Below are 53,375 nucleotides of genomic sequence, written 5' to 3' on the forward strand. Positions count from 1 at the left end.
CGCGTACTTCATCAGGTTCAGGCCGAAGTGCCCGATATTCTCCGGGCTATAGATCGCCTGGCTCTGGGAACGCAGCACCATTTCGTTGACCATCGTCTGATGCGGCGTGTCGTCTGCCTTGGCGAGGATCATGTTGAAATTGTTGGCGCGCATATTGCCGCCCTTCTGCAGCGAAATGCCAAGCGTTGCCAGGAATTCGCGAAGCACTTCCTGCTTTGCCAGCGTGGGGCCATCGTGAATGCGGTAGATGAGAAGCTGTTTCTTCTTCTCCAGCGTTTCGGCGGCCGAAACGTTCGCCTGGATCATCATCTCTTCGATCAGCTTGTGCGCGTCGAGCCGTGGCGGCACGAAAACCCGGTCCACGGTACCGTCGGGCTTGAGCAGGATCTTGCGTTCCGGCATGTCGAGCTCGAGCGGTTGGCGCCGCTCGCGACCGCGGGTCATGACCCCGTAAGCGTGCCAGAGCGGCTTGAGGATCGGTTCGAGCATCGGCCCGGTCTTGTCGTCGGGATTGCCGTCGATCGCCGCCTGTGCTTGCTGGTAGGAGAGTTTCGCCGCGCTCTTCATCATCACGCGATGGAAGGTGTGGCTGGCCTTGCGACCTTCTTTCGAGAAGACCATGCGCACGGCAAGCGCCGGCCGATCCTGGCCCTCCCGCAGCGAGCACAGATCGTTCGAAATCCGCTCCGGCAGCATCGGCACGACGCGATCCGGGAAATAGACGGAGTTACCGCGCTTCAACGCTTCACGATCCAGCGGTGAGTTCGGCCGGACATAATAAGAGACGTCGGCGATGGCCACCGTGACGATGACGCCGCCTTCGTTATCGGGCGAGGGATCGAGTTCCGCGTACACGGCATCGTCGTGGTCCTTGGCGTCGGCCGGATCGATGGTGATCAGCGGCACGCTGCGCCAGTCCTCGCGATGCGACATGGTCGCAGGCTTGGCGTCGTCCGCTTCGGCGACAACGGCCGGCGGAAAGATATAAGGAATGCCGTGGGCGTGAATTGCGATCATCGAGATCGCCTTCTCCGAGGCAACAGAACCGACGATCGAAAGCACCTTGGCACGCGGCAATCCGAAACGGCCGAGGCGCGCGACCTCGACCTCGACCAGATCGCCGTCCTTGGCCTCGCCCTTGTAATCGGGGTCGATCAGCATCTCCTCGCCGCGCCGTTCGATCGGCAGCAGGCGTCCGCCACCGCCGGGCGCATCCTTGAACACGCCGAGCAGCGCACCACGACGCTTGTCGAGGACTTTGATGATCCGTGCGGTATAGGCCGGACCACCGCGATCGGCGGCAGGAAAGATCTTTGCAAGAATGCGGTCGCCCATGCCGGCAACAGGAGCCTTGCCCTTGCCGTTGCGACCGGCAGGAGAGGTCGACTGTCGAATAGCGACCGCGGGTGCGACACCCATTTCCTCTGGCCATTCCGCCGGTCGGCCGATCAGTTCGCCGTCCTTGTCGCGTGTCGTGATATCCAGCACCGTCACCGGCGGCAGCGCGCCAGGGCGGATGAGGGACTTGCGCGTCTTCTGAAGCATCCCTTCCTGCTCAAGCTCGCGCAGCAGCTGCTTGAGCTCCACGCGGCTATCACCCTTCAGGCCGAATGCCTTGGCAAGCTCGCGCTTGGAGGCCTTTTGCGGATGATCGGCGATAAAGCGCAGGATCACTTCGCGCGAAGGAAGCGCGCCATGCTGGATGTTGAGCGGCGCGATAGATGGCTCTGCACTGGCACGGCCGGCTTTGCCAGGACGCTTGCCCTTCATGTTATCGCGCGGAATTCTGCTCACTCTTCGCTCTTCTTCGTCTTCTTGGCCGGGGCTTTCGCCTTGGTGGCTTTCGCCTTTGCCGGCGCCTTCGTGGCTTTCGCCTTTGCCGGCGCCTTCGTTGCCTTCGCCTCGGCGGATGCCGCCTTGGCCTTCGGCTTACCCTTGGCTGCAGGTGCCTTGCCGGCCTTGGCTGCGATCAGCACCAGGGCTTCCTCGACAGTCAACGCCTGCGGATCAGTACCCTTGGGCAGCGTTGCGTTGACCTTGCCCCAGTTCACGTAAGGACCGTACTTGCCGTCGCGCACGGTAATCGCGCCGCCATCCGGATGGTCGCCGAGTTCCTTCAACGCTGCCGCAGCAGTCCGGCCACGTCCGGCAGGTCCCTTGCTCGCCTTGTCGGCAATCACGGCCACGGCACGGTTGAGCCCGATCGAGAAGACGTCCTCGACGCTTTCGAGGTTGGCATAGGAACCGTCATGCAGCAGGAACGGCCCATAACGGCCGATGCCGGACGAAATCATCTTGCCGGATTCTGGGTGCTTGCCGATATCGCGTGGCAACGAGATGAGCGCCATCGCCTTCTCGTAGTCGATCTCTTCTGGGCGCCATCCCTTCGGCAGCGATGCGCGCTTGGCATCCTTGCCATCGCCGCGCTGGATGTAGGGGCCGAAACGGCCGGAGCGCAGCGTAAGTTCCTCGCCGGTCACCGGATCGGTGCCGAGCGCCTTCGGCTCGTTCAGCGCTGCGCCTTCGGCTTCCGCGCCACCTTCGGATGACAGCTGGCGCGTGTAATTGCATTCCGGATAGTTCGAGCAGCCGACAAAGGCGCCGTACTTGCCGAGCTTCAGGGACAAATTACCGGTTCCGCAGACCTGGCAAATGCGCGGATCGCTGCCGTCCTCGCGCTTCGGAAACACCAGCGGCGCCAGCGATTCATTCAGCGAATCGAGCACGTTGGTAACGCGCAGTTCCTTCGTGTCCTCGATCTGAGCGAAGAAATCCTGCCAGAAGTCGCGCAGAACCTGCTTCCAGTTCAGCTCTCCGGCGGAGATCCGGTCGAGCTTCTCTTCGAGATCGGCCGTGAAGTCGTATTCGACATACTTGGTGAAGAAGCTTTCCAGGAAAGCCGTCACCAGCCGGCCCTTGGAATGCGGGATCAGCTTGCGCTTGTCGATGATCACATATTCGCGGTCGCGAAGCGTTGCGAGCGTTGCCGCGTAGGTGGAAGGGCGGCCGATGCCGAGCTCTTCCATCTTCTTGATGAGCGAAGCTTCGGAATAGCGCGGCGGCGGTTCGGTGAAGTGCTGGCTCGAATTGATCTTCTGCTTGGCGAGGTTCTCGCGTGCATTGATCTCCGGCAGGCGGCCATCCTCGTCGCCGTCGTCGCTCTGCTCGCCGTCTTCCTTCTGGTCTGTGTAGGCGGCAATGAAGCCGTCGAAACGGATGACGGAGCCGACCGCGCGCAGACCGGCCTTCTCGCCGTTGTTGTCGGCGGTGATCTCCGCGGTGGTGCGCTCGATCTCTGCCGAAGCCATCTGGCTGGCGATGCCGCGCTTCCAGATCAGGTCGTAGAGCTTGAGCTGGTCGGCATCGAGATACTGGCGAACCTTGTCCGGCGAGCGGTTGAAGTCCGTCGGGCGGATTGCTTCGTGGGCTTCCTGGGCGTTCTTCGCCTTGGTGGAGTAGAAGCGGGCTTTCTCCGGCAGATAACGCTGGCCGAACTGGTCGACAATGGCGCCACGCGCCGCGTCGATCGCTTCAGGCGCCATCTGCACGCCGTCCGTACGCATATAAGTAATGAGACCGACAGTCTCGCCGCCGATATCGAAGCCTTCATAGAGCTTCTGGGCAACCTGCATCGTGCGCGACGCCGAGAAGCCCAGCTTGGATGAGGCGGCCTGCTGCAGCGTGGAGGTTGTGAAGGGTGGTCCCGGGTTGCGCTTGACGGGCTTCGCCTCGACCGTGTCGACGACGTAGGACGCACCTTCCAGCAGCGCCTTCAGCTTGCCAGCTTCTTCGCCGTTCGCGATGGACCGAGCCTGCAACCGCTTGCCATTGGCTGCAACCAGCTTCGCCTCGAATTCGTCGCCGCGCGGCGTCTTAAGCAGCGCCGAGAGGTTCCAGTATTCTTCCGAGATGAAGCGCTCGATTTCGGACTCGCGGTCGCAAACGAGGCGCAACGCCACCGACTGGACACGTCCGGCGGATCGCGCACCGGGCAGCTTTCGCCAAAGCACCGGCGACAGGTTGAAGCCGACGAGATAGTCGAGTGCGCGGCGTGCCAGATAGGCATCGACCAGCGGCACGTCGATGTCGCGCGGTTCGGCCATGGCATCGAGCACGGCCTTCTTGGTGATCGCGTTGAACACCACACGCTTGACCGTCTTGCCGTTCAGGACGCGCTTCTTGTTCAGCATGTCGAGCACGTGCCAGGAGATCGCTTCACCCTCGCGATCAGGGTCGGTTGCGAGGAACAGGCCGTCGGAGGACTTCACGGCGTCCGCGATATCCTTCATCCGCTTGGCCGAGGCTCCGTCGACCTCCCAGAGCATTTCGAAATCCTGGTCCGGCAGTACCGAACCGTCCTTGGCGGGCAGATCGCGCACATGGCCGAACGAGGCGAGCACCTTGTATCCCGCGCCGAGATACTTGTTGATCGTCTTGGCCTTGGCAGGCGATTCCACCACTACAACATTCATGATGATTCTCTAAAAAGGATACTGGGGCTGGCGGATAGGTAGGCAGAAGGCCTGCCCTGTCATGGTTGCCGGTCTCCGACATGGACAGGGAAATCGTTTCGGTCAAGTGGTTTGCATGCATTTTTACTGATTACAACGCGATGCAACCTGAAGAAGATAAGTGCGTTGTTGCAATTTCTGATTATTGCGCTATCGTTTTTGACGTGTGGTTCCGGCTGCGTCGTGCAGCCTCTCTCTATCTAGACATGAGTCATTCATGGCGGCCAAATACGCAAAACAGGATGCCGGTCGATCCAGCTCCCGCGAGAACATCGCCTTCGTCAGGCAGATGCTGGCAGAGTTGCGCCAGGTGGCGGAAAAGGAGAAGGCCGACATGCTCTGCTACCTTATCGAAATGGCCTATGTCGAAGCCGGCGACCTGCAGGCCCGTATGTAAGACGTCAGCCATCCATTGCAAGAGAAACCAGGCCGCCCGCGTGGCGATGCAGGCGACCGGCGAGATCCAGTTCCAACAGGACAAGATATACGGCCGAGGCCGTGAGTCCGGTGTGCCGGATGATGTCATCGATCTCGACCGGGGTCGGCCCCAGGGCATCCGTGATCCGTGCGCGATCGGTGTCATCGGGCGGCAACAACGAGAATCCGCCGCCATGCTCCGGTTCCTCTGCAACGGGCACAGCAAACAGATCCAGCTGCGACAGCGGCGCCAGTGCGTCGATGACGTCAGCGGGCGAGGTGACGATCATCGCGCCGTCCTTCAGCAGGCCGTTGGTGCCGTGACACCGCGGGTCGAGCGGCGACCCCGGCACGGCAAACACAAGCCTGCCGAACTCGCCCGCAAGGCGGGCCGTGATCAGTGATCCCGAACGCATTGCCGCCTCGACGACGACGACGCCGAGAGAAATTCCGGCGATCAGCCGGTTGCGTCGCGGAAAATCACGCGCTCGGGGTTCCCAGCCGAACGGCATCTCGCTGACGGCGAGACCATTGGTGTTCCAGATATCGTTGAGCAGCCCCGCATTTTCAGGAGGGTAGGGCTGGTCCAGCCCACCCGCCATCGCCGCAATCGTCCCGGTGTCGAGGCTCGCACGATGAGCCGCCGTGTCGATGCCGCGGGCTAGACCGGAAACGATCGCATAGCCCGCTCTCCCACATTCTCCCGCGATCATCGCCGCGAACTTTGCGCCGCTGATCGATGCGTTGCGCGAGCCGACGATGCCGGCTGCCGGCTGTGTTGCGGCCGAAAGATTTCCCTTTACGGCAAGCAGCGGTGGGGCGCCTTCGATCTGCTTCAGCGCCTGGGGATAGTCCGGCTCGCCGATGCCGACGAACCGCGCCCCGAATCGATGCGCGGCTTCCAGCTCGCGGTGAGCTTCAGTTTCTGTGGCGATGCGGATCGAGCGCGTGGCGCCGCCGCGCGCAGAGAGTTCGGGCAGGGCCGCCAGCGCCGTCTCGGCCGAACCGAAATGATTGATGAGGTCCCGGAAGGTCGCCGGCCCGACATTGTCAGAGCGAATGAGACGCAGCCACGCGATGCGTTGCCGGTCCGTCAGCGCAATTCCTTTTGGCCTTGCGCTGCGAGTGTCCATCCTACCCCTTCGCCCCGATCTTGCTTTCCGTCCCGCTTATCAGTCGCGAGATATTGGTCTTGTGTTTCCAGTAGGAAATGGCGGTCATGATTGCCATTACCGCTGCAACCTTTTCTGCGCCTAGTATCCACAATGCAACCGGAATGACAAGCATCGCAACCAGCGCGGAAAGCGACGAATATCGCGTGATGAACGCAACCGCCAACCACACCAGCGCAAAGGCAAGGACCATCATCGGAGCGACGCCGAGAAGCGTACCGATATAGGTGGCAACACCCTTGCCGCCCTTGAAGCCGAGCCAGACAGGAAAGAGGTGGCCGATAAAGGCAAAGAAGCCTGCGATGAGAGCCGCCTCGTTACCGAAGAGGTATCCGACGATCCACGCGGCGGCCGACGCTTTCAATGCATCGAGGAGAAGGGTCGCGGCTGCGAGCTTCTTGTTGCCGGTCCGTAGCACGTTGGTCGCGCCGATATTGCCGGATCCTATGCTGCGCACGTCGCCGAGGCCGGCGGCCTTGGTGAGGATGAGGCCGAACGGGATAGACCCGAGCAGATAGCCGATGACGGCGGCCGCCAGCGCGATCGGCAGCGTGATCTGCCAAGTCATGAGATCAGAGACCATATTCCCTCCGGGCGCTCCCAGTCTTTTCTTATAGAGTATGCACGCACTGTCCGGCGACGTAGGTCGCGACAGCCCGTCCACTGAACCGCGCGTCTTCGAACGGCGTGTTCTTCGAGCGGGAGAGAAGCATGTCTTTCGAAACAAGCCAAGGCTCGTCCAGATCGATCAACACGATATCCGCCTTGGCGCCGGGCTTCAGCGTGCCGGCTTCTAGGCCGAAGATCTGCGCCGGGCGCGTCGACATGGCATCGATCAGCCGCATCAGGCTTACCTGGCCGCTGTGGTGCAGCCGCAGAGCCGCCGCCAGCAGCGTTTCAAGGCCGATCGCACCATCCGCCGCTTCGCCGAAGGGGAGGCGCTTTGTGTCCACGTCCTGGGGGTCATGCGAGGATACGATGATGTCGATTGCGCCTCTCGCCAGTGCATCGACCATCGCCACGCGATCGTCTTCCGAGCGCAGCGGCGGGTAGAGCTTGAAGAAGGTGCGGTACTCGCCGATGTCGTTTTCGTTGAGTGCCAGATTGTTGATGGATATGCCGCAGGTCACGGTCGCGCCGCGGCTCTTGGCCAGCTCTATGGCCTCGACCGATTCCGGCACCGAGATCATCGCCGCATGATATTTGCCGCGCGTCAGCTTGGCGATGCGCAGATCGCGCTCAAGCGGGATGAGTTCGGCTTCCTTCGGTATGCCGCCAAGACCGAGCCAGCTTGCGAACAGTCCCTCATGCATGACGCCGGTGGCGCCGAGATATTTGTCGCGCGTCTCGCAGGAGATCACCGCACCGAACTCGCGGGCATAGGTCATGACCCGGCGCAGGACCTGCGTGTCGTGCAGGCTGGAACGGCCGTCGGTGAAGGCAACCGCGCCCGCTTCCATCAGCATGCCGATTTCGGTCATCTCCTCGCCGGCCAGATGCTTGGTGATGGCCGCTGCCGGGTAGACATTGACCAGCGCCTTGTCCTTTGCCGTCTTCTTGACGAATTCGACAAGCGCGATGTCATCGATCACGGGGTCGGTGTCCGGCATCATGATGATCGAGGTCACGCCGCCGGCTGCCGCGGCGCGGCTGGCCGAAGCGATCGTTTCGCGATGTTCCGCGCCAGGCTCGCCGATATGAACGCGCGCATCGACAAGGCCGGGAGCCGCAATGAGGCCCTTGCAATCGCGAACCTCGGCTCCCTTGGGCACACCATGGTTCCTGGCATCCTTGCCCGAGGCCACGATCACGCCGTCCTCGACGACGATTGTTCCGATTTCATCGAGATTGCGCGAGGGGTCGATAATGCGAACGTTCTGGAAAACGATCGAGTTGCTCATGCGCCGGCTCCTTCGCTGCGGGGGCCGTTGTTCTGCGAGACGAGCAGCGTCTCCATCACCGCCATGCGTACGGCGACGCCCATTTCAACTTGTTCTGCGATCACGCTCTGTGGCCCGTCCGCGACCTCAGAGGCGATTTCCACGCCCCGGTTCATTGGTCCGGGGTGCATGACCAGCGCATCTTCCTTCGCCGCCTTCAGCGTTTCCGCGTCGAGGCCGTAGAAGTGGAAGTATTCGCGCACCGACGGTACGAAGGCGCCGGACATGCGCTCGCGCTGCAAGCGCAGCATCATGACAACATCGGCGTCCTTCAGGCCTTCCTTCATGGAATGGAAGACTTCCACCCCCATGTCGGCGATGCCGGCCGGCAGCAGGGTCGCAGGGGCAACCACGCGCACCCGCGCGCCCATCGCGTTCAGGAGAAGGATGTTCGAGCGCGCCACGCGCGAATGCAGCACGTCGCCGCAGATGGCGACGATGATGCGCGAAAGCTTGCCCTTGGCGCGGCGTATCGTCAGCGCGTCGAGCAGGGCCTGTGTCGGATGTTCATGCTGGCCGTCGCCGGCGTTGACGACCGAGCAGGAGACCTTCTGCGCGAGAAGGGCGGCGGCGCCCGCGCTCGAATGCCTGATGACAAGCACGTCCGGCCGCATCGCATTCAGCGTCATCGCCGTATCGATCAGCGTCTCGCCCTTCTTTACGGAAGAGTTGCCGACCGACATGTTCATCACGTCGGCGCCGAGGCGCTTGCCGGCGAGCTCGAAGGACGCCTGCGTGCGCGTCGAGGCCTCGAAAAACAGATTGATCTGAGTCAGGCCACGAAGGGTCGACGTTTTCTTTTCTCTCTGCCGACTGATCTTGACGGCCTCGTCGGCCTTGTCGAGGAGAAAGGTGATATCCTGCTCTGTGAGCCCTTTGATACCGATGAGGTGGCGGTGGGGAAAGAAGACCATGAACCTGCCTCTATGCTGTCGTCAGCGGCTCTATAAAGAGTGCATGCGACGGCGGCAAGCATGCGCTGTGGGCAAAGACCCGTCTCCCCCTGCAATTTTGCCGAAATTCCGCTAAAGCAAGTGCAAGACGAAATCTAACTTCCGGTTTCCCTTTGCCTGCCTCTTGCACTAGAAGCGATTCATGACATCCGCCGAAGAAAAACTCGCCGAACTCAATCAGCCGAGCCTGTGGTCCGGCATCAACGCCTACAGGTCCGATCCGCTGATCGTCGATCTGACCGGCGGGCTGCCGCGCGGCATTCGCGACGAGCTGGACAGCATGGGACGCTATGTGACCTCTCCGGAGGCGCAGGAGCTGGCACGCATGGCAAACCAGGGTACGCCGCAGCTGCGCACCCATGGTCCGAGAGGCGAGCGTCTCGATGTGGTCGAGTTCCATCCGGCCTGGCACGCCCTGATGCGTCGGTCGATGTCATCGGGCCTGCATTCGTCGGTCTGGGACCCGCAGGCGGATGCGGATGCCAAGGATCAGGCGCACAAGGTCCGTGCCGCTCGCTTCTACCTGACCGCGCAGCTCGAATCCGGGCACCTTTGCCCGCTGACCATGACGAGCGCCTCGGTGGCGGCTCTGTCGGCCTCGCCGGCCGTCCAGAAGGACTGGGCGCCGAAGATTCTTTCGCGCAAGTACGATTCCACCAACAAGCCCGCCATGCAGAAGTCGGCCGTAACGATCGGCATGGGCATGACGGAAAAGCAGGGTGGAACCGACGTCCGCTCCAACACGACAAGTGCCGAGAAGGTCAGTGAGGGCATCTACAGGCTCTCGGGCCACAAATGGTTCATGTCCGCGCCGATGAGCGATGCCTTCATCATGCTCGCGCAAACGAAGGAAGGGATGGGCTGCTTTCTCGTCCCACGCCTGCTGGAAGATGGCTCCGCCAACGGCCTGCAGTTCCAGCGCCTGAAGGACAAGGTGGGCAATCGCTCTAACGCATCGTCGGAAGTCGAGTTCAACGACACCTTCGGCTTCCTGCTCGGTGGTCCCGATGCCGGCGTTCGCACCATCCTCGACATGGTGACGCTGACGCGTCTCGATTGCGCCCTGGCGTCATCGGGGATCATGCGCGCCTCGCTCGCCGAAGCCGTCCATCACACGCGCGGTCGCAGCGTCTTCGGCAAGATGCTGGTCAGCCAGCCGATCATGACGCGTGTCCTCGCGGACATGGCGCTCGACGTCGCCGCAGCCACCGCGCTGTCGTTTCGCCTCGCCGACGCCTTCGACAAGGCCCGCGGCAGCGCTGAAGAGGCGGCCTATGCGAGGGTCATGACGCCGGTTGCCAAATACTGGTGCTGCAAGATCGCGCCGGCGCTGATCTACGAAGCGATGGAATGCATCGGTGGCAGCGGCTACATCGAGGAACGTCCGATCGCCCGGCACTACCGCGAAGCGCCCGTCAATGCGATCTGGGAAGGCTCCGGCAATGTCATGGCGCTGGATGTTCTGCGCATTCTGAACCGCGGCAAGGATCTCTTCGAGACCGTGTTTGCCGGTCTCGCACGCGATCTCGGTCCGGCAGGCAAGAAGACCATCGACGTGCTGCGCGCGGCAATGGCGCTTTGCGAACGCGATGAGGGGGCTGCCCGCCTTCTGGTCGAGCAGCTCGCGCTCGCTGCCGGCGCCGCGGAGCTTTACCGGCTGGGGGCAGGGCGCATCGCCGATGCCTTCATCGAAACCCGTCTCGCGGGTGGATGGCGATCCACCTATGGCATGCTCGATTCGCGGTTCGACGCCAGCTACATCGTCGATCTGCTCTATCCGCCGGCAAGCTGATGACCGAGATTCGCGCTGTTCGGCCCGACGACCTCGAGCAGATCTACGCGATCTCGCTGCTGACCGGTGAATCCGGACGGGATGCCTCTGCTCTCTACGACGATGGCAAACTCATCGGCCACATTTATTCCGCCCCCTACGTTCAACTCAGCCCGCAGACGGCCTTCGTTGCCGAAGACGATGATGGCGTGGCGGGATATATCGTCGGCGTGCACGATACCGTGGCATTCGAGGCAGAGCTCGAGCGCGATTGGTGGCCAACGCTTCGGCGGGCCTACAGAGAGCCGCTGGGCGATCCTTCTGCGTGGAACGCAGACCAGAAGCGCATCGCAGCAATCCATCATCCGGCTCGCTCGCCTGCAGTAATGGTCGAGGCATTTCCAGCGCATATCCATATGAATCTGCTGCCGCGATTGCAGGGGCAGGGCATGGGAACCAGGCTTCTTGATCTATGGTTGTCGCAGGCTCGAAACGCCGGCGTCTGCGGAGTGCATCTCGGCGCCAATGCGGACAATCACAACGCATTGCGGTTCTGGGGTTCGCGCGGGTTCAACCGCCTTGGCGCGCCGTTTGTAGAGCCGTCGGAACGGTCGGTCTGGTTCGGGCAGGCTCTCTAGTATCGCGCAATGTCGCCATCCGGTGATGGTGCGCGATTTGCTGTGGTTGAACGAAACTGTCCACAATCTTTCAAGGCTCTGTCCGTTGCCGGTTCGGAGGTGCGTTGTTACTCACCGATGAGTGACAAATCGGACCCGAATCCCTGATGCTGAATGATCCCATGGTTTTGACACCCATCGCCGGCGCACCGCGCGCTGAACCCGAGAAGCGCGTGCGTGACCGCGGTGCCACTGAAAAGGCGATCCTGAAGGCGGCCAAGGCTCTGCTTGCGGAGGAGGGGTTTCAGAATTTCGGCATCAATGCGGTTGCCCGCCGCGCCGGCTGCGACAAGCAGCTGATCTATCGCTATTACGGTGGACTGAACGGGCTTGTCGAGGCGATCGGCGCTGATCTCGGCACGTGGGTCAAGGATCGAATACCGGAAGACACCGGCGGCATGTTCCTCCTCACTTACGGCGACCTGATGGAGCGCCTGTCACTGCTTTTCCTGGAAGCCTTGCGGGATGACCCTCTGGTTCGTCGCATCGTCGCCTGGGAGGTGTCCGAAAACACCGAGCAGGTCAGGCGGCTTTCCGAAGCGCGCTCGAAGGCTCTGGCCACTTGGCTCGAGCGCATGCGCGGTTCGCTGACACCACCGAAGGGCGTCGACGTTGTCGCCGTCAACGCCATTCTGATCGCGGCCATCCAGCATCTCGTGTTGTCGGCATCCGCCGGCGGCCAATGCGCCGGGCTGGCGCTGAAGACGGCGAAGGACTGGGATAAGGCGGCAACCGCGCTCAAGCGTATCGTCCGTGGGGTCTACGGCTGAGGGCAGGGCTTTCCACAGGCACACCCATCGGCGTTAACCTTAACAAATGGTTTACGTTGCGCCTCGGCGGTTAAGGGGACAGGGTACGGACAGTTCAAAAGTATTGAGTGTCTGGAATCATGGGAACCAAAATCGCGAGAGCCGCGTTCCTTGTAGCCGCGATGATGTTTTTCGCGGTGCTCGCGTTGGATATTGCAGTGCCGGCGCTGGTTCTGGGTCTGATGGCATTGTCGACATGGCCCTCACACGAGCGGCCAGTCGCCAAACGAGAAAGAAGGGCGACCGCATGAAGTGGTTCCTGATCTTCTGGGCCGGTCCGATTGTTTTTCTGGCGGGCTGGTACTGGCTTTCCTACTACGACATGAATTTCGGCATCTTCATGCTGACCCGACAGGTGCATGACCTGACGTTCCAGATTTACGGCAATGTTCTGGGTATTCCGCCGGAAACCATTCCGCCGCTGGTCGCGCGCGCCATTGTGGTCGACAGCCTGATCGTCTTCGCGATCCTGGGCTACCGCAAGCGAAAGGCCATCATCGCGTGGTGGCAGGCGCGTCAGGCTTCGAAGCCGTCGGCTGCCGTCCTCGATAGCAAGGATAGCCTGTCCAGGGCTCCTTGAAGGATAAAGCTCGCCGCTGCCGAATCGATGCGTTCGGCGCGCTTGGCGCGTGACACGTCCATCTCCAGAAGCGCCCGTTCGGCGGCAACCGTCGACAGTCTCTCGTCCCAATAGACGAACGGCAGCGCGGTCTTCTGCTCCATGTTGCGAACGAAGGCGCGTGTCGCCTGGACGCGCGGACCGGCAGAGCCGTCCATGTTCATCGGCAGCCCGATGACGAAGCCCGCGACCTTTTCCTTTTCAGCGAAGCTCAGAAGCACCTCGGCATCTACGGTGAATTTCTCGCGCTTGATGACCGGGCGCGGAGTCGAGAATCGCCGGCCGAGATCCGACATCGAAAGCCCGATCGTCTTCGTCCCCAGGTCTAGCCCGGCTATGGCTTGCCCCGGCCGAAGCGCTGCCGCCAGTTCCTCGATCGTCAGCACCGTCATCGTCGTTTCATCCCGTCAAAAGAAATTGAAGCTGCCGCCGCTTTTCTTTGTGGCTGCATCGGTTATGTCCATAACGATCGAAGCAGGCTTTTGCATCACATAATAAAAGGAGAAATTTCATGAAGATCACTTGGCTTGGTCATTCCGCTTTCCGCATCGAGACCGGAAAGGCGAAAATCCTCCTCGACCCGTTCCTCACGCACAACGCTTCCTTCGCCGGCCAGGACCTGAAGGACGTGACATCGGGCGTAACCCACATTCTGCTGACCCACGGTCACGGCGACCATGTTGGCGACACGGTGGCACTTGCCAAGGAGACCGGTGCGGTCGTTCTCGCCAACGCCGACCTTGCTGCATGGCTCGGCTCCAAGGGCCTGTCGAAGATCGAGATGGGCAATACCGGCGGCACGATCTCGCTTGGCGGTTTCTCCGCGACCTTCACCAATGCGCTGCACTCCTCTGCGCAGATCACCGAGGACGGGGTTTCCCACGCGCTCGGCAACGCCAACGGCCTGATGCTGCACTTTGACGACGAGGCATCGATCTTTGCCATGGGCGATACGGATATCTTTTCGGACATGGCGCTGATCAACGAACTGCACCAGCCTGATATCGGTCTCGTCCCGGTTGGCGACCGCTTTACCATGGGCGGTGCCGTCGCCGCACTCGCCTGCCAGCGTTACTTCAACTTCAAGACGGCGATCCCCTGCCACTACGGCACTTTCCCGATCATCGACCAGACGCCGGAGAAGTTCGTCGCCGGCATGGAAGGCTCGAAGACCGGCGTAAAGGCGATCAAGCCGGCGGAGAGCCTTTCGTTCTGATGCCTGCGCCCTCAAATCGCTTCGGTTTGAGGGCAGGAATTCTGCGCAATCGAAAATGCAGCCCGTTGCGCGCGGCGGACATGGCCTTTATAGCGATAGGAAAAATCCCATCCGGAGAATGCCATGTCCGTCGACCTTGCCACCGTTAAGCGCGTAGCGCGCCTTGCCCGTATTGCCGTCTCCGAGGATGAGGCAAACCGCATGGTCGGCGAGTTGAATGGTATCCTTGGGTTCGTCGAGCAACTGTCCGAAGTCAACGTCGAGGGTGTCGAGGCAATGACCTCCGTCACGCCGATGGCAATGAAGAAGCGCACCGACGACGTTACGGATGGCAACAAGGCTGCCGATATCGTGTCGAACGCTCCGGTCACCGATCAGAATTTCTTCCTGGTACCCAAAGTCGTCGAATAGGGCTTTTCCGCCTCGTTCCGACACCATTGCCATTCCAGATTTGAAGCGAAACATCATGAGCGAACTTACCAGCCTGACCATTGCCGAAGCCCGCACCAAGCTGCGCGCCAAGGAGATCAAAGCGACCGAACTGACCGAGGCCTATATCTCGGCGATCGAGGCGGCCAACGACAAGCTCAACGCCTATATCAAGGTCACGCCCGAAAAGGCGCTGCAGATGGCCGAAGCCTCCGACGCCCGTCTTGCCGGCGGCAAGGGCGGCGAGCTTGAAGGCATTCCGCTCGGCATCAAGGATCTCTTCGCCACCGAAGGCATCCACACCCAGGCCTGCAGTCACATCCTGGACGGCTTCAAGCCGCATTACGAATCGACCGTCACGCAGAACCTTTGGGACGACGGCGCCGTCATGCTCGGCAAGCTGAACATGGACGAGTTCGCCATGGGGTCGTCCAACGAAACCTCGCATTACGGCGCGGTCATCAACCCGTGGCGTGCAGCCGGTTCCAACCAGCAGCTCGTTCCCGGCGGTTCCTCAGGTGGCTCGGCCGCTGCCGTGGCGGCACATCTTTGCGCCGGCGCAACCGCGACGGACACCGGCGGCTCGATCCGCCAGCCGGCTGCCTTCACCGGCACCGTCGGTATCAAGCCGACCTATGGACGCTGCTCGCGCTGGGGTACCGTTGCCTTCGCATCCTCGCTCGATCAGGCCGGCCCGATCGCCCGCGACGTGCGCGACGCTGCCATCCTTCTGCGGTCGATGGCGTCGGTCGATGCCAAGGATACGACCTCCGTCGACTTGCCGGTTCCGAACTATGAAGCCGCCCTCGGCCAGTCGCTGAAGGGCATGAAGATCGGTATCCCGAACGAATATCGCGTCGATGGCATGCCGGAAGAGATCGAAACGCTCTGGCAGCAGGGTATCGCCTGGCTGAAGGACGCCGGCGCCGAGATCGTCAACATCTCGCTGCCGCACACGAAGTATGCGCTGCCGGCCTACTACATCGTCGCTCCCGCCGAGGCCTCTTCGAACCTCGCCCGCTACGATGGCGTGCGCTACGGCCTGCGCGTCGACGGCAAGGACATTGCCGACATGTACGAGAAGACCCGTGCCGCCGGTTTCGGCAAGGAGGTCAAGCGCCGCATCATGATCGGCACCTACGTCCTGTCTGCGGGTTACTACGACGCCTACTACATCCAGGCGCAGAAGGTCCGCACGCTGATCAAGCGCGACTTCGATCTGGCTTTCCATGCCGGCGTCGACGCTATCCTGACGCCTGCGACCCCGTCTTCCGCCTTCGGCATCGCCGACGAGGATCTCGCATCCGATCCGGTCAAGATGTACCTGAACGACATCTTCACGGTCACGGTCAACATGGCCGGCCTGCCGGGCATCGCCGTTCCCGCCGGCCTCGACCACAAGGGTCTGCCGCTCGGCCTGCAGCTGATCGGCAAGCCGTTCGAAGAGGAAACCCTCTTCAAGACGGCGCATGTGATCGAACAGGCCGCCGGCCGCTTCACCCCCGCCAAGTGGTGGTAAGCGAGCGGAAAATCAGAGACATGACCTTCGCCGACCACACCCTGGTCGGCGAAGTCGGTTTTACGGCTTGGAAATCTGACGCATTTGGATGCGCGAAGCGGAGGAGGTGACCATGGCATCGCAGATTGCAGCGCTTGTTGAGGCTTTCGACCATCTGGCCGCCGCGGATTTTGCGATGGGAGCCGAGTGGAAGGCCGTGCACGACATCTGCCAGGCGCACGAAGGCGAACAGCCGTTCGATTGGGGCCACGCGCTCTGTCACCGCATCGAAGGTGACGAGTGGAACGCCGGCTATTGGTATCGGCAGGCGGGCAAGCCGGTTGCTGCCGGCTCTTTCGCCGACGAATGGGCTGCCATGCGCCCGGCATTGCTGAAATGAAAACGGCGCCCTTGAGGCGCCGTTTCCTGTTCATCGGTTGTCGAGTTGTGCTCTGACGAGCCTAAGTCCCCGCTCGGTGATACGATAGGGTTGGCCCGTCTGCGATCTGATCGCCTTCAGCCGCTTCAGCTTGCGGAAGAGGTCGATGTCGAAGCCGGGGTAGATCCAGCCGTCGCGGGTGAAGCAACTGACGGTCTCGAGCTTTCTTCTGTCGTCGCGTTTGATTTCGATGCGGCCACCTTGGGCCAACAGGTGCAGGATGCGCTGCTCCGTGCGTGAAATGTCCATGGAAATGTTGATCCGGTCTTGCGCCTGAAACGGCGCACAAAAACGATCTGACGTCCGGGGCGGACGTCAGGGCTTCGTTTTTTTCGGGCCCATGCGCACAAGAAAACTTGCGGGCAGGGCCTTTACCGGGTCTCTGATGACGAGCTCAACATGGGGATTTGATAGTCGGCCGTTTTTTCCGCGTCAAGCGTTCCGTCCGCGGCACTGTACAGGATAAGATCAGCTCTAGGTGATGCAAGGCTTTGAAACGGCCCGATTCGGTGTTTTACTTTTGTTGCCAGCGCGGAGGTTTGCTTGATCCATATTCGCAATGCCCATGAGGGAGAAGCAGAGCTTCTAAGCGAGATTGGGCTGCGAGCTTGGCAGAAGGTGATGGCGCCCATCGGCGAAGCGGATGCGATGGCGTCTGCTGCACGCAACGCTTTTCTGAATTTTGCGCAGACCCGTTGGCTGACGATCACCGTCGTCGAGTGGAACGGCCATGTTGCGGGCTGGGCCGCCCGCGAGGACCTGGACGAGAACATTTCCGACTTTTGGATCGATCCTTCCTTCACCGGCCACGGCTTGGGTTCCGCACTTCTCGCTTCGGTAGAGAAGGAGGTCGCGGAGCAGGGGCTGGACAAGGTCATGATGCAGACGCACGCCGAAAACGCCGAGGCGATCGGCTTTTTCAAGAAGCATGACTACGTCATTCACTGGCTTTCCATTGCCTATAATCCGAAGCTGGACCGCGATGTACCATCCGTCGGCCTGTCGAAATCGCTCACAACGGAAGGCGACGGCGCCTACGGCGGCTTCTAGAACAGGCCAAGCATCCTGCCGGCGACGCCCGAAATGATCGCAAGGACGATCAGGAGGTGAAGCATCGCAATGGCCATCAGAAGCGACCGGAAAGGCTCCTTGCGCGTCTTGTGACGCAGCAGCTGTTGTGCGGTTATCGCGCCGGGTGTGCCCGCAAGCAATGCGAATGTCAGCAGCGTCTTCTCGCTGATCCGCCGTTGGTCGCGACGTGCTGCCTGTTTATCCACGAAGTAGGCTGCGAACACGAAGGCATTCCACGCCGCAAACACTGCGATTAATTTCATGATCTCGGGTGATGGCATTGGCGGACTGTATCGGGCTTGCGGTTAACAACCAAAAAATCCCCCGCGGCGTCGATGCGGGCACGCGCAACGTGCTGAAAGCCTTGCACCGGAAAGCCATTTCCTTTACCTCACCACTTGAAAAGAACAGCTTTAAAAAGAGCATCTCATGACCCTTGTCGACGTTCGCACGCCTGATCCGAAACGCTTCATTCCCGGCGCCACTGGCGATTGGGAAGTCATCATCGGCATGGAAGTCCATGCGCAGGTGTTGTCCAATTCGAAGCTGTTCTCCGGCGCGTCGACCGAATTCGGCAAGCCGCAGAATTCCAACGTGTCGCTCGTCGATGCCGCCATGCCCGGCATGCTGCCTGTCATCAACGAGGAGTGCGTTCGCCAGGCAGTTCGTACCGGCCTCGGGCTGAAGGCGCAGATCAACAACCGCTCGATCTTCGACCGCAAGAACTACTTCTATCCCGACCTGCCGCAGGGCTATCAGATCTCGCAGTTCAAGGATCCGATCGTCGGCGAAGGCAAGATCGTGATCTCGCTCGGACCGGACCGTCAGGGCCAGTTCGAGGATATCGAGATCGGCATCGAGCGCCTGCACCTGGAACAGGACGCCGGCAAGTCGCTGCACGACCAGCACGCCACTATGTCCTATGTCGACCTGAACCGTTCGGGCGTCGCCCTGATGGAAATCGTCTCCAAGCCTGACATGCGCTCGTCGGACGAGGCTAAGGCCTATATGACCAAGCTGCGCTCCATCGTGCGCTATCTCGGTACCTGCGACGGCAACATGGACGAAGGCTCCATGCGCGCCGACGTCAACGTGTCCGTGCGCCGCCCAGGTGAAGGCTTCGGCACGCGCTGCGAAATCAAGAACGTCAACTCGATCAGGTTCATCGGCCAGGCGATCGAATACGAAGCCCGTCGCCAGATTGGCATTCTGGAGGAAGGCGGCACGATCGACCAGGAAACTCGTCTCTTCGACCCCAACAAGGGCGAGACGCGTTCCATGCGTTCGAAGGAAGATGCGCACGATTATCGCTACTTCCCAGATCCGGACCTGTTGCCGCTCGAATTCGACGACGCCTTCGTCAAGGCTCTTGCAGCCGATCTGCCGGAACTGCCCGACGACAAGAAGGAGCGCTTCGTGCGCGAGCTCGGCCTGTCGGTCTACGACGCATCGGTGCTCGTCTCCGAAAAGGCGATCGCCGACTACTTCGAGGCCGTGGCGGAAGGACGCGACGGGAAGATGGCCGCCAACTGGGTCATCAACGACCTGCTGGGCGCGCTGAATAGGATCGGCAAGGATATTGAGACGACCCCGGTTTCTCCGGCCCAGCTCGGCGGGATCATCGATCTCATCAAGGCCGAAACCATCTCCGGCAAGATCGCCAAGGATGTCTTCGAAATCGTGCTTGCCGAAGGCGGCGACCCGGCGGAGATCGTCGAATCCCGCGGCATGAAGCAGGTCACGGATACCGGCGCCATCGAGGCGGCTGTCGATGAGATCATCGCTGCCAATCCCGATCAGGTCGCCAAGGTTCAGGCGAAGCCCGCTCTCGCCGGCTGGTTCGTCGGCCAAGTGATGAAGTCGACGGGCGGTAAGGCCAATCCGCAGGCCGTTCAGGCTCTCGTCAAGGCGAAGCTCGGCATCGAGGAGTAAGGCCCGTGTACTTCGTGCGCACCGCCAGCGAACGTGATCTCGACAAGGTTCGCGTTCTGCTGGTCGAAGCGTTTCGCTCGGCTTATGCCGGGTTCTACGGCGAGGCGAAGGTGAGCGAACTTGTAGCCCACCTTTTCTCGCCGGCGGCGCTGCAGGCGCGGCTGGTGAAGAAGAACGCCGAGTTTCTCGTCGCCGACAACGGAAAGCATATCGGCGGCGTCGGCTATGCCGCGATGTCGGACGAGATGACGAAGACGGTCATGCTGCATTTGCTATATGTTCAGCCGGCTCTTCATCGGCAGGGTATCGGCCGCGAGATTTTCGCGGAGCTCGAGACCTGCTTTCCGGACGCTGAGATCATGCGTTTGGAAGTCGAGCCGCGAAACGAGACGGCAATCGCATTCTATCGAGCGCACGGATTTGCCGATGCCGGTCGCAACGAAAACAATGGCCCCGGTCAATCCGGAATCGCGACATTGATTCTGGAAAAGCCACTCGAAGCCCATTGATGCCGCCCCTATGACGACCATTCAGACCACCGTCCGGGAAGCCCGGAAAGACGACCTTTCGGCGCTGATCGCGATGTTTGCCGCAGACGACATGGGTGGACACGGCGACACCGTGGCTGCCGAGGCCCTTCCTGATTATCTCAGGGCTTTCGAGATCATCGCTGCATCGCCCGATCAGACCTTGTTCGTCTGCGAGCGTGCGGGAGAAGTGGTCGGCACTTTTCAGACGATGATCGGGACGTCGCTCACCGGCCGCGGTTCGTCCGCGATGATCATCGAGGCGGTCCAGACGCGCGCCGACATGCGCGGCCAGGGGATCGGTGCACTCATGATCGAATGGGCGATCGCGGAGGCAAAAGGTCGCGGTATCAGGCTCGTTCAATTGACATCGAACGCCAAGCGCAGGGATGCGCACCGCTTCTATGAACGCCTCGGCTTCAAACCCTCGCATCTAGGCTTCAAGATGGCTCTTAAATGACCAGCTGTGGCTCTGGAATCACTGGACAATCACGCCTCCTGACGGCATAAGCGTTGGATCGAATTCTGGTCCCGCTCGCCCCTTTGGCAAGCTCAAGGAAAAGACATGAAGAATCTCCTCCTGCAAATCTTCACCTGGTGGAACGGTCAGACGATCGGGACGCGTTTCGCGACCTGGCGTTTCGGCAAGCGCGTCGGCCAGGATGAATTGGGCAATGTATATTACGAAGGCGGGATGTCTTCATACGGTCTGCCGAAGCGCTGGGTGATCTACAAGGGTTATGCCGAAGCCTCCGCAATTCCTCCGGGCTGGCATGGCTGGATGCATCACCGCACCAATACGCCGCCGTCGCAGGAAAACTACGTCGCCAAGGAATGGCAGAAGCCGCATCGCGCAAACCCGACCGGTTCGTCGCAGGCTTACCGCCCGCCGGGCTCCCTCGTCGTTCCGGGCGAGCGTCCGCGCGTCACCGGCGACTACGATGCATGGACGCCAGGCAACTGAGCAGTCCGTTCGGCTCGGCTTTTGGCCACAATTGACCTTTACCCGCAGGTGGCCGCAGAGACTGCGGCCTTTGATTTTGAATTGCGGCGGAGACAGGTAGATATGAAGCTTTTCATGCGGAAAGACGTGCTGCGTGTCGCCGGCTTGGCCCTGGCGCTTGGTACGTCCTTCCTGCCGCAGGCGGCATCTGCCGCTCGCATCGAAAACGCTGTCGCCGTTTTCTCTGGCCTCGACAAGATCACGGGCCGCATCACCACCTTCGATGTTTACGTGAATGAGACGGTGCAGTTCGGTGCGCTGCAGGTAACGCCGAAGGCATGCTATTCTCGCGATCAGGCTGAAGCACAGAAGATCGACGGCTTCGTCGAAGTCGACGAAATCACCCTGGACCGCAAGATTCGCCGTATCTTCACCGGCTGGATGTTTGCCGACAGCCCCGGCCTCAACGCCGTCGAGCATCCGATCTATGACGTCTGGCTGAAGGATTGCAAGGCAACCTCCGACGTGCCGGCGCCAGAAGCGCCCAAGTAATTTCCTGAAAGTCTAGCGGAAATCAGAATTCCAGATGCCGCGATTCCATCGCGGCCGAGAGCATGTGCGCGTATTCGTCTTTCGGAACGTCGATCGCGCCGAAGGTCTTGAGATGTTCTGTCGTGAATTGCGTGTCGAGGAGGGTAAAGCCTTTCTCGCACAACCGGTTCACGAGGTTTACCAGGCAGATCTTGGAGGCGTTCGTCCTGCGTGAGAACATGCTTTCGCCGAAGAAGGCCGAACCGAGCGAAACGCCGTAGAGCCCGCCCACCAATTCGTCTCCATCCCAGGCCTCGACAGAGTGGGCATGGCCCATCTGGTGCAGTGTGGAATAGAGCCGCTTGATCGTGTCGTTGATCCAGGTGCTCGGCCGGTCCGTCGTCTCGGCGGCACAGGCGGCAATCACCGCGTCGAAATCGTGGTTGAAACGGATGTCGAACGGCTTTTGGCGAACCGTTTTCGCGAGACTTTTGGAAACATGGAATTCATCGAGCGGCAAGACGCCGCGAAGGTCGGGCTCGACCCAGAAGATTTCCGGATCGTCTGCCGACTCGGCCATCGGGAAAAGCCCGATGGAATAGGCGCGCAGGAGTATTTCCGGGGTTATGCCTGGAGACTTCCTGCGCGATCCTGCCATCACATGTTACGCGGGCTTGCTGTTGGCCAGATAATTTTCCAGCCAGTGGATGTCATAGTCGCCGTTCGCGATGTCCTGGTTGTCGACCAGATCCTGGAACAGCGGCAGCGTCGTCTTGATCCCGTCGACGACGAATTCGTCGAGCGCGCGGCGCAGGCGCATCATGCACTCGACGCGGGTGCGTCCGAACACGATGAGCTTGCCGATCAGGCTGTCGTAGTAAGGCGGGATCTTGTAGCCCTGATAAGCTCCCGAATCGATACGAACGCCCAGGCCGCCAGGGGCGTGGAAGTGCGTGATCGTGCCGGGCGAGGGCACGAAGGTGCGTGCGTCTTCGGCGTTGATGCGGCATTCGATGGCATGGCCATGGAAGTGCACTTCATCCTGCGTCACGGACAGGCCGCGGCCGGAAGCGACGCGGATCTGCTCGTGCACGAGGTCAATGCCGGTGATGGCTTCGGTGATCGGATGCTCCACCTGCAGGCGGGTGTTCATTTCGATGAAATAGAACTCGCCGTTTTCGTAGAGGAATTCGATCGTGCCGGCGCCACGATACTTCAGCTTCTTCATGGCGTCGGCGCAGACCTGGCCGATCTTCATGCGCTGCTCGACATTGAGAGCTGGGGAGTTTGCTTCTTCCCAGACCTTCTGGTGGCGGCGCTGCAGCGAGCAGTCGCGTTCACCGAGATGGATCGCATTGCCTTCGCCGTCGCCGAACACCTGAATTTCGATGTGGCGCGGCTTGCCGAGGTACTTTTCCATGTAGACGGCTTCGTTGCCGAAAGCGGCTGCTGCTTCGGTACGGGCCGTGGACCAGGCTTCGATCAGGTCGTCGGCGGACTTTGCCACCTTCATCCCGCGTCCACCGCCGCCGGCGGTTGCCTTGATCAGAACCGGATAACCGATTTCGGCGGCTGTCTTCAGCGCGTCTTCTTCGGTCTTCACTTCGCCGTCCGAACCCGGAACGACGGGAATGCCGAGTTCCTGCGCGGTCGTCTTGGCAGTGATCTTGTCACCCATCACCCGGATATGATCAGCGGTCGGGCCGATGAACGTGATGCCGTGTGCTTCAAGAATATCGGCGAACTTGGCGTTCTCCGACAGGAAGCCGTAGCCCGGATGGACCGCGTCGGCGCCGGTAATCTCACAGGCCGCGACGATCTGATGGATGTTCAGATAGCTGTCGCGCGAAGGCGGCGGGCCGATACAGACGCTTTCGTCGGCAAGGCGCACATGCATCGCATCGGCGTCAGCCGTGGAGTGAACCGCCACGCAGGGAATGCCGAGCTCCTTGCATGCGCGAAGCACGCGAAGGGCGATTTCCCCGCGATTGGCTATGAGGATTTTCGAGACCATGACGCCCGCCTTATTCGACGACTACGAGAGCTTGGCCGTATTCGACGGGGCTGCCGTCCTCGACGAGAATTTCAGTGACCTTGCCCGACTTCGGCGCAGGGATCTGGTTCATGGTCTTCATCGCTTCAATGATGAGGAGCGTCTGACCTTCCTTGACCGTCGCACCGATTTCGATGAAGGCGCGTGCGCCCGGAGCCGGTGCCATGTAGGCGGTGCCGACCATCGGCGCGCTCACGGTGTTGGCCGGGTTGCGGGCCGGTGCTGCAGCGGCAGCCGGAGCAGCAGCAAGTGCCGCGGGGGCAGCCGCAGGCGCGGCGTAGGCCGGTGCCGCGATCGGCGCCTGGACATACTGCGTGTTGCCAGCGCGCGAAACGCGGATGCGGAGATCTTCCTGTTCGACTTCGATTTCAGTCAGATCCGTGTCGTTGAGGATGTTTGCCAGATCGCGGATCAGCGCCTGATCGATACCGTTTTTCTTCTCAGCCATGAGTGTTTGCCCTGTCTTCTTTTTATGCCGTCAGATTCTTCAGCGCGTTGAGCGCCAAGATATAGCTATATGGCCCGAAGCCGCAGATGACGCCCTTTACAGCAGGCGCGATCATCGACTTGTGGCGGAATTCTTCCCGCGCGTGAACGTTGGAGATATGGAGCTCTACAACCGGAATGGAAATAGCGCGGATCGCATCGTGAAGCGCAACGGAGGTGTGCGTGTAGGCGCCGGCATTGATTGCCACGCCAATTGCATTGTCGTTGGCCTCGTGAAGCCAATCGACGAGCGTGCCTTCGTGATTGCTCTGACGGAAATCAATCTCGACACCAAGCTCTCGCCCGGCGGCCTTGCAATCCGTCTCGATGTCCAGAAGGGTCTTGCCGCCGTAGATGCCCGGCTCTCTTTTGCCCAGCATGTTCAGGTTGGGGCCGTTCAGGACCAATATTGTTTGCGTCATCGAATGTTCCATCAAAGGTGCGAGGGGAACCTATAGACTCACCAAGGGCCTAATGAAAGCCCTTTGGAAAAGCCAGCCGGAATCGCTCCATGTTTGTCCACATGGCTGAAACGCTTCGATTTTGGCGATTTGATGAGCGACGCCTCAGCAGCTCGTCTTGCCGCAGCTGCGCATGTTCTTCACCTTGGCTTCAAGGTCGTCGAAACCGACGGCACCCTGGACCAGTTCGTTGCCGATCACATAGGAGGGCGTACCGGTAATGCCGAGGCTCTGCGCGAGCTGGTAGGTCTCCTGCACGGACTTCTCGCTGGAGCTTTTCGCCATCTCCGCACGGATCTGCTTTTCGCTGACGCCGAGCGACTGAGCGACCTCGATTGCGCTGGCCTCGTCGGCGCGGCCGTCGCTGCCCAGGAGCGCGATGTGGAACTGGCTGTATTTTTCGGGCGCTAGCTTGCGGAAAGCATCGGAAACCTTGTGGGCTGCAACTGACTCCGGTCCGAGGATCGGGAATTCCTTGAGCACGAAGCGAACGTTCTTGTCCTTCTCCAGCATGCTCTGCATGTCGGCAAGTGCATGGCGGCAGTAACCGCAGTTGTAATCGAAGAACTCGACGATGGTGACGTCGCCCTTCGGGTTGCCGATCGTCATGTCATATTTTGCGTCGAAGATCGTCGATTTGTTGTCGGAGATGGCCGCATTGGCTTTGACCAGTCGTGCCGCGTCCTGCTTCTTCTGCAGCGCATCCTGCACATCAAGCATGATCTCCGGGTTCTCGATGAGATATTGCTTGATGAACTCGCCGAACTCCTTCTTCTGCGCATCGTCGAGAGCTGCGGCCGGGTAGGCGGCTGCGACGGAGGCGGTCAGCGCCAGCGCGGTGAAGATTTTTGGGAGAAGGGCCATTATATCCTCGTTCTTGGAAGCTATGTGCGTCGTTCCGGTCACCGGATACCATTGCCCGGTTAACAAGGTAGAGACGCGAAGCGGCAAATTACGGTGCCTCCCGCTGTCTTTAAACAGGAATTTTAGCATCCGTGCGTCAATCGCGGGATTGTGATGAGCGGATTAATGCGGCAATTGTCGGGCCGCGAGCAACGCCAAGAGAGAAGCGAACGTGTTTTCCATTTCCAAACGCAGCGAAGTCGAGCCGTTTCATGCCATGGATGTTCTGGCGGAAGCGACAAAGCGGCGTGCCAGCGGTCACCCTGTCGTCTCCATGGCGGTCGGGCAGCCATCACACCCCGCACCGCAGGCTGCGCTGGAGGCGACACGGGCAGCGTTGAAGGAAGGCAAGATCGGGTACACCGATGCGCTTGGCATTGCGCGCCTCAAGCACGCTCTTGCATGGCACTATCGCGACCGGCACGGGTTGGAGATCGATCCGGCCAGGATCGCGATTACGACCGGGTCGTCGGCGGGGTTCAATCTGGCGTTTCTGTCGCTGTTCGACGCTGGCGATGCGGTAGCGATCGCGCGGCCCGGTTACCCTGCCTACCGGAATATCCTCGGAGCGCTCGGCCTCAAGGTGGTGGAGGTGCCCGTCACGGCAGAGACGCATTTTACGCTGACGCCGGAAAGTCTCGAAGCTGCCCAGGCGGAGAGTGGCGTGCGGCTCAAGGGCGTGCTGCTGGCGAGCCCCGCAAACCCGACAGGCACGGTTACCGGTCGTGAAGGGCTGAAGGCGCTTGCCGACTATTGCGCGGCAAGCTCGATAGCCTTCATTTCCGACGAGATCTATCACGGCCTCACATTCGCCGGCGAAGAAACCAGCGCGCTCGAGCTCACCGACGAAGCGATCGTCATCAACTCCTTCTCCAAATACTATTGCATGACCGGCTGGCGCATCGGCTGGATGGTGCTGCCGGACCGGCTCGTTCGGCCGATCGAACGTGTCGCGCAGAGCCTCTACATATCGCCGCCGGAGCTTTCCCAGATTGCCGCAGCGGCAGCGCTTGGCGCCGGCGCCGAGCTGGATGTCTACAAGAAGAGCTATGCCGCCAATCGGGAGTTCCTGATGCGCCGGCTGCCGGAAATCGGCCTTTCCATCGCGTCGCCGATGGATGGTGCGTTTTACGCGTATGTTGACGTCACGCGCTTCACCAATGACAGCATGGCTTTCGCTCGACGGATGCTGGCGGAGATCGATGTCGCCGCGACGCCGGGCCTCGATTTCGATCCCCTGGAGGGCAACAGGTCGATGCGCATGTCGTATGCGGGCTCTGAGGCGGAGATTGTCGAGGCGGTCGAACGGATCGCAGGCTGGTTGAAGTAAAGAGTCTTCTTTCAACGAGCTGCGGCCGTTTCCGGAATCATTTTCTTAGCTTGCCGAGCTTAGGTTCAGGCCCGGCAATTCTCCCGGTCCAGCTGTGATACGAGCGCGAACAGCGTTTCCGATACTGGCGTCGGTACCGCCGCTACTCGGCCGAGCACGACGACCATTCCGACGAGCGGCACGATCTCTAGCGCCTTGCCGCCAAGCAGGTCCTGCAGCATCGAGGTCCGCACCGGGCCGATCTGCCGGGCCTGTTCCAGGCGTTGCTCGACCGACATGCCGACATTGGCTCCAAGCGCTTCGCCGACCGCTTTGACTTCCTTCATCACCTTGCCGATCTGCGCGCGAAGGGCGTCGTCCGCCATCATCTCCGACATCAGCGAACGCGTCAGGGCGCTGATCGGGTTGAATGATGCGTTACCCATCAGCTTGCTCCAGATGTCGTCGCGGATGCGCTGCGATAGCCGAACGCCAATGTTCGACCGCACAAACAGCGACTCGATGTCCTTCAGATCCGCGCTGAGTTCGCCCGATGGCTCGCCGAGAATGAAATACCCCTCATTGCTCAGTCTGATTTCTCCAGGCTGGCTGACTTCAGCGCCTTGATGGGCGACGCAGCCGACGATGCGCTGTGGCCCGACCAGCTTCCACAGCTTTCCACCCGGATCGAGTTCCTGGAACTGGCGCTCGGCATGGAGGCTGCCTTCACGGTGGAAGTACCACCAGGGGATGCCATTAAGGATCATCAGGACACGGGTTCCATCCTTGAGCAGGTGCGCCATGCCCTCTGCGGCCGGTCCTAGCTGGTGACCCTTGAGGCCCGTGATGACCAGATCCTGCTTCGGGAGGGTTGAAGGATCGTTGGTCGCGATCACCTGCGCCGTCACCGGGACTTCTGCGCCTGCAGTGAAAAGTGTCAGTCCCTTGCGCTGGATTGCGTCGAGGTGGCTTCCGCGCGCAACGACGGACACGGTGATCTCGCTACCGTGCGAGGCAGCGAGCTTCGCCGCCAGGGCCCCACCGAGCGCACCCGCTCCGAAAACGCAGATATTCTTGATGGACATGAAGCAGGCTCTCCGCGATCGTTGACCGCGTAGACATAGGTCATCGAGCCGGGAAGGCGAATGATATTTTGGTGCAACCGGGCGAACTCAATGCTCGCGCGGCAGAAGTTCGTTGCGGCGAAGTTCATCGATTGCCGCGACGGCGTCCTCGGCGGACCATCCCGCGCGAATTGCAGCCGCAATCATCCTGACTTCCGCTTCGGCCTCGATCTGGAGGAAGAGCGGTTCGAGAGCCTCCTGGGCTGTGAGAATATGGTCATAGGGAGGGGCTATGGACTGTCGGGAGGCTGGCATAGGCATCGCGGCGATTCTCCTCTCTCTGTCAGGCATGATTCATTGCAATGCGCGAAGTGCAAAAAAGGTTCCGGATAAACTTTGGAAAAAGCGGGATCTTGTTCTTTCGCCCCGGCTCTGCCTTCTTGCGCACCTAGGTTAATGCTCGATTCGGTCCCCCGACATGAGGCGGAGCCGGCAGGAAAAGCGCACGAAGGAGATTGCGATGACGAACGCCAAGAACGGGATTTCCGAAATGCGGCCGAGAATTACGGTGATCGGCGTCGGTGGCGGTGGCGGCAATGCCATCAACAACATGATCTCGGAAAGCCTGGAAGGCGTGGAATTCATCGCCGCAAACACGGACGCGCAGGTACTGGCGACCTCGAAGGCGTCGCGCCGTATTCAGCTCGGCGCACACGTGACCGAGGGCCTCGGAGCCGGTTCGCTGCCGGAGGTTGGGCGCGCCGCGGCAGAAGAGTCGATCGACGAGATCATGGATCACCTTGCCGGCTCGCATATGTGCTTCGTAACCGCGGGCATGGGCGGCGGCACCGGCACGGGTGCTGCACCTGTAATCGCGCAGGCTGCGCGCAACGCCGGTATCCTGACGGTCGGCGTCGTCACCAAGCCCTTCACCTTTGAAGGCAACCGCCGCATGAAGACGGCCGATGTCGGCATCGAGGCGCTACGCCAGGCTGCCGATACGGTTATCGTCATTCCGAACCAGAACCTCTTCCGCATTGCCGACGCCAAGACGACATTTGCCGATGCCTTCATGACCGCCGATCGTGTGCTTTATGCCGGCGTCGGTTGCATCACCGACCTGATCGTCAAGGAAGGCCTGATCAACCTCGATTTCGCTGACGTGAAATCGGTCATGCGCGGTATGGGGCGTGCGATGATGGGCACCGGCGAGGCCTCGGGCGAGGAGCGCGCGATGAAGGCAGCCGAGGCTGCAATTGCCAACCCGCTGCTCGACGACATCTCGATGAAGGGCGCGAAGGGCGTGCTGATTTCGATCTCCGGCGGCTCAGACATGACGCTGTTCGAAGTCGACGAAGCTGCAAGCCGTATCCGCGACGAGGTCCAGGACGACGCAGATATCGTTGTCGGCGCTATCTTCGATCGCAATCTCGACGGCAAGTTCCGTGTCTCGGTCGTGGCCACCGGCCTCGATGGCGCACAGACCGGTACGGCGGTTCAGACGGGTGCAGTCCCAGGACAGGACTTCGCGCCTCGCACGCTGCAATAAGCTCTGATTGACGACGTCTTCCAAGACCGCGCGCTCTGCCGAACGCGCGGTCTTTTTGCGTTTGGCCAACCTCTTGTCGATCTTCTGGAAATCGGTTGTGTCCGCCCTAGATCCGTGGGTGCTCCCTTCCGCCCGTATAAGGCGCTCCCGACACATCAGGAAGATCCCATGTCCCAAGACGCTTCCCCAGTTTGGTTCATCACCGGCTGTTCCACCGGCTTTGGCCGGGAACTCGCAACGCTCACCATCGCTCGTGGCTGGCCAACGGTCGTGACCGCCCGCGACAAGGCGCGCGTCGCCGATCTCGTGGCTGGCCATGAAGAAAATGCGCTGGCGGTCGATCTCGACGTCACCGATCCCACTCAGGTGACGGCTGCCGCAAAGGCGGCGCAGGATCGGTTCGGCCGCATCGACGTGCTGGTCAACAATGCCGGATACGGCTACCAGTCGACCATCGAGGAGGCGGACGACAAGGAAATCCGCGATCAGTTCGAAGCCAATGTCTTCGGGCTGTTTTCCATGACGCGAGCCGTCCTGCCGGGCATGCGCGCGCGCCGCCGCGGGCACATTATCAACATAACCTCCGTTGCCGGCTTCATCGGATTTCCGGGCTCCGGCTACTACGCAGCGAGCAAGCATGCTGTCGAAGGCTTTTCGGACGCGCTCTACGCCGAAGGAAAGCCGCTCGGCATCAAGGTCACGTGCGTCGAACCCGGACCGTTCCGGACCGATTGGGCTGGTCGCTCGCTGCGTCAGACGAAGAGCAGGATCGCCGACTATGCCGAGACAGGTGGCTCCCGCATGCAGCAGACTGCGGAATATAGCGGCAGACAAGCAGGAGACCCCGTGCGCGCCGCTCAGGCGATGATCCGCATCACCGAAGTCGACAATCCGCCGCGGCACCTGGTGCTGGGGGAACTCGGCTACAACAACGTCACGAACAAGTTGCGCGAGCGGCTCGCGCTGATCGAGGAGTGGCGGGAGACGAGCCTCGGGGCAGACTTCCCGAAGGCCTAGGTGGTGCCCATACTGTCGGTCGTTTGATCACTGTTTGGGATATGAAAGATTATCGCGGAGGGACGCCTATGACGATCATCTCACGGATTCTTGGATGGCTGCTGATCCTCGTCGGCTTGCTCTGGATCGGGCAGGGGACCGGCTATTTCCCGTATCCCGCAGAGAGCTTCATGATTGCCCAGACCAAATGGGCCTATTGGGGAGTTGTCGCCGTGGTCGCCGGTCTTGCCGTCCTGATCATAGTGAGGAATACCCGAAGAAGGCGGCATTGAAGAAATGGAAAAGGGTCGGAGACCGGTTTCGATCTGCGACCCTTTTGAATGGCCCGCCGGCATGAGCCGACGATAGGCGATTGGCAATCTCAGGCTCGGCGCGAGCGCGCCTCGGAGGCATCGGGTAGTGTTCCATCAGGTGCGCGCAGGCCGCGATGCTTGCTTGCGAAAACCCATTCGACATTGCCCGGTTCAAAAGGGCGCCGCGGGTTGCGAAGCGCCATACGGCGCTCTGAGAGGCTGCGGGGAAGGGTATCGATCATGTCGTTGACGAAGGTATCAAAGCACTCTTTCCATCGCGGCGCGACGGAGACGTCGACGCCCCCGTAACGATGAAAATCGGGATGCTTCCGGGAATAGCACGCGCCGATCATCCAGGCGTGCTGCTGCTTGAGAAAACGTTCTTTGATTGTCATTCGTAGTCTTTTTCATTCCTTGGCGTGATCGACGACATCGGCTTCGGGGCGGTCGCCTCCGTTCGACCGTTCCGTTGTCCACGTGCCGTCCGCACGCTGATATTTAATGTCGGCAAGCTGGCCAGCGAGCGCATATCGCTCTGCGGCTTGTGTGGCCGCTGCCAGTGCATCTTCGCGAGTTGGGATTTTTGCCGCCCAGACGTTGCTCAGGCCACAGCCCGGGCGCCATCAGTTCGGTGACGCGGTAGGTAATCGACATCGATCATTCCTTCAAGAACTTTTCGCAGGAATTTGCGTGGAGGTTTCATCCGGATTGAAACGCTGGGATGCAGCTCGCGCGATGCGTGTTCACTGCCGCTTTGGCCTGTGCGAGGCTGGATTCCACGTTGCGTCTGATCTTGCGCAAGTGCGGAACGCTCCATACGCTCGGAGCGTTGATGGAATCATTCAACGCCTCGCAATAGGAACCCCATGCGCGCTCAGTCGAAGCCGTTCGTCGTCGAAGTCAAAAACTCCCGCCGCCAGGAGCGCCGCCAGTCCGCGTCGATCTGGGGAAATCTGGATCTCGCGGCCGTTGCCGAAGAGGTCGCGGAAGAATTGCCGCAGCCAGACGCTGCGCCTGCCGAAGAGACCGACGTACGCTAATCAACGGAAGCGGCAGACGGGAAGCTCACTCCGTCTGCCTTCTCTGGTCCAGATTCTGCAGGCCTTGCCCCTTGGCGGAAGCCAGGCCGCCGGTCGTAGAGACCTTAATCCAGGAAAAACTCCAGGAGATCGGCGTTGATGACGTCGGGATGCGTCGTGCACATGCCGTGCGGCAGGCCGGCATAGGTCTTGAGCGTGCCGTGCTTCAGCAGCTTGACCGAAAGCGGCGCGGAATCGGCATAGGGAACGATCTGGTCGTCATCCCCGTGCATGACGAGCGTCGGCACTGTGATGTTCTTCAGATCCTCGGTGAAGTCAGTCTCGGAGAAGGCCTTGATGCAATCATAGTGCGCCTTGGCGGCGCCCATCATGCCCTGCCGCCACCAGTTCTCGATGATACCCTGGCTGACCTTGGCGCCTGGGCGATTGAACCCGTAGAACGGGCCTGCCGGCACATCGAGGAAGAACTGGGCGCGATTGGCGACGAGTGCTGCACGGAAGCCGTCGAAAACCTCGAGCGGCAGACCGCCCGGGTTCTTGTCCGATTTCACCATGATCGGCGGCACGGCGCCGATCAGCACGGCCTTTGCGACGCGTCCGGGCTTGGCGCGCGCGACATAGTGGGCAACTTCGCCGCCGCCGGTCGAGTGGCCGACATGGATGGCGTTCTTGAGATCGAGCGCGTCGGTAAGGGCTGCAACGTCGGCGGCATAGGTGTCCATCTCGTTGCCCTGCCATGTCTGGCTCGAACGCCCATGGCCGCGCCGGTCATGGGCGATCACGCGGTAGCCCTTGTTCAGAAAGAACATCATCTGCGCATCCCAGTCGTCGGCACTGAGCGGCCAGCCGTGATGGAAGACGATCGGCTGTGCGTTGGCCGCACCCCAGTCCTTGTAGAAAATCTCAGTTCCGTCGGCGGTCTTGATGAATGGCATGGCAACGTTCCCTCTTGTGACTGTGATTTGCGTTCATGGCATCGATGGCATGCGAGCGTCCGGCCTGCGCCAATATCGTGACGCATCCCGGCCGGACCTGGCTCGCCCGCGCTGCCGTCCTACGTCATCATCATGACGTGGCGTTAGCGGCGCTTCGGGCCAACGGTAATGTGATGCAAATCATCAAGAAGGGAAGATGCCGTCTTGGAGAATGACGGCACAAACAGTAACGTCGCGGCGCCGACCTCCGCGAATGCTCAGTGCCACCGGCGGAACGATCCGCAAACGACCAACCCGCGAATGGACAATGTCGTTGGAGTCAGGCATCAGGAGGTCGGCGCGCTGGTCGCACCAACCTCCTGATTGGGCCTTAGGCGTCAGGCAGGATTGCAGGTCATGCCATTGCGTCTTGCGTTGTCGATGCAGTCGCTGCGGTTGGAGTAGCCTTGCGACGATGCCCCGACGATGCGGCCGTTCGAAGCGGTGCGCCGCCAGCGCCAGCCATCCGTTCCGCTATAGACTTCCCACCTATCCCCATTGGTTGCGACGCAGCTTGCCATGCTTCCCTCCATTTTCGTGCGAATAGGGGAATGGCTAAGCGATTCGCAGGCACGCCTCCACGAACTGACTGCAACTCATGGTGATGGCGTGGGTTGAGGCGGTTGTGCTGGGTCTATGTGGCAGGCAAAACGCAAAAGAGCGGCCAAACGGCCGCTCTTTCCGTATTTCAGCTTGATGTTGATCCGACATTTCCTGTCGGATCTGTTTCGTCAGCTCCGATCAACTGCAGCCGCTGGTGCTGCCGCATGTGTCGCACTTCTCGCAGGTGCCGTTGCGCACCATCGTGAAGTTCTGGCACTCGGAGCACATGTTGCCCGTGTAGCCCTGCATGATCGAGCGCGCCCGGCGTTCGGATTCAAGCTTCTTGGCTTCCGTCTTGGCCGAAGCGGCGTCGGCGGCGGCCTTGTCGGAGAAGAGGGCGGTTGCCTGCTGCTGGCTCTCGGTGACGACTTCCTCGATCACTTCCTCGGCGATCTCTTCGGCCAGTTCCCTGGCGCGCTCCTCGTAGTCGCGCTTGAAGGCGACGATTTCGGAGGTGGAGATAGCCGTCGTCGTTTCGATCTTGCGGGCGGCTGCACCTGCAAACGAGGTGACCGTCGCGGTCGAGGATGCGCGGGCAGGAGCGGCCGTTGCCGAGCCCTTGGGCTCGCCGGATGCCTGGCGTTCGCTGTTCGAAACGATCGTCGGCTTGTAGCCGCGGGTCCAGCCGGTCGAGACGAGGTTCGTCTTACCTTCCTGGATGCCCTTGCCGAGCGCCGTGTTCGAGAAGTCCGACGTATCGACATGCGCCAGGTCGTGGCGGCCGAGATAGGAGACGGCCAGTTCGCGGAACACGTAGTCGAGGATCGACGTGGCGTTCTTGATCGCGTCGTTGCCGATGACGATGCCTGCCGGCTCGAACTTGGTGAAGGTGAAGGCCTCCACATATTCCTCGAGCGGCACGCCGTACTGCAGACCCAGCGAGATGGCGATGGCGAAGTTGTTCATCATCGCACGGAAGGCCGCACCTTCCTTGTGCATGTCGATGAAGATCTCGCCGATGCGACCGTCACCGAATTCGCCGGTGCGCAGGTACACCTTGTGTCCGCCGACGGCGGCCTTCTGGGTGTAGCCCTGGCGGCGGTTCGGCAGCTTCTCGCGTTCGCGGGTAACGCGCTCGACCACACGCTCGATGATCTTTTCGGTGATGGTGACGGCCTGGGCGGCGACCGGCTGCTGCAGCAGATCGTCCAGTGCGTCCTCATCGCTTTCGTCTTCGATCAACGAGGCGTTCAGCGGCTGCGACAGCTTGGAGCCGTCGCGATAGAGAGCGTTTGCCTTCAGGCCGAGCTTCCAGGAGAGCATGTATGCGCTCTTGCAATCGTCGACCGTCGCGTCGTTCGGCATGTTGATCGTCTTGGAGATCGCACCCGAGATGAACGGCTGGGCAGCAGCCATCATGCGGATGTGGCTGTCGACCGAGAGGTAACGCTTGCCGATCTTGCCGCACGGATTGGCGCAATCGAAGACGGCGAGGTGTTCGTTCTTCAGGAATGGTGCGCCTTCCAGCGTCATCGCGCCGCAGACGTGAACGTTGGCAGCCTCGATGTCCTTCTTCGAGAAACCGAGGTGCTCGAGCAGGTTGAAGCCCATGTCGCCGAGCTGTTCGTCGGTGACACCAAGCGTGCCCTTCAGGAAGTCGGCGCCGAGTGTCCACTGGTTGAAGACGAACTTGATGTCGAAGGCCGACTTCAGCGCGGCGTTGACGGCTTCCACCTTCTCGTCGGTGAAGCCCTTGGCCTTCAGCGAGCCGGGGTTGATTGCCGGTGCCTGGTTCAAGTTGCCGTGGCCGACAGCATAAGCTTCGATCTCGGCGATCTGGCTCTCGGAGTAGCCGAGCGTGCGCAGCGCTTCCGGAACGGCGCGGTTGATGATCTTGAAGTAGCCGCCGCCGGCGAGCTTCTTGAATTTCACCAGTGCGAAGTCAGGCTCGATGCCGGTCGTGTCGCAATCCATGACGAGGCCGATCGTGCCTGTCGGCGCGATGACGGTTGCCTGGGCGTTGCGGTAGCCGTGCTTTTCGCCGAGCTCGAGAGCCTTGTCCCAGGCGCTCTTGGCGTGAGCCGCCAGATCCTGGTCCGGGTTCTCGGAGTGGATGAGCGCGACCGGGTTGATCGACAGGCCTTCATAGCCTGAGGTCTCGCCGTAAGCGGCGCGGCGGTGGTTGCGGATGACGCGCAGCATGTTCTCGCGGTTCGGCGCGAACATCGGGAACGGTCCGAGCTCGGAGGCAATCTCGGCCGAGGTGGCGTAGGAGATGCCGGTCATGATCGCGGTCAGCGAGCCTGCGATGGCGCGGGCTTCGTCGCTGTCATAGGGAATGCCCGACGACATCAGCAGGCCGCCGATGTTGGCGTAGCCGAGGCCGATCGTGCGGTATTCGTAGGAGAGCTCGGCAATCCGCTTCGACGGGAACTGCGCCATCATCACGGAGATTTCGAGAACGACGCTCCAGAGGCGAACAGCATGCTCGTAGTCGCCGATGTTGATGCGCTTGGTAGCCGCATCCTTGAACTGCATGAGGTTCAGCGAGGCAAGGTTGCAGGCCGTGTCGTCCAGGAACATGTATTCCGAGCACGGGTTCGACGCGCGGATCGGGCCGGCAGCCGGGCTGGTGTGCCAGTCGTTCATCGTCGTGTTGAAGTGCAGGCCCGGATCGGCCGATGCCCATGCGGCATAGGAGATCGATTCCCACAGGTCGCGTGCCTTCAGCGTCTTCATGACCTTGCCGTCCTTGCGGGCGGTCAGGTTCCAGTCGCCGTCGTTTTCGACAGCGCGCAGGAAGTCGTCCTTGATCGAGACCGAGTTGTTGGAGTTCTGGCCCGAAACCGTCAGGTAGGCTTCCGAATCCCAGTCGGTATCGTAGGTCTTGAACTCGAGGTCCTTGTAGCCCTGGCGAGCGAACTGGATGACGCGGCCGATGTAGTTTTCCGGAACCTGGTCCTTCTTCGCAGCGCGGATTTCGCGCTTTAGGGCAGGGTTCTTGTTCGGGTCGAAGCAATCGCCGTTGTCGCCTTCGCAGTTGACGCAGGCCTTCATGATTGCCTTCAGGTGCTTGGCAACGACCTTGGAGCCGGTGACGAGGGCAGCGACCTTCTGCTCTTCCTTCACCTTCCAGTTGATATATTCTTCAATATCCGGGTGGTCGATATCGACAACCACCATCTTGGCCGCGCGGCGGGTGGTGCCGCCGGACTTGATCGCGCCCGCAGCCCGGTCGCCGATCTTCAGGAAGCTCATCAGACCCGACGAACGACCGCCGCCGGAAAGCTTTTCGCCTTCGCCACGGAGGTACGAGAAGTTCGAGCCGGTGCCGGAGCCGTACTTGAAGAGGCGGGCTTCGCGAACCCACAGGTCCATGATGCCGCCTTCGTTGACGAGGTCGTCTTCAACGGACTGGATGAAGCAGGCATGCGGCTGCGGATGTTCGTAAGCCGACTTCGACTTCGTCAGCTTGCCGGTGAAGGGGTCGACATAGAAGTGGCCCTGGCCGGGGCCGTCGATGCCGTAGGCCCAATGCATGCCGGTGTTGAACCACTGCGGCGAGTTCGGGGCAACGCGCTGGGTGGCAAGCATATAGGCAAGTTCGTCGCGGAATGCGCGCGCGTCTTCCTCGGAAGAGAAATAGCCGCCCTTCCAGCCCCAGTAGGTCCAGGTGCCGGCAAGACGGTCAAAGACCTGGCGCGCATCGGTTTCGGAGCCGTACTGCTGATCCTTCGGGAGTTCCTTCAGGGCAGCCTCATCGGCAACCGAGCGCCACAGGAAGGAAGGAACGTCGTTTTCCTCAACCTTCTTCAGACGGGCAGGGACACCGGCCTTGCGGAAATACTTCTGCGCCAGAATGTCGGCGGCAACCTGCGAAAACTGCGCAGGAACGTCGATGTTTTCGAGGCGGAATACGATCGAACCGTCCGGGTTCTTGATCTCGCTGGTCGCCTTGCGGAATTCAATAGCCGCGTAAGCGCCCTGATCTGCCTTCGTAAATCGGCGTTCTATGCGCATTTGCCTTAACCTCTAGCTCGCGCGCCCCGTCCCCGTTGACCAAGGCGCAAGTTTCCACGTCCGGCTACGCCGGGAAGAGCGCAGCCAGTTCTCGTTTCCGTACCGTCACAGGAGTGTCATCCGGAGATGTCTTTCCTGTATCTTGTGGTGATGGTGGCTGCAAACACTAAATATAGTATTAACAGCTTATTATCGCCAGCCCCGGATGTTGTTTTTTGGAGATCAAAAATCGCACACGAAGCCCCTCATGGCCGGCATCCTTCATGGATGCAAAGCCCTGATTCTACGCTCGATTTTTGATGAGAACCGGCCTCGTTACTTCCGGTTCGGCAGCCGCCGCAACATCGAATGTCATTAAGTTGAAAAGAGGCGATTCCGTCAAGGGGTGGTTTTTAATGAAGTGTTCACCACAAGATATTGTGGATCGGCCTGTGGAGACTGGGGAAAAGCGAGTCGCGCTGGAATTTCAATGGGTTGCTGCGGCAAGCGTAGGTCAAAAAGCCAAAACGGAAGAAAATCGTCTAGATTGCAGTTTTCGGGGTGGCTTTTCGCGTCCAAATACGCCTTGCGATTCGTCGTCGCGAATATGCTCAAAGAGCGTCGATCGCGATCGTCACCGTGGCGATGCCAATCGGTTGTCCGTCATCGCCCCTGATCATGAAACTCGCCTGCGTTTCCAGCAATTGTGTCTGCTCGTCCCGCTCGGCCCGGTCGATGAAGACCTCGTCCGTGCCGCGGGCGAAGGTCTTGAGAAACTTGTCTTCGTCGCCTTGCCAGTAGTCCGTGGTAGCGACGCTTTGCCCGACATTCAGCCCGTGGCGATCGGTAACGAAGATCTCGACGATCGTGCCCTGCGAATCATCTTGCTTGGATTTGAGGTAGCGCGACACCGGTTTGCCGAGAAGACCCTTTACCATTTGCCATTGGCCCGTCTGGATTTCCGAGCGATAGGTGTTGTCCAGCACCCTGACGTCCATGTCGCTGACATCACCGAACTTGGCGTTCTGCTCTTCTATGGCTTTGTGAACGATCGGCGCGGCGATGATCGGCTTGATGCGCTTTTCAACATACTCCCGCACGACCGACACATAGGCCGGCTCGGAATAGGCGGGATAGGGGGTCGAGTGGAACAGGATAGCAGCAACTGCAATCATGCCGACGTAGCGCCAACGCGTCATATCCATCCCAGCATCGCGTTTGCGACCGTGCCCCAGAGGTATCGTCCGGGCAGCGCCTCTGCCGCACCGGAATGTCAGCTGAGAATAAGGCGTCCGCGATCCCGCGGACAGCAGATTTCCGAATATCGGTAAATAAAGATTGGAACAATTTATGGTTGTTCCAACCTTATCGTTGCGTGCCGGCGATGCGGCTTAGCCGCGGCTACCCTTGGAGATCGGCTCCTGGTAGGTGAAGCCCATGTCCCACGGGAAGTAGATCCAGGTATCCTGGCTGACTTCCGTGACGAAGGTATCGATCGTCGGAACACCCTGCGGCTTGGCGTAGACGCAGGCGAAATGGGCTTTCGGCAGCAGCGTTCGCACTTCCGAGGCGGTCTTCCCCGTGTCGGTCAGGTCATCGACGACAAGCACGCTTTCGCCGCCATCGGCCAGAAGTTCGGACGCAATACCCTTGAGGAGCACCATCTCTCCCTGGTTCACGTAGTCATGATAGGACGCGACGCAGACCGTCTCGATCAGGCGAATGTTCAACTCGCGCGAGATGATGGCAGCCGGCACGAGGCCGCCTCGGGTAATGCAGACGATGGCCTTGAAGTCGCGCTTCAGGCCAGCGAGTCTCCAGGCAAGGGCGCGAGCATCGCGGTGGAACTGATCCCAGGAAACAGGGAAGGCTTTATCGGGAAGGGACATTGGCTTGCTCCGCGGCATGAAGTGATGACACGCCGGTTGCCGGCGGCCGGACGCTCTTCCGCCGTTTTCGGTCAAACGCAAATCGCGCAGCCGAAACTGCGCGATGGAAGGACCGGGGCCGGAGGCGTCGTCGGTCGTCGCAATTAGCGGAATTTGGGGCTAAAACGCAAGCCCCAAGCTGATCCTATCGTGAAAGCAGAGTCAGGGCCGTCATCGACTGGAGCAGGGTCTTCGTGGTTCCACCGAAAATTAGCTGCCAAAGGCGCGAATGCGTATAGGCGCCCATGACAAGCAGATCGATGCTGCTGTCCGACAACCGGTTCTCGATCGCGGTCGATGCGTGCCTGTCGGTCGTCGTCGCCGTCGCGAGCGTCACTTTCACGCCGTGCCGGGCAAGCGTGGCTGCGATCTCAGCACCTGCCACCGCCGCGGACTGGAGCGCATTGTCAACAGGATCGACCGAAAATACCTCCACCTCATCGGCCGCCTTGAGAATTGGCAGCGCGTCGAAGGTTGCGCGCGCGGCTTCCTTGGAGCCGTTCCAGGCGATCAGCACGCGTTTGATCGGCTTCGGCTTGCGGATGACGAAGGGGATCATCAGCACCGGTCGGCCGCTGTCGAGAAGGAAGTTGTTCACGTCAACGTGGCTGTCCGACGGCTTTGCCGGGTCGGCCTGCGAAGCAATCAGAAGGTCGGCGCTACGGGCGCTTTCGATCAGCGGGGCGGAGCCATATCCGGTAGAGGAGGCGAAGCTGCGCCACTCGAAGGAAATGCCTTCGGTCTGGGCTTTGCGGCGAACGATGCGCTCGATGTCCACCGTCTCCGAATGCGCCATATCCTGCAGCGCCTGGACTGCAACGGGATCCGGTATCTCCATAGGGGCGACGAGAGGCACAACGGCAATGGTTTCGGCATGAAGGCCGATCACATGCGCGTCGTTGGCGGCAGCGATCGCAAAGGCGAAATCGGCGACCGCGGTGCAATTGTCGGCCGTATCGAGAATGGCGAGTATCGTTTTGTAAGACATGAGTTTCTCCTTGCGCGGCTAAAATCGGCTTTGGATAAGCAATGCTCCTTGTCGGCGTGTATCTCCTTGACCCAGATCATGGGCGGTTGGCTCGCGTGAAAGTCTATGCCTCCGCAGAACTATTTTCGAGCGTTTCTCGTTCCCTGCGAATGGTTTCGATCATCGCCCGGACATCCGCGCCGGCAGCATCGATAAGCTCCTGGGAGCGCCCGCGGACAACGATCTCCGTGGAGAACTTCTGGCCGACATAGCGCGGGTAAGAGCCGATGCTGGTTTCCGGATGTGCCTTCTGGATCGCGGTCAATGGCGTGCCGATGTCACCTTCGCCATAAGGGCACGACACGGCCAGCGAAAGGACCGGTGTGCCGGTCCGAAGTGTCGGAAGCACGGCATCGACCATGGCCTGAAAGACCTGCGGCACGCCGGCCATCACATAGACATTGCCAATGACAAAGCCCGGTGCCGTCGAAACAGGGTTCGGAATATGGCTCGCGCCGACCGGCATGCGCGCCATCCGCTTGCGTGCGTCGGTGAACTCCACCTCGCGGCGCTTGTACATGTCGCCGAGCAGGGTCATCGCTTCGTCATTGTACTCGCAAGCAACCCCGAAAGCCTTGGAGACTGCGTCCGCGGTGATGTCGTCGTGTGTGGGACCGATGCCGCCAGATGTGAACACGTAGTCGTACTTCGTCCGCAAGGCGTTCAGGGCGCCGACGATCGCATCCTCTTCGTCGCCCACGATGCGGACCTCCTTGAGGTCGATGCCGGCCAGAAGCAGCATGTCGGCGAGGTGGCCGATGTTCTTGTCCTTGGTGCGCCCCGAAAGCAGCTCGTCGCCGATGGCAAGGATCGCTGCTGTCACAATCTGGGTCATTGAATGCCTCTATCTTCACGGATGATTTGGCAGCAAACTTATACCAAACGGAAGAGACGGGAAGCCTTCCCATGGATCGCAAAAAAGTGAATGCGGGGCTGACATCGTCCAGTATGATTGAACAGTCCGTTTCCGGCGCCGTGACTGGCCGCACTCAATCGCCTGCGATAGCTATTTGCCACACGCACCATGCGTTTCGAGGCAATTTGCATGATCACCGAGTTTATCAAACGAATTCTGGTTGGCACGCCAAGCTCGTCACCAGCAGCATCACCGAAGAAGGAAACCAGGAAAATGGCTAAGGTTCTCGTACTTTATTACTCGTCCTACGGTCACATCGAAACGATGGCATATGCCGTCGCCGAGGGTGCGAAATCGGCCGGCGCCGAGGTAACGGTCAAGCGCGTTCCGGAGCTCGTGCCGGAAGAGGTTGCCAAGGCCTCGCATTTCAAGGTCGATCAGGCGGCACCGATCGCCAAGCCGGAAGAACTGGCCGAATACGACGCCATCATCGTCGGTGCCGGCACGCGCTTTGGCACCGTAGCTTCGCAGATGCGCAACTTCTGGGACCAGACGGGCAGCCTGTGGTTTGCCGGCAAGCTGGTCGGCAAGGTCGGCTCGGTATTCACGTCGTCGGCAACCCAGCACGGTGGCCAAGAATCGACCATTCTCGGCTTCATCCCGACTTTCCTGCACCAGGGCATGATCGTTGCCGGTCTTCCCTATGCGTTCCAGGGCCAGATGGGCGTTGACGAGATCAAGGGCGGATCGCCTTACGGCGCCTCCACGATCACGGACGGCGACGGCTCGCGCCAGCCATCTGCGGTCGAGCTGGAAGCCGCCAAGTATCAGGGCGCGCACGTCGCCAAGATCGCCGCCAAGCTCGCATAAGCCAAGCGTTCAAGACATTGAAGGGCGCGACCTAACGGTCGCGCCTTTTTTCTGGGAGCGATCGTCGCGCCTGTTGCGTGAATGCCTTGCGAGATGGCCGGGGCTATCTCACCGATGCCGCTTAGCTACCGACCCCATGAAATTTCGCTGCGTAAAAGAAGAGCGGTATCAGTACCGCAAATGCGATCAAGAATGCCGTGCCTGCTCGAAACAGTCGGAGGCGCCGTGTTTTCGCGCCGTCCCAATCGTAAACCATCGCCTTACTCCCACAAGACAAGCTTTACAAATTACACGCCAAAAGCCTCAGCTTTGAAGGCGCTGGCATAAAAACACATTCTAACATTGCAATAAAGGGGGCTCGTCGCAAACGTTCTGGTTGGTCACAACCAATTCTGGGCGCCCTGAAGCGCAGCGTTTCCCTGGAGATTGTGCTGGCGATGGTGCGGGCGGCGGGGGTCGAACCCGCACAGCCAAGGCCGAGGGATTTTAAGTCCCTTGCGTCTACCAGTTTCGCCACGCCCGCGTGCATGACCGCAATAGCTTGGCCGGCCCGTTTTGGAAAGGGCTGCAAACCACAAATCCGTCGCGCAAGATGTCTTCAATTCTCGTTCTCGGGATCGGCGTTTTTATACGAACCGCCGCCTTCGGTAGACGCGATTGACGCCGGCTAAATCTGCGTCACAGGCTGGCACGCGAGCGTTCATGCGTGATAGTCTGAGGCCAGAATATCTATAAAGGAGAACAAGATGAGCAGATTTCGGGCACTTTTGGCGGCTGGAGCGCTGGTCACTCTTGCTGCGATGGCGTCGGCCTGCTCGACCCCGCAAAATTCGATGGGATCTGCGTCTGGCTATACACCGGGTGATTCCATGAACATTGCATGCGCGCAAGGCTTCAGGCCGAGCGATAATCGTTCCTGCAGCTACTGATGCTGCCGGAGACGCAGGCAAACCAGCCTGCAATCTCCGATTTCATATCGTTGGCGTTGGCTCTTGCTACGCGCCCTGTTCGTCCGGTTTCATCGGGCGATACCGGTTGAGAACCGTCCCGGCGAGAACACCGAAGGACGCTCCGATGGCCTTTACTGCTGCGTCGTGCAGGCGCGCATGTCGGGTTGGGGACAGATACTGCAGATATTCGATCGCGACCGCACCGAAGATCAGGAGCACAGCTACTGCGAGCCAATGACGTGGGTAAGCCAGCGCAAACGCAAGGCCGACAACGAGGTAGGCGAGTGCACGGTCGAGATTGACCGACGTGATCGTGTGAGGACGCAGCCCGATGGGTGAAACGGTGACGAAAATGATGCCGGCGAGGAGGAACCAGGCGACCGGTCTGGCGAACTTGTATGTTATCATTGTTCTATTCTAGCGATGTTGCACTGCGTTGGAACCGCACAAATGCGTTATCAGACGCGGTTTTTACGCGTGCCGGTGGCTGCTTTTGCGCGACCGAACGGTTGCGGCCGAAAACGGACTTCATTCGGCTCTGCTCCTATGCGATAGCGAACCGCGCCAACAGCAAAGGATAGTGACCGTGGACAGACAGGATGTCGAAGCTGCCGAGGAAGCGATGCGCAGCCTCTTTCCGGCGACGCCGCTGCAACTCAACGAGCATCTTTCCGCCCGCTATGGCGCCGATATCTGGCTGAAGCGCGAGGACTTGTCGCCGGTGCGCTCCTACAAGATTCGTGGTGCGTTCAATTTCTTCCGCAAGGCGATTGGTGAGGGCGCGTCCGACAAGACCTTCGTGTGTGCCTCCGCCGGCAACCACGCGCAGGGCTTTGCATTCGTCTGCCGCCATTTCGGCGTTCCCGGCGTGGTGTTCATGCCGGTGACGACACCGCAACAGAAGATCGACAAGACGCGCATGTTCGGCGCCGAGTTCATCACCATCAAGCTGACCGGCGACTTCTTCGACCAATGCTACAAGGCCGCGCGCGATCATGTCGATGCGATCGGCGGCGTCATGGTGCCGCCTTTCGACCATGTGGATATCATCGAGGGGCAGGCGACCGTTGCCGCTGAGATCGAGCAGCAGTTGCCGGAGGGTACTGTTCCGGACCTGATCGTCATGCCGGTCGGCGGTGGCGGCCTTGCGGCGGGAACCAGCGGATATTTTCAGGGCGTTGTTCCGAAATCGGGGTTCGTCTTTGTCGAGCCGGCCGGGGCGCCGAGCCTGAAGCGCAGCATCGATGCCGGCGAGGTCGTCACGCTTCCCAAGGTCGACAACTTCGTTGACGGTGCCGCCGTTGCACGGATCGGCGATCTGAATTTCGCGGCCCTCAAGGACTTCTCCACCGATCAGGTCATGCTGATGCCGGAGAACGCGATCTGCGTGACGATCAGCGAAATGCTGAACGTCGAAGGCGTCGTGCTCGAGCCTGCCGGCGCACTGTCGCTGACGGCCATCGCCGCGATGGATCCGGCCGCGATCAGGGGCAAGACGGTCGTCGCCATCGTCTCCGGCGGCAACTTCGATTTCGAGCGGCTGCCCGACGTCAAGGAACGCGCGATGCGTTATGCGGGACTGAAGAAGTACTTCATCCTGCGCCTGCCGCAGCGCCCCGGCGCCCTGCGCGATTTCCTCAACCTTCTGGGGCCTGAGGACGATATCGCCCGCTTCGAATATCTGAAGAAGACGGCGCGCAACTTCGGCTCGATCCTGATCGGTATCGAAACCAAGGCGCCGGAGAATTTCGCGCAATTGATTGCGAACTTCGAGAATGCGGGCATGGGATTCGAAGACATCACCGAAAACGAGATCCTGGCAAACCTCATCATTTAACTTTGACGACACGAACCGGCGTGATAAAGGCGAACCATGGCTTCGATATTTTCCAGCATTCTCTCGATGTTTTCCGGCGGCGCGAAGCCGACGACGTCGGCGTCCGGCGTAGTATCCGATCCGCAGCTGTACGGCGATTGCACGATCTATGCCGAGCCGCAAAAGGAAGGCAGCCAGTACCGGCTGGCAGGGCGTATCGAGAAGGTTGTTGGCGAGGATGTCCTCGTGCGCAATTTCATTCGCGCCGACATGTTCTCCTCTTCTGATGATGCGATCGAATGCACCGTGCGCAAGGCGCAGCAGATCATCGATCAGAACGGGCCATCGCTCTTCGCCGATGGTGCGAAGACACGTCAGGTCTGATTATTCTGCTCTTTTGAGAGATAAACTGACGCGTCCGTGTCGGCCGCGCGCTGTTGCTCATCCAATCTTAAAGTATTGCAGCGAATCTTGTTGGCAGCAGGCTTTGCAGGACCGTGTTGTGCATCAGGATACAAGAAGACCGATCGTCATTCTTGCCGCTCAGGGAAGGTGCGGCGCGACCCGCCGCCATGCTGACCGATCGGCGACCGCGCTTCGGTTGAACGAAGCGGAACGGGGGACCTGATGGAAACCCTCAACCTCCTTCTTTTTGCAATCGAAGCCGTCGGTTACTTCGCGCTAATGGTGACGCTGCTGCATTTCCGCCACCGTCTCGGCCTGGGCATGTTCCTGACGGCGCTCGGCGTCATGCACTTCATGGAAACATATCTGGCAGCCGTATTTTATGTGCCGGTGCCCTTTGGCATCGTTTCACCCGGCTCATCGGTCTTCTTCGCTGGCAAGCTGATGATGATCCTTATGCTCTATCTGCATGAGGATGCCGCCGTTGTCCGCCAGCCGATCTACGGATTGTTCCTCGGCAACCTGCTGACCGCGGCGATCGCGTGGTTGCTGCAGTGGCATTCGATTATCGAGATCTCCGCCGGAAAGGCGCCCAACTTCGATTTCCTTAACGAGATGGGCGGACTGATGATGTGGGGGACGGCGCTGTTGTACCTCGATTCCATCGGGATCATTCTGCTCTATGAACGTCTGGGCCGCGTCTTCAAACGCAAGATCGTGCTGCGCTTCATGATCTGCGGCTTCGTCATGCTGACGTTCGACCAGGTCGGCTTCTTTGGAGCTTTGTATTACTTCGTCGGCGTGCCAGCCGCGGCCTTCTGGGGTGGCTGGAAGGCGAAGATGTTCGCGGTGTGCATATACACCGTGCTGTTCGCCATCTACGAACGCTGGATCCGCCGTGGCGTCAGCACCATGAGTGCGCGTCCGGTCGGCGATATTTTCCACGACCTGACGTTCCGCGAGCGATACAACGATCTCTTGAGCCGTACGGGCAGGGACGTTCTGACAGGTCTTTATGACCGTGCGCGCATGGAGATCGAAGCTCCGACGATGATCTGGGATTCTCTCAAGCAGGGGCAGTGTGCCACCGTGCTTATCCTGGACGTCGACCATTTCAAGGACGTCAACGATCAATTTGGTCACTTGCAGGGCGACGAGGTTCTCAAGGCCATAGCGGCGCGTCTCGGCACGATCCTGCGCGCCAGCGACCGGATGTTCCGTTTCGGCGGCGAGGAGTTCGTGGCCGTGTGCCCGGTCACCGATCATGCCGAAGGGGCGCGTCTGGCGGAGCGGTTGCGCTGGACGATCGCGAACAGCGTCAGCACGCCCGATGGCCGCCCGGTCACCGTCAGCATAGGCCTTGCTTCCGCCGACGAGGACGGCGTTAGCTTCACGACGGTGCTGTCGGTCGCTGACGAGAGGCTCTATCAGGCGAAGAAGAACGGCCGAAACTGCGTCATCGGTGGTTCCCGACTGGCCGAGGTCGGCTGAGCCGCCAACAAAAAACGGCCGGCAAGCCGACCGTCTTCTCAAATTTCTATCGCAGGCACCGATTAGGCGGCGAGGGCAATCTCTTCAGCGCGGGCCTTGGCAGCGCTGATGGCCTTGTCTGCTGCTTCAGGACCGAACGCGAGTCCTTCGACGTAGATGGTTTCGATGTCGGTGATCCCGAGGAAGCCGAGAACAGACTTCAGGTACGGTACGGCATGGTTCATGCCGGCTGCCGGGCCCTGCGAGTAGACGCCACCGGATGCCAGAACGACATAGACCTTCTTGCCAGTGGCAAGGCCGACCGGGCCGCTTTCCGTGTACTTGAACGTGCGACCGGCGCGGGCAACGTTGTCGATCCAGGTCTTCAGCGAGGAGTAGATGCTGAAGTTGATCAGGCCGGTGCCGATAACGATCGTGTCCGCAGCAAGGAGTTCATCGACCAGCGCATCGGAAGTCTTTGCGGCTTCGGCTTCTTCTGCCGTGCGTGCTTCAGCAGGCTTGCGGATGGCCGCGGTGAACAGGTCGTCGATATGCGGCAGCGGGTTGGCTGCGAGGTCACGGCGAACGACGACGCTGCCCGACTGCTGGGCCTGCAGCTTGTTCGCCAGGTCGACGGCGATGGTGGTCGAAAGAGACTCAGCACGCGGGCTGGAGGTCAGGAGCAGGATGGACGACATGACTGTAATTCCTCTCGTCTTGGGCTTTGGTGGTCCGCTTGGGAGGTCATGACCACTGGTTCGCGATGAGAAATATGTCTGGTGGGCTATCGAAAAAACTGTGATAATGTCGATCGAAACTATCTATGAATTGGATGGACGATGCTTCCCAATCCCACTCTTGATCAATTGCAGGTGTTCCTGACAGTTGCCGAAAGCGGTAGCTTCTCGGCCGCGTCGCGCGTGCTCAACCGTGCCCAGTCGGTGATCAGCTATACGATCGCGAATCTCGAAGCACAGCTTGAGATGCCGCTTTTCGAGCGGTCTGGAGCGCGTCAGCCGAAACTGACGGAGGCGGGCAGGGCGATGCTCGAGGATGCACGCCGGCTGATGACGGATCTGCATGTCATGCGTGCGCGCGTGAAAAGCCTGAAGGAAGGCCTGGAGGCCGAGGTTTCGGTCGCCATCAGCGTCATGGTTCCATCGCAGGCGATGGTCGATGTGTTGCGCGAGTTTCGCGATCGGTTTCCATCCGTCGCGCTGAATTTGACCGCCGGCGAACTTGGCATGGTCATGGACGCCGTTCAAAGCGGCAAGGCAACCATCGGGATCGGCGGAGCTGTTCTCAAGCAGGATGATTCGATCCTGATCGACAAGATCGGCCATTCCTTCATGATCCCTGTCGTGGCGGCCAATCACCCGCTGGCCCAGATCGATCGTCCGCTTACGCTCAGCGATGTTCGCGAGGAAGTGCAGCTTGTCGTCACCGATGCATCTGGCCTGACCAAGGGGCGGGATTTCAATGTGCTTTCCTACAAGACCTGGCGCGTCAGCGACATTGCAACCAAGCATGCGCTGATCCGCGGCGGTCTCGGTTGGGGAGGCCTGCCAGCGTCGATCATCCGCGAGGATCTGGTCAGCGGCGCGCTGGTCCATCTCGATCTTCGCGCCTACGAACAGGGCGAGTATCCGATCTATGCGATGCGGCGTATCGCCAACCCGCCAGGACCGGCCGCGACATGGATGATCGAGGCGTTTCGCTCGCGCCTGTCGGCATGCCCCAACCATGCGGATTTCACCGCGTCACTCAGCGAAATTCGCACGCCGGAGATACCTCTCGCAGCCGAATAGGCGAGAGGTCTTCCGGTTGTTATCGGGCCAGAACCGGCTTCACTTCACGGTGGAAGAACCGGAAGTAAGAAGAAACCTGGGCTCGCGCGTTGGAGTTCGTGTCGAACTGTATGCCGAGCCGGCCGTTGTGGGTCCAGCGGATGACGCCATGCAATATGCCAAGATCGTCCGCGAGCAACTGTACACGGCTCCCGGAGGCTGCGTGCAGTGGAGATCTGATCTCGAGTGCAACACCGCTCGTCGAGAGGTTTAGGATGCGGGCGTCGACTTCCTTGTTGAGATAACGCACCTTGCCGAATACACGGCACGGCTTTCGTTCGGCCTTGCGAGTAATGATATTCAGATTGCGCATCATGCGGTTCTCCCTCAAATGTGGAAGCATGATAGCAACGACAGATTGATATCGCTTTATTAGCGTGCATAAAATTGCACGCATTGAATTTACGTCCTGGCAGTGCCTCTGGCTGCGACCACGTGTTCACGCCAGATCGTGAATATGCCGGATGCCACGACGATTACCGAACCAACGATAGTGTTGAGATTGAGCGTCTCGTTGTAGACCGTGACACCGATGATCGAGGCGTAGACGAGCTGCAGGTAAGTCAGCGGCTGCACGGCCGCGGCGTCGAGCATGTCGTAGGCGCGGATCAGGAAGTAGTGGCTTGAGATGCTGGTCATGCATACAAGCGCCATCCAGCCCCAATCCCAACCCGACATCCAGGTCCAGTAGAATGGTCCGACCAGCGTCATGGCGATACCGCCGACGACGCCGGTGTAGAAGAAGCTGGTCATCGCCGGGTCGTCCCGGCTCACGAGGCGTGTCGCGATAACGTAGAAGGCGAAAAGAAAGCAGGAGAAGATCGCAAGCAGCAGCTTGAAATCGAAGAAGCCGCCTTCGGGCTTGAGGATCAGGAGCACACCGGCAAGGCCCGCACCGATTGCCGTCCAGCGCCGCCAGCCGACGCGCTCGCCAAGCAGCGGCATGGAAAGCAGGGCTATCAGGATCGGCGTACCTGCGAAGATCGCCTGCGAATGGGCGAGGCCGATAATTGCGAAGCAGCTGATCGCAACAACCACCTGCGCGGCGAGCAGAACACCTCGGATAATCTGCAGCACCGGTCGTTTGGTGCGAGCCGTCGTCCGGATCCCTCCGCGCATCTTCGACGCCAATAGGATTGTGAAAAGCGCAAACGCCCAATAGCGGATCATCGTGACGAAGACAGGCGGATATGTGCTTGCCAGGTGTTTCGAGATACCGTCCTGCAGCGAGAAGATGGTGATCGCCAGAAGGACGAAAATGTAGCCTTGCGTCTTCGATTTCATGGTCTGTTCTATGACTGCGGTATCGGCGGGTTCATCGAAACTTCTCGATCGCCACGAGACTAAAGACCGACATTCGGACGATCGATGATCTCGCGCAGCGCGAAGCTGGAGTTGATCTTCACGACATGGGGCAGGGCTGACAGCCAGTCGCGATGGATCCGTTCGTAGTCCTCCAGATCGCGAGCGGCGATTCGCAGAATGTAGTCGTATTCTCCCGACATGAGGTAGCAAACAAGGACGTTTGGACAGCGCTTCACCGCTGCCTCGAATTCGGCCAGCGTCTTCGCGAACTGGCCCGACAGCGAGATGTGCACGATGGCGATCATCTTGTAGTCCATGGCCTTGTGCGACACATGCGCATGATAGCCGCGAATGACATCGCTTCGCTCGAGTATATCGAGCCTTCGCGAGCAGGCCGATGCTGAAAGCCCGATCTTGGCGGCGAGATCGGCATTGGTGATGCGCGCGTTCGTCTGAAGCGTTTTCAGAATCGCAAGATCAATGGCGTCGAGTTCTGACATTCGAAGAACTTTCGATTTTTTCCCGATATCTGCAATATTCTTCGAAAAATCACGTTCGCGCAAATCCTCTTTGCAAGGACATTTCACAGCCACGGTGATTGGATTTCCCTGTCAAAACACTTCCGCAAAGCGGACATAAAATGAGAGGAACGCCAATGCGTGTCGGTTGCCCGAAGGAAATCAAGAACCATGAATATCGTGTCGGTCTGACACCCGCGTCAGTTCGAGAATACGTTGCACATGGTCATGAGGTCTGGGTGGAGACAAAGGCAGGCGCCGGTATCGGAGCCGATGACAATGCCTATATCGCCGCGGGCGCGAAAATCGCTGCCTCAGCCAGGGATATCTTCGCGAAATGCGACATGATCGTAAAGGTCAAGGAGCCGCAGCCATCGGAATGGGCTCAGCTCCGCGAAGGACAGATTCTCTATACCTATCTTCACCTCGCGCCGGATCCGGAGCAGACGAAGGGGCTCTTGGCCGCAGGCGTAACCGCTGTCGCCTATGAGACCGTCACGGACGAACGCGGCGGGCTGCCGCTACTGGCGCCAATGTCGGAAGTCGCCGGTCGCCTGTCGATACAGGCCGGTGCAACGGCGCTGCAGAAGGCCAACGGCGGGCTTGGTATCCTTCTCGGCGGTGTACCCGGCGTGTTGCCTGCGAAGGTCGCGATCATCGGCGGTGGCGTCGTGGGGCTGCACGCGGCTAGGATGGCTGCCGGTCTCGGCGCCGATGTCAGCATCCTCGACAAGTCGCTGCCGCGCCTGCGCCAGCTCGACGATATCTTCGGCGGACGCATCCACACGCGCTATTCGAGCATTCAGTCGCTGGAAGAAGAGGTATTCTCCGCCGACCTGGTGATCGGGGCAGTCCTGATCCCGGGCGCGGCCGCGCCGAAGCTCGTCACCCGCGAGATGCTCTCCGGAATGAAGAAGGGCGCAGTCATTGTCGATGTCGCGATCGATCAGGGCGGTTGCTTCGAAACTTCCCACGCGACGACGCATTCGGATCCGACCTATGAGGTCGATGGCATCGTTCATTACTGTGTCGCCAACATGCCCGGCGCTGTCCCGGTCACGTCGGCACATGCGCTCAACAACGCAACGCTGGTCTATGGGCTGGCCTTGGCCGATCGCGGGCTCCGTGCCATCGCCGAAGACAAGCACCTGAGGAATGGCCTCAATGTTCACCGCGGTCGCGTCACCAACAAGCCGGTAGCCGAGGCCCTTGGCTATGAACCTTACGCTGCGGAAAGTGTACTTAACGTGGCGTAAGTTAGGGGCGCACTGGAAGGGAAGCCGGCTGCATCGCTGCAGCCGGCTTCTTGCTATCTATCGATCCGGCACTGGTAGCAGTTATTGCGTGCCGAGCGCACGTGGACATAGGCGATATCGGCCCGATCGAGCAGCGTTGAGGCGTAGGCGGGAATGTCTGCGATCGGCGTAACGGCACCGGTGCCGTAGACAATCCTGTTATTGGCGCCATAGCCGCGAACGATGAAGTCGCGGCTTGTCGACAGGACCGGTGGTAGCACTTCGTCTGCGGCGTAACGCTCACAATGCTGTTTGTGCAGGAAGACCGGGCCGGTTTCGGCATAGGGCTGAAGTTCAGGGAAAGGCCGATAGGCAAAGACGAGGACCTCGTCGCCCGAAGCGATGTTTCGGAGGCAGTGGCGGCACGGATGGCCGGGGCCATCGGAGACCATTGTTTCCGGCAGGTTATCGTAGGCGTCGCGGCCACCGTTCCAGATGTGTGCGGCATCGGTCGTCGGCATTGCGGAAAACTGGACGGCAGGCATGGCAAATCTCCTTTGAGTTTCGCCATCAATGACTCCGGTGAAGGTCGCCAGCCACCCGATCCTTGCCGGTCAGCCCTTTTTCACGATCTCGAGCAGTTCCTTGTCGCTCAGCGGCCGCACGATCGCCGTGCCGGTCGAGACGGGCGAGAAGCCGAACATCTGATAGAGCTGCAGCGCCCTCGGATGGTCGAGGCTATTGGTCGTGGTGATCACCCGCCTCGGATTGTGCGTCCAGATCGCATAGAGCGCCTGCAACAGGAACCATTTGCCGATACCAAGACCGAGCGCATGCTCGATCAGGCCGAAATGGCTAAGCTCGATCGTGTCTTCATCCTCAACGAGATACTCGTAGAAGCCGGCCGGAGCACCATTCACGTAGAGCACGCTGATTGTATTGCGCTTGTCGTGCAGGACCGCGGCAAGGTCTTCCTCGCTCATCCGCAACCGGTCGACCCACTGCCAGCGGGCACCGACCTGGCGGTAGAGGTGGCGGTAGAACGCCGGCGGGATTCCCGGCGCGCGCATGATCGCTGTCTGGATGTTGACGGGCACCGGCAGGCTTGTCTTCGGCGGTGCCGTCATCTCGAGACGCGTGACGTGGGCTTTCAGTGACGAAGGTGTTTTTCCCATGGCGATCAGGCTTTGACCGTTTCGGGCGGCCCGGTGACCACGGGTGTATCCTCGCGGCTACCCCACTCGCTCCAAGAGCCGTCATAAAGCTTGTTGTCGGCATGGCCGAGCGATTCCAGCGCCAGTGTAATGATGGCCGCCGTGATCCCGGAACCGCAGGACGTTACCACCGGTTTCGACAGATTTATGCCGGCACTCTCGATCGTCTGCTTCAACTCGGGCAAGGACTTGAAGCGGCCCTGGTTTGCGAAAACACCCGATGGAAGGCTGCGTGCGCCCGGCATATGGCCAGATCGCATGCCGGCGCGCGGCTCGGGCTCCGTTGCGGCGAAGCGGCCCGCGCTGCGGGCGTCGGCTATCTGGAGAGTGCCGCCGGAGACGATTGCCTTCATGGCCTCCAGCTTGACGACACGCTTGTCGTCATACGCGGGGGTAAACGTCTTCGGCTCATAGCGCTGTACGATCGTTCCGAGTGGGCGCCCCTCGGCCTTCCAGCCATCCAGCCCGCCATCGAGCACGAAGACGTTCTTCGCGCCCATCACGCGAAACAGCCACCAGACGCGCGGCGAGGCAAAGAGGCCGATGCCGTCATAGACGACGATCCGGTCATTTTCTCCAATGCCGAGCTTGCCGACTTCGGCGGCGAACTGCTCGGGCGTGGGGATCGTGTGCGGCAACGGTACGGAATGATCGGCGATCTTGTCCTGATCGAAACGGATGGCGCCGGGGATGTGGCCAGCTGTATATTCGGCGTCAGCATCGCGCTTCTGGGCTGGAAGATAAAAGGAGGCATCCAGTACGCGCAGATCAGGCTTTCCGAGTTCTGC

At 60.4% G+C, this 53,375-nt stretch carries 61 protein-coding genes and 1 tRNA gene (2 of these 62 only partly in view); 29 read left to right on the top strand and 33 right to left on the bottom strand.

Translation table 11 applies throughout. The annotated features are described in order from the left end of the window. Both rnr and topA read right to left on the bottom strand, forming a co-directional pair. On the bottom strand, positions 1–1,794 hold the 5' portion of the coding sequence (gene rnr, locus A6U87_RS25680) for a ribonuclease R (RefSeq protein WP_065694153.1). 573 nt of this gene lie to the left of the window's left edge; only the first 1,794 of its 2,367 coding nucleotides appear in the window; its start codon is at positions 1,792–1,794; the stop codon falls past the left edge of the window. Beyond that, positions 1,791–4,472, bottom strand: a complete 2,682-nt coding sequence (topA, locus tag A6U87_RS25685) for a type I DNA topoisomerase (protein WP_065694154.1) — start codon at positions 4,470–4,472, stop codon at positions 1,791–1,793. Before topA ends, rnr begins: the two co-directional genes overlap by 4 nt. Positions 4,473–4,728: 256 nt before the next feature. Here topA and A6U87_RS25690 point away from each other — a divergent pair, with 256 nt between their 5' ends. Then, positions 4,729–4,908 carry a hypothetical protein gene (locus tag A6U87_RS25690; RefSeq protein ID WP_065694155.1) on the top strand — a complete coding sequence of 60 codons (180 nt, stop codon included), beginning with the start codon at positions 4,729–4,731 and terminating at the stop codon, positions 4,906–4,908. Between the two features lie 4 nt (positions 4,909–4,912). Here A6U87_RS25690 and dprA read toward each other — a convergent pair whose 3' ends face one another. The 4 genes from dprA to A6U87_RS25710 are packed head-to-tail and all read right to left on the bottom strand — an operon-like array spanning position 4,913 to position 8,954. Beyond that, entirely contained in the window at positions 4,913–6,061 is a 1,149-nt protein-coding gene (gene dprA, locus A6U87_RS25695; protein WP_065694156.1) for a DNA-processing protein DprA, read from the bottom strand. Between the two features lies 1 nt (position 6,062). Continuing rightward, positions 6,063–6,683 (bottom strand): glycerol-3-phosphate 1-O-acyltransferase PlsY, encoded by a 621-nt coding sequence (plsY, locus tag A6U87_RS25700; RefSeq protein ID WP_065694157.1) that lies wholly within the window; start codon positions 6,681–6,683, stop codon positions 6,063–6,065. 28 nt (positions 6,684–6,711) lie between these two features. Continuing rightward, positions 6,712–8,001, bottom strand: coding sequence for a dihydroorotase (locus tag A6U87_RS25705; RefSeq protein WP_065694158.1), 1,290 nt, complete (start codon positions 7,999–8,001; stop codon positions 6,712–6,714). Next, positions 7,998–8,954: an aspartate carbamoyltransferase catalytic subunit gene (locus A6U87_RS25710; RefSeq protein WP_065694159.1), complete on the bottom strand. Its 957-nt coding sequence runs from the start codon at positions 8,952–8,954 to the stop codon at positions 7,998–8,000. Before A6U87_RS25710 ends, A6U87_RS25705 begins: the two co-directional genes overlap by 4 nt. Before the next feature lie 181 nt (positions 8,955–9,135). Between A6U87_RS25710 and A6U87_RS25715 the strand changes: the two genes are divergently transcribed. The 4 genes from A6U87_RS25715 (at position 9,136) to A6U87_RS25735 (ending at position 12,830) form a co-directional block, all read left to right on the top strand. Beyond that, positions 9,136–10,785: an acyl-CoA dehydrogenase family protein gene (locus A6U87_RS25715; protein ID WP_065694160.1), complete on the top strand. Its 1,650-nt coding sequence runs from the start codon at positions 9,136–9,138 to the stop codon at positions 10,783–10,785. Further along, positions 10,785–11,402, top strand: a complete 618-nt coding sequence (locus tag A6U87_RS25720; protein WP_065694161.1) for a GNAT family N-acetyltransferase — start codon at positions 10,785–10,787, stop codon at positions 11,400–11,402. The genes A6U87_RS25715 and A6U87_RS25720 overlap by 1 nt, the downstream gene beginning before the upstream one ends. A 146-nt stretch (positions 11,403–11,548) precedes the next feature. Next, the gene (locus A6U87_RS25725; RefSeq protein WP_065694162.1) at positions 11,549–12,211 is read left to right on the top strand and encodes a TetR/AcrR family transcriptional regulator; all 663 of its coding nucleotides are present in this window, start codon (positions 11,549–11,551) and stop codon (positions 12,209–12,211) included. Positions 12,212–12,497: 286 nt separating this feature from the next. Continuing rightward, a complete protein-coding gene (locus A6U87_RS25735; protein WP_065694164.1) occupies positions 12,498–12,830 on the top strand; it encodes a DUF6105 family protein in 333 nt (110 codons plus the stop codon). On the opposite strand, the gene ruvX is transcribed toward A6U87_RS25735, so the two are convergent. Next, the gene (gene ruvX / locus A6U87_RS25740; RefSeq protein ID WP_065694165.1) at positions 12,767–13,261 is read right to left on the bottom strand and encodes a Holliday junction resolvase RuvX; all 495 of its coding nucleotides are present in this window, start codon (positions 13,259–13,261) and stop codon (positions 12,767–12,769) included. The two genes, A6U87_RS25735 and ruvX, sit on opposite strands and share 64 nt — an antisense overlap. A 119-nt stretch (positions 13,262–13,380) precedes the next feature. On the opposite strand from ruvX, the gene A6U87_RS25745 reads away from it, so the two are divergent. From A6U87_RS25745 to A6U87_RS25760, 4 genes are all read left to right on the top strand, one after another. Continuing rightward, entirely contained in the window at positions 13,381–14,085 is a 705-nt protein-coding gene (locus A6U87_RS25745) for a metal-dependent hydrolase (RefSeq protein ID WP_065694166.1), read from the top strand. A gap of 123 nt (positions 14,086–14,208) precedes the next feature. Continuing rightward, a complete protein-coding gene (gene gatC / locus A6U87_RS25750) occupies positions 14,209–14,496 on the top strand; it encodes an Asp-tRNA(Asn)/Glu-tRNA(Gln) amidotransferase subunit GatC (RefSeq protein ID WP_065694167.1) in 288 nt (95 codons plus the stop codon). Positions 14,497–14,551: 55 nt separating this feature from the next. Beyond that, positions 14,552–16,033 (top strand): Asp-tRNA(Asn)/Glu-tRNA(Gln) amidotransferase subunit GatA, encoded by a 1,482-nt coding sequence (gene gatA / locus A6U87_RS25755; protein ID WP_065694168.1) that lies wholly within the window; start codon positions 14,552–14,554, stop codon positions 16,031–16,033. Positions 16,034–16,145: 112 nt separating this feature from the next. After that, positions 16,146–16,412: a hypothetical protein gene (locus A6U87_RS25760; RefSeq protein ID WP_065694367.1), complete on the top strand. Its 267-nt coding sequence runs from the start codon at positions 16,146–16,148 to the stop codon at positions 16,410–16,412. 30 nt (positions 16,413–16,442) lie between these two features. Here the strand turns inward: A6U87_RS25760 and A6U87_RS25765 are convergent, their stop codons facing one another. Beyond that, entirely contained in the window at positions 16,443–16,700 is a 258-nt protein-coding gene (locus A6U87_RS25765) for a YjhX family toxin (RefSeq protein ID WP_065694169.1), read from the bottom strand. A gap of 294 nt (positions 16,701–16,994) precedes the next feature. Between A6U87_RS25765 and A6U87_RS25770 the strand changes: the two genes are divergently transcribed. Further along, positions 16,995–17,501 (top strand): GNAT family N-acetyltransferase, encoded by a 507-nt coding sequence (locus A6U87_RS25770; RefSeq protein ID WP_065694170.1) that lies wholly within the window; start codon positions 16,995–16,997, stop codon positions 17,499–17,501. Here A6U87_RS25770 and A6U87_RS25775 read toward each other — a convergent pair. Then, positions 17,498–17,803: a DUF1294 domain-containing protein gene (locus A6U87_RS25775; RefSeq protein WP_065694171.1), complete on the bottom strand. Its 306-nt coding sequence runs from the start codon at positions 17,801–17,803 to the stop codon at positions 17,498–17,500. The two genes, A6U87_RS25770 and A6U87_RS25775, sit on opposite strands and share 4 nt — an antisense overlap. On the opposite strand from A6U87_RS25775, the gene A6U87_RS29990 reads away from it, so the two are divergent. The 6 genes from A6U87_RS29990 to A6U87_RS25800 all read left to right on the top strand — a co-directional run bounded on the left by A6U87_RS29990 (position 17,797) and on the right by A6U87_RS25800 (position 21,476). After that, the gene (locus A6U87_RS29990) at positions 17,797–17,955 is read left to right on the top strand and encodes a hypothetical protein (protein ID WP_158007300.1); all 159 of its coding nucleotides are present in this window, start codon (positions 17,797–17,799) and stop codon (positions 17,953–17,955) included. The two genes, A6U87_RS25775 and A6U87_RS29990, sit on opposite strands and share 7 nt — an antisense overlap. Next, positions 17,952–19,454: an Asp-tRNA(Asn)/Glu-tRNA(Gln) amidotransferase subunit GatB gene (gatB, locus tag A6U87_RS25780; protein ID WP_065694172.1), complete on the top strand. Its 1,503-nt coding sequence runs from the start codon at positions 17,952–17,954 to the stop codon at positions 19,452–19,454. The genes A6U87_RS29990 and gatB overlap by 4 nt, the downstream gene beginning before the upstream one ends. 5 nt (positions 19,455–19,459) lie before the next feature. After that, a complete protein-coding gene (locus A6U87_RS25785; RefSeq protein WP_065694173.1) occupies positions 19,460–19,963 on the top strand; it encodes a GNAT family N-acetyltransferase in 504 nt (167 codons plus the stop codon). 10 nt (positions 19,964–19,973) lie between these two features. Then, the gene (locus A6U87_RS25790) at positions 19,974–20,441 is read left to right on the top strand and encodes a GNAT family N-acetyltransferase (protein ID WP_065694174.1); all 468 of its coding nucleotides are present in this window, start codon (positions 19,974–19,976) and stop codon (positions 20,439–20,441) included. 105 nt (positions 20,442–20,546) lie between these two features. Beyond that, complete coding sequence (locus A6U87_RS25795) at positions 20,547–20,945, top strand: NADH:ubiquinone oxidoreductase subunit NDUFA12 (RefSeq protein ID WP_065694175.1); 399 nt, start codon at positions 20,547–20,549, stop codon at positions 20,943–20,945. 102 nt (positions 20,946–21,047) lie between these two features. Further along, complete coding sequence (locus A6U87_RS25800) at positions 21,048–21,476, top strand: DUF2155 domain-containing protein (protein ID WP_065694176.1); 429 nt, start codon at positions 21,048–21,050, stop codon at positions 21,474–21,476. A gap of 22 nt (positions 21,477–21,498) precedes the next feature. Here A6U87_RS25800 and aat read toward each other — a convergent pair whose 3' ends face one another. From aat to A6U87_RS25825, 5 genes are all read right to left on the bottom strand, one after another. Beyond that, the gene (aat, locus tag A6U87_RS25805) at positions 21,499–22,113 is read right to left on the bottom strand and encodes a leucyl/phenylalanyl-tRNA--protein transferase (protein ID WP_065694177.1); all 615 of its coding nucleotides are present in this window, start codon (positions 22,111–22,113) and stop codon (positions 21,499–21,501) included. A 6-nt stretch (positions 22,114–22,119) separates the two neighbouring features. Then, positions 22,120–23,469: an acetyl-CoA carboxylase biotin carboxylase subunit gene (gene accC / locus A6U87_RS25810; protein WP_065694178.1), complete on the bottom strand. Its 1,350-nt coding sequence runs from the start codon at positions 23,467–23,469 to the stop codon at positions 22,120–22,122. Positions 23,470–23,479: 10 nt separating this feature from the next. Then, entirely contained in the window at positions 23,480–23,956 is a 477-nt protein-coding gene (gene accB, locus A6U87_RS25815; protein WP_065694179.1) for an acetyl-CoA carboxylase biotin carboxyl carrier protein, read from the bottom strand. A gap of 22 nt (positions 23,957–23,978) precedes the next feature. Continuing rightward, positions 23,979–24,416 (bottom strand): type II 3-dehydroquinate dehydratase, encoded by a 438-nt coding sequence (gene aroQ, locus A6U87_RS25820; RefSeq protein ID WP_065694180.1) that lies wholly within the window; start codon positions 24,414–24,416, stop codon positions 23,979–23,981. Positions 24,417–24,560: 144 nt separating this feature from the next. After that, entirely contained in the window at positions 24,561–25,319 is a 759-nt protein-coding gene (locus A6U87_RS25825; protein ID WP_065694181.1) for a DsbA family protein, read from the bottom strand. A gap of 211 nt (positions 25,320–25,530) precedes the next feature. Between A6U87_RS25825 and A6U87_RS25830 the strand changes: the two genes are divergently transcribed. Next, a complete protein-coding gene (locus tag A6U87_RS25830; RefSeq protein ID WP_065694182.1) occupies positions 25,531–26,688 on the top strand; it encodes a pyridoxal phosphate-dependent aminotransferase in 1,158 nt (385 codons plus the stop codon). A 65-nt stretch (positions 26,689–26,753) separates the two neighbouring features. Here A6U87_RS25830 and A6U87_RS25835 read toward each other — a convergent pair whose 3' ends face one another. Further along, a complete protein-coding gene (locus tag A6U87_RS25835; protein ID WP_065694183.1) occupies positions 26,754–27,752 on the bottom strand; it encodes a ketopantoate reductase family protein in 999 nt (332 codons plus the stop codon). 87 nt (positions 27,753–27,839) lie between these two features. Continuing rightward, positions 27,840–28,052, bottom strand: a complete 213-nt coding sequence (locus tag A6U87_RS25840) for a hypothetical protein (RefSeq protein ID WP_065694184.1) — start codon at positions 28,050–28,052, stop codon at positions 27,840–27,842. Between the two features lie 199 nt (positions 28,053–28,251). Between A6U87_RS25840 and ftsZ the strand changes: the two genes are divergently transcribed. From ftsZ to A6U87_RS25855, 3 genes are all read left to right on the top strand, one after another. Continuing rightward, entirely contained in the window at positions 28,252–29,280 is a 1,029-nt protein-coding gene (ftsZ, locus tag A6U87_RS25845; RefSeq protein ID WP_065694185.1) for a cell division protein FtsZ, read from the top strand. Between the two features lie 168 nt (positions 29,281–29,448). Further along, positions 29,449–30,297: an oxidoreductase gene (locus A6U87_RS25850; protein WP_065694186.1), complete on the top strand. Its 849-nt coding sequence runs from the start codon at positions 29,449–29,451 to the stop codon at positions 30,295–30,297. A gap of 68 nt (positions 30,298–30,365) precedes the next feature. After that, positions 30,366–30,569, top strand: a complete 204-nt coding sequence (locus A6U87_RS25855) for a hypothetical protein (RefSeq protein ID WP_065694187.1) — start codon at positions 30,366–30,368, stop codon at positions 30,567–30,569. A gap of 89 nt (positions 30,570–30,658) precedes the next feature. On the opposite strand, the gene A6U87_RS25860 is transcribed toward A6U87_RS25855, so the two are convergent. Next, on the bottom strand, positions 30,659–30,985 hold the full coding sequence (locus A6U87_RS25860) for a hypothetical protein (protein ID WP_065694188.1): 327 nt from the start codon (positions 30,983–30,985) through the stop codon (positions 30,659–30,661). A gap of 471 nt (positions 30,986–31,456) precedes the next feature. Here A6U87_RS25860 and A6U87_RS30260 point away from each other — a divergent pair, with 471 nt between their 5' ends. Further along, positions 31,457–31,630, top strand: coding sequence for a hypothetical protein (locus tag A6U87_RS30260; RefSeq protein WP_198928765.1), 174 nt, complete (start codon positions 31,457–31,459; stop codon positions 31,628–31,630). A gap of 104 nt (positions 31,631–31,734) precedes the next feature. Here the strand turns inward: A6U87_RS30260 and A6U87_RS25865 are convergent, their stop codons facing one another. From A6U87_RS25865 to A6U87_RS25895, 7 genes are all read right to left on the bottom strand, one after another. Next, positions 31,735–32,565, bottom strand: a complete 831-nt coding sequence (locus A6U87_RS25865) for an alpha/beta fold hydrolase (RefSeq protein ID WP_065694189.1) — start codon at positions 32,563–32,565, stop codon at positions 31,735–31,737. A 377-nt stretch (positions 32,566–32,942) separates the two neighbouring features. Beyond that, on the bottom strand, positions 32,943–33,125 hold the full coding sequence (locus A6U87_RS25870) for a DUF1508 domain-containing protein (protein ID WP_065694190.1): 183 nt from the start codon (positions 33,123–33,125) through the stop codon (positions 32,943–32,945). A gap of 220 nt (positions 33,126–33,345) precedes the next feature. Continuing rightward, a complete protein-coding gene (locus A6U87_RS25875) occupies positions 33,346–37,167 on the bottom strand; it encodes a vitamin B12-dependent ribonucleotide reductase (protein WP_065694191.1) in 3,822 nt (1,273 codons plus the stop codon). 590 nt (positions 37,168–37,757) lie between these two features. After that, positions 37,758–38,345, bottom strand: a complete 588-nt coding sequence (locus A6U87_RS25880; protein ID WP_065694368.1) for a hypothetical protein — start codon at positions 38,343–38,345, stop codon at positions 37,758–37,760. Positions 38,346–38,537: 192 nt separating this feature from the next. Continuing rightward, positions 38,538–39,035 (bottom strand): xanthine phosphoribosyltransferase, encoded by a 498-nt coding sequence (gene gpt, locus A6U87_RS25885; RefSeq protein WP_065694192.1) that lies wholly within the window; start codon positions 39,033–39,035, stop codon positions 38,538–38,540. A gap of 184 nt (positions 39,036–39,219) precedes the next feature. Beyond that, positions 39,220–40,062 carry a universal stress protein gene (locus A6U87_RS25890; protein ID WP_065694193.1) on the bottom strand — a complete coding sequence of 281 codons (843 nt, stop codon included), beginning with the start codon at positions 40,060–40,062 and terminating at the stop codon, positions 39,220–39,222. Between the two features lie 103 nt (positions 40,063–40,165). Further along, the gene (locus tag A6U87_RS25895) at positions 40,166–40,936 is read right to left on the bottom strand and encodes a competence/damage-inducible protein A (RefSeq protein WP_065694194.1); all 771 of its coding nucleotides are present in this window, start codon (positions 40,934–40,936) and stop codon (positions 40,166–40,168) included. 71 nt (positions 40,937–41,007) lie between these two features. Here A6U87_RS25895 and A6U87_RS29820 point away from each other — a divergent pair, with 71 nt between their 5' ends. Together A6U87_RS29820 and wrbA are read left to right on the top strand one after the other, a co-directional pair. Then, a complete protein-coding gene (locus A6U87_RS29820; RefSeq protein ID WP_141684050.1) occupies positions 41,008–41,238 on the top strand; it encodes a hypothetical protein in 231 nt (76 codons plus the stop codon). After that, the gene (gene wrbA, locus A6U87_RS25900; protein ID WP_065694195.1) at positions 41,231–41,827 is read left to right on the top strand and encodes an NAD(P)H:quinone oxidoreductase type IV; all 597 of its coding nucleotides are present in this window, start codon (positions 41,231–41,233) and stop codon (positions 41,825–41,827) included. The genes A6U87_RS29820 and wrbA overlap by 8 nt, the downstream gene beginning before the upstream one ends. A gap of 438 nt (positions 41,828–42,265) precedes the next feature. On the opposite strand, the gene A6U87_RS25905 is transcribed toward wrbA, so the two are convergent. Continuing rightward, positions 42,266–42,350, bottom strand: a tRNA-Leu gene (locus A6U87_RS25905). A gap of 223 nt (positions 42,351–42,573) precedes the next feature. On the opposite strand from A6U87_RS25905, the gene A6U87_RS30540 reads away from it, so the two are divergent. After that, positions 42,574–42,756, top strand: a complete 183-nt coding sequence (locus tag A6U87_RS30540; RefSeq protein ID WP_083199679.1) for a hypothetical protein — start codon at positions 42,574–42,576, stop codon at positions 42,754–42,756. A gap of 66 nt (positions 42,757–42,822) precedes the next feature. On the opposite strand, the gene A6U87_RS25910 is transcribed toward A6U87_RS30540, so the two are convergent. Next, positions 42,823–43,185, bottom strand: a complete 363-nt coding sequence (locus tag A6U87_RS25910) for an antibiotic resistance protein VanZ (protein ID WP_065694196.1) — start codon at positions 43,183–43,185, stop codon at positions 42,823–42,825. 178 nt (positions 43,186–43,363) lie between these two features. Here A6U87_RS25910 and ilvA point away from each other — a divergent pair, with 178 nt between their 5' ends. The 3 genes from ilvA to A6U87_RS25925 all read left to right on the top strand — a co-directional run bounded on the left by ilvA (position 43,364) and on the right by A6U87_RS25925 (position 46,489). Next, complete coding sequence (ilvA, locus tag A6U87_RS25915) at positions 43,364–44,614, top strand: threonine ammonia-lyase (protein ID WP_065694369.1); 1,251 nt, start codon at positions 43,364–43,366, stop codon at positions 44,612–44,614. A 36-nt stretch (positions 44,615–44,650) separates the two neighbouring features. Then, on the top strand, positions 44,651–44,977 hold the full coding sequence (locus tag A6U87_RS25920) for an HlyU family transcriptional regulator (protein ID WP_065694197.1): 327 nt from the start codon (positions 44,651–44,653) through the stop codon (positions 44,975–44,977). 240 nt (positions 44,978–45,217) lie between these two features. Continuing rightward, on the top strand, positions 45,218–46,489 hold the full coding sequence (locus A6U87_RS25925) for a diguanylate cyclase (RefSeq protein ID WP_198928769.1): 1,272 nt from the start codon (positions 45,218–45,220) through the stop codon (positions 46,487–46,489). 62 nt (positions 46,490–46,551) lie between these two features. Here A6U87_RS25925 and A6U87_RS25930 read toward each other — a convergent pair whose 3' ends face one another. Beyond that, entirely contained in the window at positions 46,552–47,166 is a 615-nt protein-coding gene (locus tag A6U87_RS25930) for an FMN-dependent NADH-azoreductase (RefSeq protein WP_065694199.1), read from the bottom strand. Positions 47,167–47,307: 141 nt separating this feature from the next. Between A6U87_RS25930 and A6U87_RS25935 the strand changes: the two genes are divergently transcribed. Next, positions 47,308–48,276, top strand: coding sequence for a LysR family transcriptional regulator (locus A6U87_RS25935; RefSeq protein ID WP_065694200.1), 969 nt, complete (start codon positions 47,308–47,310; stop codon positions 48,274–48,276). Positions 48,277–48,295: 19 nt separating this feature from the next. On the opposite strand, the gene A6U87_RS25940 is transcribed toward A6U87_RS25935, so the two are convergent. The 3 genes from A6U87_RS25940 to A6U87_RS25950 form a co-directional block, all read right to left on the bottom strand. Further along, positions 48,296–48,631 carry a PilZ domain-containing protein gene (locus A6U87_RS25940; RefSeq protein WP_065694201.1) on the bottom strand — a complete coding sequence of 112 codons (336 nt, stop codon included), beginning with the start codon at positions 48,629–48,631 and terminating at the stop codon, positions 48,296–48,298. An 86-nt stretch (positions 48,632–48,717) separates the two neighbouring features. Further along, positions 48,718–49,599, bottom strand: a complete 882-nt coding sequence (locus A6U87_RS25945) for a DMT family transporter (protein WP_065694202.1) — start codon at positions 49,597–49,599, stop codon at positions 48,718–48,720. A gap of 59 nt (positions 49,600–49,658) precedes the next feature. Further along, entirely contained in the window at positions 49,659–50,120 is a 462-nt protein-coding gene (locus A6U87_RS25950) for an Lrp/AsnC family transcriptional regulator (RefSeq protein WP_065694203.1), read from the bottom strand. Between the two features lie 155 nt (positions 50,121–50,275). On the opposite strand from A6U87_RS25950, the gene ald reads away from it, so the two are divergent. After that, positions 50,276–51,394 (top strand): alanine dehydrogenase, encoded by a 1,119-nt coding sequence (gene ald / locus A6U87_RS25955; RefSeq protein ID WP_065694204.1) that lies wholly within the window; start codon positions 50,276–50,278, stop codon positions 51,392–51,394. Positions 51,395–51,447: 53 nt separating this feature from the next. Here the strand turns inward: ald and A6U87_RS25960 are convergent, their stop codons facing one another. The 3 genes from A6U87_RS25960 to sseA form a co-directional block, all read right to left on the bottom strand. After that, complete coding sequence (locus A6U87_RS25960) at positions 51,448–51,918, bottom strand: DUF1203 domain-containing protein (protein WP_065694205.1); 471 nt, start codon at positions 51,916–51,918, stop codon at positions 51,448–51,450. 69 nt (positions 51,919–51,987) lie between these two features. Then, positions 51,988–52,548, bottom strand: a complete 561-nt coding sequence (locus A6U87_RS25965) for a GNAT family N-acetyltransferase (protein ID WP_065694206.1) — start codon at positions 52,546–52,548, stop codon at positions 51,988–51,990. A 5-nt stretch (positions 52,549–52,553) separates the two neighbouring features. Beyond that, positions 52,554–53,375, bottom strand: the 3' portion of a protein-coding gene (sseA, locus tag A6U87_RS25970; protein ID WP_065694207.1) for a 3-mercaptopyruvate sulfurtransferase. Its footprint extends 48 nt past the window's final position; 822 of the gene's 870 nt are visible here — the last part of the coding sequence; the start codon falls outside the window, past its right edge; its stop codon occupies positions 52,554–52,556.

It is taken from the genome of Rhizobium sp. AC44/96, from assembly GCF_001692185.1.
Classification (GTDB): domain Bacteria; phylum Pseudomonadota; class Alphaproteobacteria; order Rhizobiales; family Rhizobiaceae; genus Rhizobium.

What these genes read in the sequence shown, in the direction of transcription:
- topA (WP_065694154.1), bottom strand. Translation starts at nt 4,472, where the DNA reads ATGAATGTTGTAGTGGTGGAATCGCCTGCCAAGGCCAAGACGATCAAC.
- A6U87_RS25690 (WP_065694155.1), top strand. Translation starts at nt 4,729, where the DNA reads ATGGCGGCCAAATACGCAAAACAGGATGCCGGTCGATCCAGCTCCCGC.
- dprA (WP_065694156.1), bottom strand. Translation starts at nt 6,061, where the DNA reads ATGGACACTCGCAGCGCAAGGCCAAAAGGAATTGCGCTGACGGACCGG.
- plsY (WP_065694157.1), bottom strand. Translation starts at nt 6,683, where the DNA reads ATGGTCTCTGATCTCATGACTTGGCAGATCACGCTGCCGATCGCGCTG.
- A6U87_RS25705 (WP_065694158.1), bottom strand. Translation starts at nt 8,001, where the DNA reads ATGAGCAACTCGATCGTTTTCCAGAACGTTCGCATTATCGACCCCTCG.
- A6U87_RS25710 (WP_065694159.1), bottom strand. Translation starts at nt 8,954, where the DNA reads ATGGTCTTCTTTCCCCACCGCCACCTCATCGGTATCAAAGGGCTCACA.
- A6U87_RS25715 (WP_065694160.1), top strand. Translation starts at nt 9,136, where the DNA reads ATGACATCCGCCGAAGAAAAACTCGCCGAACTCAATCAGCCGAGCCTG.
- A6U87_RS25720 (WP_065694161.1), top strand. Translation starts at nt 10,785, where the DNA reads ATGACCGAGATTCGCGCTGTTCGGCCCGACGACCTCGAGCAGATCTAC.
- A6U87_RS25725 (WP_065694162.1), top strand. Translation starts at nt 11,549, where the DNA reads ATGCTGAATGATCCCATGGTTTTGACACCCATCGCCGGCGCACCGCGC.
- A6U87_RS25735 (WP_065694164.1), top strand. Translation starts at nt 12,498, where the DNA reads ATGAAGTGGTTCCTGATCTTCTGGGCCGGTCCGATTGTTTTTCTGGCG.
- ruvX (WP_065694165.1), bottom strand. Translation starts at nt 13,261, where the DNA reads ATGACGGTGCTGACGATCGAGGAACTGGCGGCAGCGCTTCGGCCGGGG.
- A6U87_RS25745 (WP_065694166.1), top strand. Translation starts at nt 13,381, where the DNA reads ATGAAGATCACTTGGCTTGGTCATTCCGCTTTCCGCATCGAGACCGGA.
- gatC (WP_065694167.1), top strand. Translation starts at nt 14,209, where the DNA reads ATGTCCGTCGACCTTGCCACCGTTAAGCGCGTAGCGCGCCTTGCCCGT.
- gatA (WP_065694168.1), top strand. Translation starts at nt 14,552, where the DNA reads ATGAGCGAACTTACCAGCCTGACCATTGCCGAAGCCCGCACCAAGCTG.
- A6U87_RS25760 (WP_065694367.1), top strand. Translation starts at nt 16,146, where the DNA reads ATGGCATCGCAGATTGCAGCGCTTGTTGAGGCTTTCGACCATCTGGCC.
- A6U87_RS25765 (WP_065694169.1), bottom strand. Translation starts at nt 16,700, where the DNA reads ATGGACATTTCACGCACGGAGCAGCGCATCCTGCACCTGTTGGCCCAA.
- A6U87_RS29990 (WP_158007300.1), top strand. Translation starts at nt 17,797, where the DNA reads ATGGCATTGGCGGACTGTATCGGGCTTGCGGTTAACAACCAAAAAATC.
- A6U87_RS25775 (WP_065694171.1), bottom strand. Translation starts at nt 17,803, where the DNA reads ATGCCATCACCCGAGATCATGAAATTAATCGCAGTGTTTGCGGCGTGG.
- gatB (WP_065694172.1), top strand. Translation starts at nt 17,952, where the DNA reads ATGACCCTTGTCGACGTTCGCACGCCTGATCCGAAACGCTTCATTCCC.
- A6U87_RS25790 (WP_065694174.1), top strand. Translation starts at nt 19,974, where the DNA reads ATGACGACCATTCAGACCACCGTCCGGGAAGCCCGGAAAGACGACCTT.
- A6U87_RS25795 (WP_065694175.1), top strand. Translation starts at nt 20,547, where the DNA reads ATGAAGAATCTCCTCCTGCAAATCTTCACCTGGTGGAACGGTCAGACG.
- A6U87_RS25800 (WP_065694176.1), top strand. Translation starts at nt 21,048, where the DNA reads ATGAAGCTTTTCATGCGGAAAGACGTGCTGCGTGTCGCCGGCTTGGCC.
- aat (WP_065694177.1), bottom strand. Translation starts at nt 22,113, where the DNA reads ATGGCAGGATCGCGCAGGAAGTCTCCAGGCATAACCCCGGAAATACTC.
- accC (WP_065694178.1), bottom strand. Translation starts at nt 23,469, where the DNA reads ATGGTCTCGAAAATCCTCATAGCCAATCGCGGGGAAATCGCCCTTCGC.
- accB (WP_065694179.1), bottom strand. Translation starts at nt 23,956, where the DNA reads ATGGCTGAGAAGAAAAACGGTATCGATCAGGCGCTGATCCGCGATCTG.
- aroQ (WP_065694180.1), bottom strand. Translation starts at nt 24,416, where the DNA reads ATGACGCAAACAATATTGGTCCTGAACGGCCCCAACCTGAACATGCTG.
- A6U87_RS25825 (WP_065694181.1), bottom strand. Translation starts at nt 25,319, where the DNA reads ATGGCCCTTCTCCCAAAAATCTTCACCGCGCTGGCGCTGACCGCCTCC.
- A6U87_RS25835 (WP_065694183.1), bottom strand. Translation starts at nt 27,752, where the DNA reads ATGTCCATCAAGAATATCTGCGTTTTCGGAGCGGGTGCGCTCGGTGGG.
- A6U87_RS25840 (WP_065694184.1), bottom strand. Translation starts at nt 28,052, where the DNA reads ATGCCTATGCCAGCCTCCCGACAGTCCATAGCCCCTCCCTATGACCAT.
- ftsZ (WP_065694185.1), top strand. Translation starts at nt 28,252, where the DNA reads ATGACGAACGCCAAGAACGGGATTTCCGAAATGCGGCCGAGAATTACG.
- A6U87_RS25850 (WP_065694186.1), top strand. Translation starts at nt 29,449, where the DNA reads ATGTCCCAAGACGCTTCCCCAGTTTGGTTCATCACCGGCTGTTCCACC.
- A6U87_RS25855 (WP_065694187.1), top strand. Translation starts at nt 30,366, where the DNA reads ATGACGATCATCTCACGGATTCTTGGATGGCTGCTGATCCTCGTCGGC.
- A6U87_RS25860 (WP_065694188.1), bottom strand. Translation starts at nt 30,985, where the DNA reads ATGACAATCAAAGAACGTTTTCTCAAGCAGCAGCACGCCTGGATGATC.
- A6U87_RS30260 (WP_198928765.1), top strand. Translation starts at nt 31,457, where the DNA reads ATGCGCGCTCAGTCGAAGCCGTTCGTCGTCGAAGTCAAAAACTCCCGC.
- A6U87_RS25865 (WP_065694189.1), bottom strand. Translation starts at nt 32,565, where the DNA reads ATGCCATTCATCAAGACCGCCGACGGAACTGAGATTTTCTACAAGGAC.
- A6U87_RS25870 (WP_065694190.1), bottom strand. Translation starts at nt 33,125, where the DNA reads ATGGCAAGCTGCGTCGCAACCAATGGGGATAGGTGGGAAGTCTATAGC.
- A6U87_RS25875 (WP_065694191.1), bottom strand. Translation starts at nt 37,167, where the DNA reads ATGCGCATAGAACGCCGATTTACGAAGGCAGATCAGGGCGCTTACGCG.
- A6U87_RS25880 (WP_065694368.1), bottom strand. Translation starts at nt 38,345, where the DNA reads ATGACGCGTTGGCGCTACGTCGGCATGATTGCAGTTGCTGCTATCCTG.
- gpt (WP_065694192.1), bottom strand. Translation starts at nt 39,035, where the DNA reads ATGTCCCTTCCCGATAAAGCCTTCCCTGTTTCCTGGGATCAGTTCCAC.
- A6U87_RS25890 (WP_065694193.1), bottom strand. Translation starts at nt 40,062, where the DNA reads ATGTCTTACAAAACGATACTCGCCATTCTCGATACGGCCGACAATTGC.
- A6U87_RS25895 (WP_065694194.1), bottom strand. Translation starts at nt 40,936, where the DNA reads ATGACCCAGATTGTGACAGCAGCGATCCTTGCCATCGGCGACGAGCTG.
- A6U87_RS29820 (WP_141684050.1), top strand. Translation starts at nt 41,008, where the DNA reads ATGGATCGCAAAAAAGTGAATGCGGGGCTGACATCGTCCAGTATGATT.
- wrbA (WP_065694195.1), top strand. Translation starts at nt 41,231, where the DNA reads ATGGCTAAGGTTCTCGTACTTTATTACTCGTCCTACGGTCACATCGAA.
- A6U87_RS30540 (WP_083199679.1), top strand. Translation starts at nt 42,574, where the DNA reads ATGAGCAGATTTCGGGCACTTTTGGCGGCTGGAGCGCTGGTCACTCTT.
- A6U87_RS25910 (WP_065694196.1), bottom strand. Translation starts at nt 43,185, where the DNA reads ATGATAACATACAAGTTCGCCAGACCGGTCGCCTGGTTCCTCCTCGCC.
- A6U87_RS25920 (WP_065694197.1), top strand. Translation starts at nt 44,651, where the DNA reads ATGGCTTCGATATTTTCCAGCATTCTCTCGATGTTTTCCGGCGGCGCG.
- A6U87_RS25930 (WP_065694199.1), bottom strand. Translation starts at nt 47,166, where the DNA reads ATGTCGTCCATCCTGCTCCTGACCTCCAGCCCGCGTGCTGAGTCTCTT.
- A6U87_RS25935 (WP_065694200.1), top strand. Translation starts at nt 47,308, where the DNA reads ATGCTTCCCAATCCCACTCTTGATCAATTGCAGGTGTTCCTGACAGTT.
- A6U87_RS25940 (WP_065694201.1), bottom strand. Translation starts at nt 48,631, where the DNA reads ATGATGCGCAATCTGAATATCATTACTCGCAAGGCCGAACGAAAGCCG.
- A6U87_RS25945 (WP_065694202.1), bottom strand. Translation starts at nt 49,599, where the DNA reads ATGAAATCGAAGACGCAAGGCTACATTTTCGTCCTTCTGGCGATCACC.
- A6U87_RS25950 (WP_065694203.1), bottom strand. Translation starts at nt 50,120, where the DNA reads ATGTCAGAACTCGACGCCATTGATCTTGCGATTCTGAAAACGCTTCAG.
- ald (WP_065694204.1), top strand. Translation starts at nt 50,276, where the DNA reads ATGCGTGTCGGTTGCCCGAAGGAAATCAAGAACCATGAATATCGTGTC.
- A6U87_RS25960 (WP_065694205.1), bottom strand. Translation starts at nt 51,918, where the DNA reads ATGCCTGCCGTCCAGTTTTCCGCAATGCCGACGACCGATGCCGCACAC.
- A6U87_RS25965 (WP_065694206.1), bottom strand. Translation starts at nt 52,548, where the DNA reads ATGGGAAAAACACCTTCGTCACTGAAAGCCCACGTCACGCGTCTCGAG.